Annotated in this window: 50 protein-coding genes, 5 tRNA genes and 2 rRNA genes (1 of these 57 running past the window's edge); 34 read left to right on the top strand and 23 right to left on the bottom strand. The window is 58.1% G+C overall.

Annotated elements, in window-relative coordinates; translation table 11 throughout:
• The 7 genes from ROO76_20435 to ROO76_20405 form a co-directional block, all read left to right on the top strand.
• A tRNA-Ile gene (locus ROO76_20435) sits at window positions 1-26 on the top strand (it extends 51 nt beyond the left edge of the window).
• Window positions 27-44: 18 nt separating this feature from the next.
• A tRNA-Ala gene (locus ROO76_20430) sits at window positions 45-120 on the top strand.
• A 352-nt stretch (window positions 121-472) separates the two neighbouring features.
• Window positions 473-3426, top strand: a 23S ribosomal RNA gene (locus tag ROO76_20425).
• A 190-nt stretch (window positions 3427-3616) separates the two neighbouring features.
• A 5S ribosomal RNA gene (gene rrf, locus ROO76_20420) occupies window positions 3617-3734 on the top strand.
• 568 nt (window positions 3735-4302) lie between these two features.
• On the top strand, window positions 4303-5031 hold the full coding sequence (locus tag ROO76_20415) for a hypothetical protein (GenBank protein ID MDT8070536.1): 729 nt from the start codon (window positions 4303-4305) through the stop codon (window positions 5029-5031).
• A gap of 250 nt (window positions 5032-5281) precedes the next feature.
• A complete protein-coding gene (locus tag ROO76_20410; protein MDT8070535.1) occupies window positions 5282-6391 on the top strand; it encodes a hypothetical protein in 1110 nt (369 codons plus the stop codon).
• Between the two features lie 477 nt (window positions 6392-6868).
• The gene (locus ROO76_20405; protein ID MDT8070534.1) at window positions 6869-10120 is read left to right on the top strand and encodes a carboxypeptidase regulatory-like domain-containing protein; all 3252 of its coding nucleotides are present in this window, start codon (window positions 6869-6871) and stop codon (window positions 10118-10120) included.
• 91 nt (window positions 10121-10211) lie between these two features.
• Here ROO76_20405 and ROO76_20400 read toward each other — a convergent pair whose 3' ends face one another.
• On the bottom strand, window positions 10212-10775 hold the full coding sequence (locus tag ROO76_20400) for a BON domain-containing protein (GenBank protein ID MDT8070533.1): 564 nt from the start codon (window positions 10773-10775) through the stop codon (window positions 10212-10214).
• Window positions 10776-10960: 185 nt separating this feature from the next.
• Here ROO76_20400 and ROO76_20395 point away from each other — a divergent pair, with 185 nt between their 5' ends.
• On the top strand, window positions 10961-11881 hold the full coding sequence (locus ROO76_20395; GenBank protein MDT8070532.1) for a cation diffusion facilitator family transporter: 921 nt from the start codon (window positions 10961-10963) through the stop codon (window positions 11879-11881).
• Window positions 11882-11960: 79 nt separating this feature from the next.
• On the opposite strand, the gene ROO76_20390 is transcribed toward ROO76_20395, so the two are convergent.
• Genes ROO76_20390 through fabZ form a run of 4 tightly spaced genes read right to left on the bottom strand, consistent with a single transcriptional unit; the run spans window position 11961 to window position 14990 of the window.
• The gene (locus ROO76_20390; protein MDT8070531.1) at window positions 11961-12464 is read right to left on the bottom strand and encodes a DinB family protein; all 504 of its coding nucleotides are present in this window, start codon (window positions 12462-12464) and stop codon (window positions 11961-11963) included.
• A gap of 12 nt (window positions 12465-12476) precedes the next feature.
• Window positions 12477-13637 carry a M20 family metallopeptidase gene (locus ROO76_20385; protein MDT8070530.1) on the bottom strand — a complete coding sequence of 387 codons (1161 nt, stop codon included), beginning with the start codon at window positions 13635-13637 and terminating at the stop codon, window positions 12477-12479.
• A 45-nt stretch (window positions 13638-13682) separates the two neighbouring features.
• Window positions 13683-14459, bottom strand: coding sequence for an acyl-ACP--UDP-N-acetylglucosamine O-acyltransferase (lpxA, locus tag ROO76_20380; protein ID MDT8070529.1), 777 nt, complete (start codon window positions 14457-14459; stop codon window positions 13683-13685).
• A gap of 15 nt (window positions 14460-14474) precedes the next feature.
• Window positions 14475-14990, bottom strand: a complete 516-nt coding sequence (fabZ, locus tag ROO76_20375; protein MDT8070528.1) for a 3-hydroxyacyl-ACP dehydratase FabZ — start codon at window positions 14988-14990, stop codon at window positions 14475-14477.
• Window positions 14991-15142: 152 nt separating this feature from the next.
• On the opposite strand from fabZ, the gene lpxI reads away from it, so the two are divergent.
• The 12 genes from lpxI to ROO76_20315 all read left to right on the top strand — a co-directional run bounded on the left by lpxI (window position 15143) and on the right by ROO76_20315 (window position 29376).
• A complete protein-coding gene (gene lpxI / locus ROO76_20370; GenBank protein MDT8070527.1) occupies window positions 15143-15985 on the top strand; it encodes a UDP-2,3-diacylglucosamine diphosphatase LpxI in 843 nt (280 codons plus the stop codon).
• 33 nt (window positions 15986-16018) lie between these two features.
• Complete coding sequence (locus ROO76_20365; GenBank protein ID MDT8070526.1) at window positions 16019-17065, top strand: Gfo/Idh/MocA family oxidoreductase; 1047 nt, start codon at window positions 16019-16021, stop codon at window positions 17063-17065.
• Window positions 17066-17274: 209 nt separating this feature from the next.
• Window positions 17275-18363, top strand: a complete 1089-nt coding sequence (locus tag ROO76_20360) for a TonB family protein (GenBank protein MDT8070525.1) — start codon at window positions 17275-17277, stop codon at window positions 18361-18363.
• Between the two features lie 72 nt (window positions 18364-18435).
• Window positions 18436-19725: a peptidoglycan DD-metalloendopeptidase family protein gene (locus tag ROO76_20355; protein MDT8070524.1), complete on the top strand. Its 1290-nt coding sequence runs from the start codon at window positions 18436-18438 to the stop codon at window positions 19723-19725.
• A gap of 72 nt (window positions 19726-19797) precedes the next feature.
• Entirely contained in the window at window positions 19798-20211 is a 414-nt protein-coding gene (locus ROO76_20350; protein MDT8070523.1) for a DUF971 domain-containing protein, read from the top strand.
• A 162-nt stretch (window positions 20212-20373) separates the two neighbouring features.
• The gene (locus ROO76_20345; protein ID MDT8070522.1) at window positions 20374-21078 is read left to right on the top strand and encodes an SDR family oxidoreductase; all 705 of its coding nucleotides are present in this window, start codon (window positions 20374-20376) and stop codon (window positions 21076-21078) included.
• 137 nt (window positions 21079-21215) lie between these two features.
• Window positions 21216-24350: a UvrD-helicase domain-containing protein gene (locus ROO76_20340; protein ID MDT8070521.1), complete on the top strand. Its 3135-nt coding sequence runs from the start codon at window positions 21216-21218 to the stop codon at window positions 24348-24350.
• 73 nt (window positions 24351-24423) lie between these two features.
• Window positions 24424-25200, top strand: a complete 777-nt coding sequence (locus ROO76_20335) for a DUF4097 family beta strand repeat-containing protein (GenBank protein MDT8070520.1) — start codon at window positions 24424-24426, stop codon at window positions 25198-25200.
• 188 nt (window positions 25201-25388) lie between these two features.
• A complete protein-coding gene (locus ROO76_20330) occupies window positions 25389-26159 on the top strand; it encodes a TetR/AcrR family transcriptional regulator (GenBank protein MDT8070519.1) in 771 nt (256 codons plus the stop codon).
• Window positions 26156-27214: an efflux RND transporter periplasmic adaptor subunit gene (locus ROO76_20325; protein MDT8070518.1), complete on the top strand. Its 1059-nt coding sequence runs from the start codon at window positions 26156-26158 to the stop codon at window positions 27212-27214. The genes ROO76_20330 and ROO76_20325 overlap by 4 nt, the downstream gene beginning before the upstream one ends.
• Complete coding sequence (locus tag ROO76_20320) at window positions 27211-28254, top strand: ATP-binding cassette domain-containing protein (protein ID MDT8070517.1); 1044 nt, start codon at window positions 27211-27213, stop codon at window positions 28252-28254. Before ROO76_20325 ends, ROO76_20320 begins: the two co-directional genes overlap by 4 nt.
• A gap of 9 nt (window positions 28255-28263) precedes the next feature.
• Complete coding sequence (locus tag ROO76_20315) at window positions 28264-29376, top strand: ABC transporter permease (protein ID MDT8070516.1); 1113 nt, start codon at window positions 28264-28266, stop codon at window positions 29374-29376.
• A gap of 53 nt (window positions 29377-29429) precedes the next feature.
• On the opposite strand, the gene ROO76_20310 is transcribed toward ROO76_20315, so the two are convergent.
• Complete coding sequence (locus ROO76_20310) at window positions 29430-30053, bottom strand: hypothetical protein (protein MDT8070515.1); 624 nt, start codon at window positions 30051-30053, stop codon at window positions 29430-29432.
• A gap of 270 nt (window positions 30054-30323) precedes the next feature.
• On the opposite strand from ROO76_20310, the gene ROO76_20305 reads away from it, so the two are divergent.
• Window positions 30324-30773 (top strand): hypothetical protein, encoded by a 450-nt coding sequence (locus ROO76_20305; GenBank protein ID MDT8070514.1) that lies wholly within the window; start codon window positions 30324-30326, stop codon window positions 30771-30773.
• 137 nt (window positions 30774-30910) lie between these two features.
• On the opposite strand, the gene ROO76_20300 is transcribed toward ROO76_20305, so the two are convergent.
• The 10 genes from ROO76_20300 to ROO76_20255 form a co-directional block, all read right to left on the bottom strand.
• Window positions 30911-31072, bottom strand: coding sequence for a hypothetical protein (locus ROO76_20300; protein MDT8070513.1), 162 nt, complete (start codon window positions 31070-31072; stop codon window positions 30911-30913).
• Window positions 31073-31186: 114 nt separating this feature from the next.
• Window positions 31187-32362, bottom strand: coding sequence for a D-alanine--D-alanine ligase family protein (locus tag ROO76_20295; protein MDT8070512.1), 1176 nt, complete (start codon window positions 32360-32362; stop codon window positions 31187-31189).
• A 116-nt stretch (window positions 32363-32478) separates the two neighbouring features.
• Window positions 32479-33423, bottom strand: coding sequence for an arginase (gene rocF / locus ROO76_20290; protein ID MDT8070511.1), 945 nt, complete (start codon window positions 33421-33423; stop codon window positions 32479-32481).
• Window positions 33424-33681: 258 nt separating this feature from the next.
• A complete protein-coding gene (asnS, locus tag ROO76_20285) occupies window positions 33682-35028 on the bottom strand; it encodes an asparagine--tRNA ligase (protein ID MDT8070510.1) in 1347 nt (448 codons plus the stop codon).
• 123 nt (window positions 35029-35151) lie between these two features.
• Complete coding sequence (locus ROO76_20280; GenBank protein ID MDT8070509.1) at window positions 35152-35982, bottom strand: sugar phosphate isomerase/epimerase family protein; 831 nt, start codon at window positions 35980-35982, stop codon at window positions 35152-35154.
• A gap of 79 nt (window positions 35983-36061) precedes the next feature.
• A complete protein-coding gene (gene ggt, locus ROO76_20275; GenBank protein ID MDT8070508.1) occupies window positions 36062-37792 on the bottom strand; it encodes a gamma-glutamyltransferase in 1731 nt (576 codons plus the stop codon).
• 37 nt (window positions 37793-37829) lie between these two features.
• Window positions 37830-38279 carry an MmcQ/YjbR family DNA-binding protein gene (locus ROO76_20270; protein MDT8070507.1) on the bottom strand — a complete coding sequence of 150 codons (450 nt, stop codon included), beginning with the start codon at window positions 38277-38279 and terminating at the stop codon, window positions 37830-37832.
• 303 nt (window positions 38280-38582) lie between these two features.
• On the bottom strand, window positions 38583-39728 hold the full coding sequence (locus ROO76_20265) for a trypsin-like peptidase domain-containing protein (protein MDT8070506.1): 1146 nt from the start codon (window positions 39726-39728) through the stop codon (window positions 38583-38585).
• Window positions 39729-39807: 79 nt separating this feature from the next.
• On the bottom strand, window positions 39808-40431 hold the full coding sequence (gene coaE, locus ROO76_20260) for a dephospho-CoA kinase (GenBank protein MDT8070505.1): 624 nt from the start codon (window positions 40429-40431) through the stop codon (window positions 39808-39810).
• A gap of 7 nt (window positions 40432-40438) precedes the next feature.
• A complete protein-coding gene (locus ROO76_20255; GenBank protein MDT8070504.1) occupies window positions 40439-41380 on the bottom strand; it encodes a bifunctional 5,10-methylenetetrahydrofolate dehydrogenase/5,10-methenyltetrahydrofolate cyclohydrolase in 942 nt (313 codons plus the stop codon).
• Between the two features lie 402 nt (window positions 41381-41782).
• Between ROO76_20255 and ROO76_20250 the strand changes: the two genes are divergently transcribed.
• The 4 genes from ROO76_20250 to ROO76_20235 all read left to right on the top strand — a co-directional run bounded on the left by ROO76_20250 (window position 41783) and on the right by ROO76_20235 (window position 44004).
• Window positions 41783-42010: a hypothetical protein gene (locus ROO76_20250; protein MDT8070503.1), complete on the top strand. Its 228-nt coding sequence runs from the start codon at window positions 41783-41785 to the stop codon at window positions 42008-42010.
• 289 nt (window positions 42011-42299) lie between these two features.
• The gene (locus tag ROO76_20245) at window positions 42300-42851 is read left to right on the top strand and encodes a hypothetical protein (protein ID MDT8070502.1); all 552 of its coding nucleotides are present in this window, start codon (window positions 42300-42302) and stop codon (window positions 42849-42851) included.
• 272 nt (window positions 42852-43123) lie between these two features.
• Window positions 43124-43312 (top strand): 50S ribosomal protein L28, encoded by a 189-nt coding sequence (gene rpmB / locus ROO76_20240; protein ID MDT8070501.1) that lies wholly within the window; start codon window positions 43124-43126, stop codon window positions 43310-43312.
• A 221-nt stretch (window positions 43313-43533) separates the two neighbouring features.
• The gene (locus tag ROO76_20235; GenBank protein ID MDT8070500.1) at window positions 43534-44004 is read left to right on the top strand and encodes a carboxymuconolactone decarboxylase family protein; all 471 of its coding nucleotides are present in this window, start codon (window positions 43534-43536) and stop codon (window positions 44002-44004) included.
• A gap of 73 nt (window positions 44005-44077) precedes the next feature.
• Here the strand turns inward: ROO76_20235 and ROO76_20230 are convergent, their stop codons facing one another.
• Both ROO76_20230 and ROO76_20225 read right to left on the bottom strand, forming a co-directional pair.
• Window positions 44078-45661 (bottom strand): acyl-CoA carboxylase subunit beta, encoded by a 1584-nt coding sequence (locus ROO76_20230; protein MDT8070499.1) that lies wholly within the window; start codon window positions 45659-45661, stop codon window positions 44078-44080.
• 123 nt (window positions 45662-45784) lie between these two features.
• Window positions 45785-46456 carry a hypothetical protein gene (locus tag ROO76_20225; GenBank protein MDT8070498.1) on the bottom strand — a complete coding sequence of 224 codons (672 nt, stop codon included), beginning with the start codon at window positions 46454-46456 and terminating at the stop codon, window positions 45785-45787.
• Between the two features lie 97 nt (window positions 46457-46553).
• On the opposite strand from ROO76_20225, the gene ROO76_20220 reads away from it, so the two are divergent.
• The gene (locus ROO76_20220) at window positions 46554-48098 is read left to right on the top strand and encodes a hypothetical protein (GenBank protein ID MDT8070497.1); all 1545 of its coding nucleotides are present in this window, start codon (window positions 46554-46556) and stop codon (window positions 48096-48098) included.
• A gap of 105 nt (window positions 48099-48203) precedes the next feature.
• Here ROO76_20220 and ROO76_20215 read toward each other — a convergent pair whose 3' ends face one another.
• The 4 genes from ROO76_20215 to thiL all read right to left on the bottom strand — a co-directional run bounded on the left by ROO76_20215 (window position 48204) and on the right by thiL (window position 51942).
• Window positions 48204-49418, bottom strand: coding sequence for an excinuclease ABC subunit C (locus ROO76_20215; protein ID MDT8070496.1), 1215 nt, complete (start codon window positions 49416-49418; stop codon window positions 48204-48206).
• Window positions 49419-49540: 122 nt separating this feature from the next.
• Window positions 49541-49963, bottom strand: coding sequence for a hypothetical protein (locus ROO76_20210; GenBank protein MDT8070495.1), 423 nt, complete (start codon window positions 49961-49963; stop codon window positions 49541-49543).
• Entirely contained in the window at window positions 49963-50781 is an 819-nt protein-coding gene (locus ROO76_20205; protein MDT8070494.1) for an ATP-binding protein, read from the bottom strand. Before ROO76_20205 ends, ROO76_20210 begins: the two co-directional genes overlap by 1 nt.
• A gap of 126 nt (window positions 50782-50907) precedes the next feature.
• Window positions 50908-51942: a thiamine-phosphate kinase gene (thiL, locus tag ROO76_20200; protein MDT8070493.1), complete on the bottom strand. Its 1035-nt coding sequence runs from the start codon at window positions 51940-51942 to the stop codon at window positions 50908-50910.
• Between the two features lie 582 nt (window positions 51943-52524).
• On the opposite strand from thiL, the gene ROO76_20195 reads away from it, so the two are divergent.
• On the top strand, window positions 52525-53442 hold the full coding sequence (locus ROO76_20195) for a M23 family metallopeptidase (protein ID MDT8070492.1): 918 nt from the start codon (window positions 52525-52527) through the stop codon (window positions 53440-53442).
• A gap of 59 nt (window positions 53443-53501) precedes the next feature.
• On the opposite strand, the gene ROO76_20190 is transcribed toward ROO76_20195, so the two are convergent.
• Entirely contained in the window at window positions 53502-54599 is a 1098-nt protein-coding gene (locus ROO76_20190) for a hypothetical protein (GenBank protein ID MDT8070491.1), read from the bottom strand.
• A 386-nt stretch (window positions 54600-54985) separates the two neighbouring features.
• Here ROO76_20190 and ROO76_20185 point away from each other — a divergent pair.
• The 7 genes from ROO76_20185 to rpsJ all read left to right on the top strand — a co-directional run.
• Window positions 54986-55061: transfer RNA gene (locus ROO76_20185), tRNA-Thr, on the top strand.
• 285 nt (window positions 55062-55346) lie between these two features.
• Window positions 55347-55435 (top strand) — tRNA-Tyr (locus ROO76_20180).
• A 9-nt stretch (window positions 55436-55444) separates the two neighbouring features.
• Window positions 55445-55666: a hypothetical protein gene (locus ROO76_20175; GenBank protein MDT8070490.1), complete on the top strand. Its 222-nt coding sequence runs from the start codon at window positions 55445-55447 to the stop codon at window positions 55664-55666.
• Window positions 55667-55670: 4 nt separating this feature from the next.
• Window positions 55671-55745, top strand: a tRNA-Gly gene (locus ROO76_20170).
• A 54-nt stretch (window positions 55746-55799) separates the two neighbouring features.
• Window positions 55800-56108: a hypothetical protein gene (locus ROO76_20165; protein MDT8070489.1), complete on the top strand. Its 309-nt coding sequence runs from the start codon at window positions 55800-55802 to the stop codon at window positions 56106-56108.
• A 74-nt stretch (window positions 56109-56182) separates the two neighbouring features.
• Window positions 56183-57370, top strand: coding sequence for an elongation factor Tu (gene tuf / locus ROO76_20160; GenBank protein ID MDT8070488.1), 1188 nt, complete (start codon window positions 56183-56185; stop codon window positions 57368-57370).
• 58 nt (window positions 57371-57428) lie between these two features.
• On the top strand, window positions 57429-57500 hold a 72-nt coding region (gene rpsJ / locus ROO76_20155), incomplete at its 3' end, for a 30S ribosomal protein S10 (GenBank protein ID MDT8070487.1).

Raw genomic sequence — 57500 nt, 5'->3', positions numbered from 1 at the left:
TAGTTCGACTCTACCCAGGCCCACCACTTGTCCCCGTACGGGAAGGGGCTGTAGCTCAGCTGGGAGAGCGCGTGCTTTGCAAGCATGAGGTCACCGGTTCGATCCCGGTCAGCTCCACCAAAGCTTCTGAAAGCAAACCTGTACAAAGTTGGGCGTCACCGTGACGACCGAAGTATCAGTAAGCCGGTCATCATAGATATGTCGCGTTGACGCCGAACTTTGGACAGCTTGTAGCTGTCCGATAACCCGCAGAAGCGGGACATCGAAGCGATTCGGTGGGACGATGTTTGACAACTGAATAGCATTGGGAAAATCTGTATAAGCCGAGAATCAAACTAAGAGTGCCTTTGCTGGGTGCGATGTCGGGAGACATTGTGCCAAGCGTCGTGAGACGTAACAACAACAGCAAAGCAAGACTTTAGAAGTTTGCTCAAGTAACCGAAGCGATTCGGGTGCGCTGAGTAAATTTTGTGGTCAAGCTACTAAGGGCGCATGGTGGATGCCTTGGCAGTAGGAGGCGATGAAGGACGTGGCAAGCTGCGATAAGCCTCGGGGAGCCGCAAGCAGGCTTTGATCCGGGGATGTCCGAATGGGGAAACCCCACATGGTAAAACCGTGTGACGGCCCGATGAATCCATAGTCGGGTACGAGCGAACCCAGGGAAGTGAACCATCTCAGTACCTGGAGGAAGAGAAAGAAACCTCGATTCCGAAAGTAGTGGCGAGCGAAATCGGAAGAGCCCAAACCCAACGAACCTTCGGGTTCGGTGGGGGTTGTAGGACCCGCAACAGTAGAGTTACCAATCCAGCCGTTAGTCGAAGCCCTCTGGAAAGAGGCGCCACAGAGCATGAAAGCTGCGTAGGCGAAAACGATCTGGACTCGAAGCGGGCACCTGAGTACCGCGGGGCACGTGAAACCCTGCGGGAATCTGCGGAGACCATTCCGTAAGGCTAAATACTACCTACTGACCGATAGTGAACCAGTACCGTGAGGGAAAGGTGAAAAGAACCCCTGCGAGGGGAGTGAAATAGTACCTGAAACCGTGTGCCTACAAGCAGTGGGAGGGCTATGCCCGTAAGGGAATGCCTGACCGCGTGCCTATTGCATAATGAGCCGGCTAGTTATTCTTGTCAGCGAGGTTAAGCGGAAGCGAGCCGTAGCGAAAGCGAGTCCTAATAGGGCGTTCAGTTGGCAGGAATAGACGCGAAGCGGGATGATCTACCCTTGGCCAGGTTGAAGGTGGGGTAACACCCACTGGAGGACCGAACCGGTGTATGTTGAAAAATGCTCGGATGAGCTGAGGGTAGGAGTGAAAGGCCAATCAAATTCCGTGATAGCTCGTTCTCTCCGAAATAGCTTTAGGGCTAGCCTCATGTGATTTGCAGCGGTGGTAGAGATCTGGATGGACTAAGGGGCTTTCCAGCTTACTGAATCCAACCAAACTTCGAATGCCGTGGACAACCAGCATGGGAGTCAGACTGTGGGGGCTAAGCTTCATAGTCGAGAGGAAAACAGTCCAGACCATCTGCTAAGGTCCCAAAATTTCAGCTAAGTGGGAAAGGATGTCGGAACGCCCAGACAGCCAGGAGGTTGGCTTAGAAGCAGCCATCCTTTAAAGAAAGCGTAATAGCTCACTGGTCAAGCGGTCCGGTGCCGATAATTCAACGGGGCTCAAGCTGAATACCGAAGCAATGGATGCATGGTTTTGACCATGCGTGGTAGGAGAGCATTCCCAGCGGTTTGAAGCGAGATCGAAAGAACTCGTGGACTGCTGAGGAAGAGACCCTGCCGGCATAAGTAGCGATAACGGAGGTGAGAACCCTCCGCGCCGAAAGTCTAAGGTTTCCTGAGAAAGGTTAATCCGCTCAGGGTTAGGCGGTCCCTAAGGTGAGGCCGAGAGGCGTAACTGATGGACACCCGGTTAATATTCCGGGCCTTCCCTGATTTCGTTATCACGATGGGGCGACGCAGAAGGATAGGCGGGTCGTAACATGACTATTACGATCGATGCGTGCAAGCCGGATCCGGTAGGCAAATCCGCCGGGTCATTAACGGTGAGACGCAAAGCATACCCGTATGGGGAAAAGCCGCTGAGTTCACGCTGCCAAGAAAAACCTCTAAGGAGAAATTAGGGAAACCGTACCTCAAACCGACACAGGTAGACGAGGAGAATATCCAAAGGCGCTCGAGAGAAGGCTCGTTCAGGAACTAGGCAAATTAACCCCGTAACTTCGGGAGAAGGGGTGCCACAATAGGGTTTAAAGCCCGAAGTGGCCGCAGCGAATCGCGCACGGCGACTGTTTAACAAAAACACAGGTCTCTGCAAAGTCGAAAACGACGTATAGGGGCTGACGCCTGCCCGGTGCCGGAAGGTTAAAAGGAGAGGTTAGCCGCAAGGCGAAGCTTTGAATTGAAGCCCCGGTGAACGGCGGCCGTAACTATAACGGTCCTAAGGTAGCGAAATTCCTTGTCGGGTAAGTTCCGACCTGCACGAATGGCGTAACGATCGTGCGACTGTCTTGACGAGTTTCTCGGCGAATTTGTGGTACCGGTGAAGACGCCGGTTACCCGCACCTAGACGGAAAGACCCCGTGCACCTTTACTATACCTTCACTATGAACTATGGCATTTGCTGCGCAGGATAGGTGGGAGGCTTTGATTCCAGGCTTTCGGGTTTGGAGGAGCCAACGGTGAGATACCACCCTGCGAATTCTGTGGTTCTAACCTATTCCCGTCAACCGGGAAAGGGACATAGTGAGGCGGGTAGTTTGACTGGGGCGGTCGCCTCCTAAATTGTAACGGAGGCGCGCGAAGCTACGCTCAGGCTGTTTGGAAATCAGCCGTCGAGTGCAAAGGCATAAGCGTGGTTAACTGCGAGTCCAACAAGACGAGCAGATGCGAAAGCAGGCCTTAGTGATCCGGTGGTTCTGCATGGAAGGGCCATCGCTCAACGGATAAAAGGTACGCCGGGGATAACAGGCTGATCGCTGCCAAGAGTTCATATCGACGCAGCGGTTTGGCACCTCGATGTCGGTTCATCGCATCCTGGAGCTGTAGAAGGTTCCAAGGGTTAGGCTGTTCGCCTATTAAAGCGGTACGTGAACTGGGTTCAGAACGTCGCGAGACAGTTCGGTCCCTATCTGGTGTGGGCGTAGGAGATTTGAGTGGGTCTGTCCTTAGTACGAGAGGACCGGGATGGACGAACCTCTTGTGTTCCAGTTGTCGTGTCAGCGGCATGGCTGGGTAGCGAAGTTCGGTTGTGATAAACGCTGAATGCATATAAGCGTGAAGCACTCCACAAGATGAGATCTCCCAACCCTAAGGGTGAAGAAGGGCACAGGAAGACCACCTGTTTGATAGGCTGGATGTGTAAGAGCAGTAATGCTTTGAGCTTACCAGTACTAATCGCCCGTTCGGCTTGACCATAAAATTTACTTGGCGCATGCAGGCATTCCCGCGAGATAGAAACTGATTTACGCGGGATGCACAACCTCACGGCGGTAGAAACTGATTGCCGTGAGGTACCCAATGCTGTTCAGTGTCACTCGTTTTTAAGTTCTTTCAAGTTTGTCGGAAAGCGAAAACGCGCCCCAAAAAGGCGCGCCGACAGCAAGTTTCCGGTGATCATACCGCAGGGGAAACACCCGTTCCCATCCCGAACACGGAAGTTAAGCCCTGCCGGGCCGATTGTACTGTACGCGATAAGTGTATGGGAGAGTAGGTCGTCGCCGGGATAAATAAAGGCCACGTTGCTAATGCAGCGTGGCCTTTTCCGTTTGCGCACAGAAGTGGCAGTTCAATTTGTCATCACGAGCGCAGCGAGGGATCTGCTTTCTTCATTGAGTGTTAAACTCGGGGGCGTATGGATCGGCGCATAATCGTGTTGCCGTTCGTTATCTTCGTTCTCCTCGCCCCGCTTACTGCACAAACCTCCTCGCAGAGTTCAACATCCGATCCAGCGCTCCTGGTCCGCGCCGATTCCCAACAGCGGTCACAATGGGCGCGTGAGTGGTTGAGCTCTGCCGATCCCCGGCACGTTGCCTGGGGCGCATGGCTCACGAAGCAAGACAATCTGCGAGATTTAATTCCTGAACTCATCCGGCAAGTTAGGGAGTACACGCCCGTCAGTCAACCTTCATCGCAAGCGGATCGTGATCGACGCGACTCTCTAGTCGTGGTTCTCGACACACTCATCACTTTGCGCGCTGCGGTTCCCGCAGAGGACATTCGTAAGCTAATCCCGAGTATTCCGCTCAAACCCTGATCCTGCTCGTCGGTGCTCCCGACAACACCCAACCAGCTATGCTTGATATTTTCCGAGAGGCGAAGGCGAACTGGAATTGGCTCGCGGCCGGGAACGTCCTCTTGAAGAACCGAACTCCAGGATTTGTGGCTCTTCTCCTGGAGAGGTTCACGCAACATGTTGAAGTCACCGTGACCGAACCCGGATCAGCTACCGGCGGCGGCGTTGGCTCGGGGAGTGAATGCATGAATTTCACGCGAAGTCCGAAACCGGGCTGGCCCGTTGTGGGCACCTATTACTTGACGCAGTTCCCGGAACGATTTCCCTCGCCTACGGAGACATTCCTGATCAGTGGCCCGACCGATGTTTACTATCTCCGCCTTGAAGCTGGCAATTACGACAATCCCCCCGACGACCCCGGCGCCTGCAACGATGGCAATCGGGATCAATACCGCGCGCAATACCTCAACAAATTGGCTGAGTCTTATTGCTTGAACGATGCCGCAAACGCGTACCCTCATGTGGCAATCGAGTGGAGCGGCGGATCTGGCTACGCGCGACAATTGCGGGCGGCTTTAGAGCATCGCCGCGCCGAGCTCCGCAGTGTCGTCTCATGCCTTCATGACCAAATTCGTGCGCTGACGGCGGAAGAGGCGGGTGCTCTGAAGCCGAAGATTGAAATCGTCATTCGCGATGAACGCAAGGATCGATCTGTGCCGTTACCGCCGGTGTTGGAAAATGATCCGAGCGTAATCGTGCACTCGCACTTCTCAAAGCCACTCTACTGACGATGAAAAACGAGTACTCCCGTTCTGCTCCGAACACGGTAGTTAAGCCCTGCAGGCCGTTTGTATTGTGTGGGATAAGTGCATGGGAGAGTAGGTCGTCGCCGGGATAATACAAAGGCCACGTTGCTAATCAGCAGCGTGGCCTTTTCCGTTTGCGGTACTTGCGTTTCGTCACTTGGCGGGGATACCATTTGCGGCATTCAACGGGTCCACTTCGTCGTCTTCAATTTCGGTCTAAGGAGGTCGAACCTTGAGACGCCTACCGTTTGCCCTGGCAGTTCTGACGTTTTTCAGTTTCTCCGCATTAGCGCAAACAATTTACCAGGAAAAACAGACACCTCCGATTCTGCTGGGAACTTCCGGAGGAAACGTAAATGACGCATCAAAAGCATTCTGCTGTTCGGGAACCTTGGGGAGCCTCGTCAGCAAGAATGGTATCGACTACATCCTGAGTAACAACCACGTGCTGGCGAGGACAGGTCAAGCCGCCGTCGGCGAAGACATCTCCCAGCCCGGGTTAGTCGATACAAGCTGCCGATATACCAACAGCAACATCGTGGCAGATTACACAACGGGGCCGCCGCTCGGCACACAGAACGTGGACGCTGCGTTGGCACAGGTCAGAAGCGGCCAAGTCGCGTCTGACGGAGAGATTCTAACTGTTGGCGTTCCGTCGTCCACTCCTGCGGCGCCTGCGGTGGGACTTGGAGTTGCGAAGGCCGGGCGCACCACTGGTCTGACCTGCGGGACCATCGGGTCCATCGATACGGACGTCAGCGTGCGATATCAACAGGGCTGCAACCAGGGGAAGAAGTTCGTAATCTCCTACACCAACCAGGTTGTCGTCAATTCCAGCAGCTTCAGCGCCGGCGGTGACTCGGGTTCACTGATCGTGGCGTCCGATACCACTCAGCCGGTAGCATTGTTGTTCGCGGGCAGCAGCACTACGACGATCGGGAATCCGATCGGCGACGTGATCAACGCGCTAGGCGTTACATTTGTTGGCAGCAAGAGTCGACACTCCGTAACATGTCCGAGCGCCGGTGCCGGAACAGGCGGCCAGCATGGTCAGAGTATGGGAATCTCACAGTCGGAGCACGCTCGCGCCAAGATTGCAAAGGATCGAAATGCGCACGCGCTGTTTGCCGACCCGGCGGTTCAGGGCGTCGGCATCGGGGAAGATCCCGATAATCCGGGACTCGCTGTGCTGGTGATCTACCTGGAGCAGGGTCGCGCTCATGGGGCCATTCCGGCCGAGATCGATGGCGTGAAAACGGTCAAGGTGATTACGGATCGCTTCCGCGCCTATGGATGGAATGAGCCTGATACGGGCGAGCAATGCTCGAAGGCAGACAAGTAGAACTCCTGCGCGACAAGTGCATGGGAGAGTGAATCGTCGCCGCGGATAAATTTCCTCAATAGCGAAGCAGTTGGCCCCACAAGGCCACGTTGCTCACACGCAGCGTGGCCTTCCTCTTTTGCAGTAAGGTTTGTCCTGCACCGTAAACAGTGCACTCCGCGCGTGTTTTCATGCATTTTTAAATTTTCAGAGTGGCCGGAAGGTGCTATTAATCAACTTGCGTCGAAAGACGTAAATCACCAGTTTCCCCAAGTTGCTTTGCACGACAGATGAGATGGTCCGTGCCGGGCAAGTTCCTCTCCCCATTCCTTGCTTGGCGCACAGGAGCATGAGCCAGAAATTTCTAGCGGAATCGCGCTAGAGAGACCAGCTTGATCCCAGAGTTTCGCTGTTCGCAGCTTGCTGTCGAACATCCGTACCAATCTGTTTGCGCAAGACTTGAACCGTTTCCGTCTGAGACAAGGAGAAGGAGCCGAGATGTCGAAATCAACAAAGTCAAGCCTGTGCGTGCTGCTTGTGATGCTGTTAGTGCTGGGCATCCAGGCGTGGGGCCAGTCGCAGGCAAGTACCGGCCAGATTGCCGGTACAGTTAAGGATGCCGGCGGCGCCATTATCCCGGGTGCGTCCGTGAAGGTGAGCAACACCGCCACGGGTTTCACTCAAACCGTCACTACCACGAATGATGGGTTGTACCGAGCCGTCCTGCTGCCTCCCGGAAAGTACACCGTAGAGATTAGTAAGACCGGGTTCGGGACCAGCACCGCAGAAGTTGAAGTCAACGTCGGCCGCACGGCCGAGGTGAACGCGGCTCTATCCGTCGGTGCACGCAAGGAAGAAGTCACCGTCACCGCCGAAGCCATTGAAGTTGCGCGGCACGAAGCCGAAACGTTCGTGGGCGCAACCGTCATCCAGAGCATCCCGCTCAACGGCGCTCGTTTCCAGGACATCCTGAACACCACGCCCGCTGCGCAGACGGATCCCAGCCGCGGCGGCATCAGCATGACCGGGCAGAAGATGGTGAACACCGGAGCTGTCCAGATCGATGGGGCCGATTTCGGCCAGTTGTTCTTCGGCGGAATCAAGGGTGGTGAACGCGCCCAGTTTGCGCCGACCATCCCACTCGACTCGATCCAGGAATTCCAGATTGTCCGTGCCGGCTATACTGCTGAGTTCGGTCGCTCGACTGGCGGCGTCATCAGCGCCGTCACCAAGTCCGGCAGCAACGCAATTCACGGCAACGGCCACTATACCGTCCGTCCTTCCGGAGCTGGTGCGAGTAACGAGTACTTCGACACCATCTCGACCAGCCTGGCTGCTCAGGGCTGTACCACGTGCGTGGTAAACCCGAACCCAACCCTTCAACAGTGGGGCGGTTCGGTCGGCGGTCCAGTGAAAAAGGATAAGGCCTTTTTCTTCGGCAGCTATGAACAGCAGCGGCAGCGAATTCCGCACCAGGTTTTCTTCCCCAACCTGGTTGGGTTCACTCCCAATGCCGGTCAATCCGAAGCATTCGATTTCTACCAGACGTTGCAGGGCCCCTTCACCCAGACGAACGACGCGTACCTGTTCCTGATCAAGGGCGATTATCAGATCAACGAAAAGAACCGCCTGAGTGTTCGGTATAACCACAGCAACTATGAGGGCAAGAATGCAAACTCGGTCGGCACCAGTTTGTCACCGACGGTCACCTCGGCTCTCTCCAACAACGGCGACGAACTCGACAGAACGCGCACCGTTGTCGGCGCCCTCGACAGCTACTTCACCCATTTCGCCAACGAATTTCGCGCGCAGTATACGAAGGAAATCCGTCCACGCGTGGCAAACTCCCAATCGCCAACCGTAGCCAATGCTGGGGCCGTCGGATCGTACGGAACGGTAAGCTACCTGGGGCAGAACGAGGAGCACGATTACCGCGTGCAACTCGTCGACAATGTCACCCGCATGTCCGGGTCACATACCTTCAAGTTCGGGTTCGAGTTTAACCAGTTGTCGGCTGCGCAGACATTTGGTTTCAACCAGCATGGCCAGTTCAACTATTCCAGCAGCAATACGGGAGCGTGGTTGTCGGCGCTGGGCAATCGATGGGAGGACTTCAATAGTTCTACAGGCCTTCCTATTGGTGCCGATGACACTCCCAGTTCCTACTATTCGCATCAGCTCGGCAATCTGAAGGCGGCGATGACCGGCAAAGAGTTGAGCGCGTTCATCCAGGATTCCTGGAGGATGTTCCCGAATTTCACCGTTAACTATGGCCTGCGTTGGGAAGCGCAGTTGAACCCGACACCGGTCAACAACAACGCGATGTATCCGCTGGTTAACGGCTTCACGTTCCCGAACGGCTACACGGAAGATCCAGCCAAGGTTCCCAACCAGAGCAAGCAGTTCGCTCCTCGCCTGGGCTTTGCCTGGGCCCCAGGGGGCAGCGGAAAAACCGTGGTGCGCGGTTTCGGTGGCATCTACTACGCCGCCACGCCGATGTTGCTCTATGCTGCGACGGTCAACAACTTCCGCGAACCGCCAGGTGACCTTTCAGTCCGTTTCGGCAACGGTGGCTTGCGCTCGTCCAATCCGGTGGAGGGCTGCTATGGGTCCATCGATGCTGCAGCCGGACTTGACCCGGCTACCACTCCCTGCAACACCGTTTACCGCATGTTCAACATCGTGGGCATCGACCTCGCGACCTATTCGCTTGGTAGCCTGCCCGATCTCACCATTGACCAGGTGAAACAGATCGCGGCTGCGATTACGGCGGCGAACGGGGGGACGTACAACCCGTATGCTGGTGCATCGCCGTACTTCACAGAGAATAACTTCCATAACCCGCGGTCGTACCAGGCTGGCTTCGGTTTGGAACATGAACTCGCCCCGGGGTTGCTGGTCGGCGTTGACGGCACTTGGATCAAGACCGTCTATAACCAGCGTAATCGTGATCTCAACCTGGCACCAAGTACTAACGTCGACGTCGCCGGCCGCACGATCTACAGCACAAGCACGCGTCCGATACCAACGCTCGGCGGCGTCTACGTTCGTGAATCTGGTGCCAAGGCGCTTTATCGCTCCGCAGTTTTCCGCGCCGCATGGAAGAAGAAGTGGGGGCAGGTCAACGCCTACTACACGCTTTCGGAAAACCTGTCGGATGATGACCAGGAGCGCAATGCCAGCGGATTCCAGTTCTCCGATGAGTACAACTGGACCCGCGACTACAACTTCTCCGACCTGGATCGCAAGCACCAGTTCGTGGCTCAACCGGTGTTCTTCCTGCCCTGGGACATCGAGCTGTCCAGCGCGCTTCGCGTTGTCTCGGGCTCGCCGTTCACTGGTGGCGGGGGCTCCGACCTCAACAAAGACGGCTCCGGCAGCGATCGTCCCTACGTGGCCTATGGGGTCGTCCAGAAACGCAACGCATTCCGGAATCTTGGCCTCACGAACGTCGATTTCCGCGTTCAGAAGGGAATCAAGATCACGGAATCCATGCAGATCAAACTGTCGGCGGAGATGTTCAACTTGTTCAACCTCATGAACCTGACCTACTCCGGCACGACCACGACTAACTACTGCGCCAGCTCGCGTACTACCTGCGGCATCCCATCGTTCCAGGGGACCGCGGCCGACCAGTGGACTCCGAACGCGAACTTCATGAAGCTGCGCTACTCGAACGGCACGCTCATCACCAGCAATAACCCCGGCACTCCGTTCGAAGCGCAGTTCGGGTTCAAATTCATCTTCTAGTCACAGCAGCTAAGATCGCTCACGACTACTCCCCCGGCGGATACGAAAATCTCCGCCGGGTTCTTTTTGGAATCACTTGAACTAGAGCTGTTCAGTGACTGTGCTCCGATGAACTCGGCGTCCCAGCTACTGACACTTTGTTCACGACCTTCCGGCTCCCCGCATATGACTTCGCGATGCGCTCCGCGGTGATCTTGTCCCTGTTGGACGGCACGGTGCCTGTCAGCTCAACATGCGAATCGGTGACTTCCGCGCTGATTTTCGATCCGTTCAGCGAAGGCTCGCTCTGATAAGCCTGGTCGAGCTGCTGCTGCAGGCTGGCTGAATCGGAGATGTTGCTGCTCGGCAGTGGAGCCTCGCCCTGCGGCACGGTTGGGCTCTGCCCCTTCGGCTGTTTCGCCTGCGGCGGCGGAGCCGGCTGCTGAGTCGTCGGCGCGGTCGGATCCTGCGTGGTCGGATTCGGATTTGCCGTGGTGGGCATGGTCGCCGTGGGCTGCTGGCCAGGAGTGATGCTGCCAGCGGCATTGTTCTGGACATCCGCGCCCGGCGTCTGCTGCGCCGGTGAGGCCTGCTGCGGAGTGTTGATAGAGGTCTGACCAGCAGCGAGCGACGCCGCCAACGCCAAAGTTCCTAATACGAAGATAAGCTGTTTCATCGTCCTCACCTCTTCCATGTTTCTGGCCAGAGTGTCTCTCATGAACGAACGGCGACTCTCTCTTGGAAGCCGCGAGAGCGAACTTGGGTTGGTCGGATATGGCCACCCACAGCAGCTCTCCTTACGGCCACCTCCGGTGATAACGTGCCTTGAATGCCCGCTCCCCCGCCGCTAGACTGAAACAGATGCATGCCCACGTTCACGCCGGCAACAGCTCGCGCGTCCTTCGGTTCGCGCTGCTGCTTACTGCGGGCTACATTGCCCTGCTGGTCGTGACCGGCTTGCGTGCACATTCGTTGGCCCTGCTCTCCGAGGCGGGACACAATGTCTCCGATTTCCTCGCCTTGCTGCTCTCATGGGGCGCGGCTTACCTTCAGGAACGCCCACCATCGAGCACCAAGACTTACGGCTATCACCGCGCCGGAGTTCTGGCAGCGTTCGTCAATGCCGGCACGCTCGTGCTGATTGCGCTATTCATCTTCTATGAGGCGGTACAACGTCTGTATAACCCGGTCTCGGTGAATTCAGGGACGATGATGATCGTTGCCGGCATCGGAGTGGTTGTTAATGGCGTAATTGCCTGGATGCTGATGCGGACGCACTCCGACCTGAATATTCGGAGCGCGCTCGTGCACATGGTCGGCGACACGCTTGCAACGCTCGCGGTCGTTCTGGGCGGACTGGCGATCGCACTTACGGGCCACAACTACATCGACCCGGTTCTGTCGATCCTCATTGGAGTGATGATCGTGTGGTCGTCATTCGGCATCATTCGTGAGAGTTTGAATATCCTGCTGGAAGGAACGCCTCTAGGGATGGAGTTGGAGCAAGTAGAACTGGCGTTGCGCGATATCGGCGGCGTGAACAACGTACACGACCTGCACATTTGGAGCATCGGCTCGGAAAGTCACGCGCTTTCCTGTCACATCGCGATTGCGGACATTCCGCCATCGGAGTCAGAGAGCATCATGCGCGAGGTGCAACGCATGCTCGCCGAGCGCTTCCGCATCCTGCACACGACCATCCAGTTCGAGCATGTCGTCTGCGACATCGCACATGGCTGCATCATCGTTCCCGAAGGGGACCAGCACCGGCACACACACTGAAGCCTACCGAGGAACCGAAGATCGGGTAACCGCAGAACTCGAATGTTGAGGTTGTCATGAGCGCCAGCGAGGCATCCCTTTAAGAATTTAGGATCCTTCGTATCTGCTCGATGTGATTTATGTCGTGTGCGGCCATGTGGCGGCAGAGCTCGCGCACCGTGATCCTTCCGCGATCGGCGTGGATGCCATACCGTTCCCACTGATCGTCGTTAAGGCGACCGAACATCTTGAGATTGGCTTCCCTCAGCAGGCGAAACATATTTAGCGCCTCCGCCGGTTCCCATGAGGCATAGTCGCTCCACTCGGCCCAGAGTTCCTGGTTGAAACCACCCAATTGGATCCCGTTATGTTCCAACATCTGTCGGTAACGCCAGGTGCTTGTGAGCTCGTCTTCCGCGAGATGCATGAGAATTTCGGTCACGGACCATTTGCCGGGTGCGGGAGAGGCCTTTAACTTTGGTTCCGGAACGCCCTCGATCAGTCGTGCGAGTGCCTGCGGAGCCTCGCGCTGCATGGCGACGGGATCCTTGCCTTCGGTGTAGGTTGCGAATCGTGCTTTGTACTGTTCAGCGGTTTCGGCCACAATCCACCCCGCTCAAATCGTCTCGATCAATCTTGCGACCAGCGCGGCCCTTCGCGGGATCTCCTGCAGGATCACATGCTCGTGGAGTGCGTGCGCGCCATCGCCAACCGCGCCCAATCCATCCAGCGTCGGCACACCGACACCAGCCGTGAAGTTGCCATCGGAGCCTCCGCCGACAGAAGTCTCCTCCAACTCGAAGCCAAGTTCCGCGGCGATGTCATGAGCCTTCCCGTAAAGAGCCGCGACTTCTTTCGTGCGCTCGAATGGGTTGCGATTCACTCCACCGCTGATCTCGAGCTTGCATCGCTTGTCACGTGGTTTCAGGGCCCTGATTTTCCGGTCAATGCGCTCGCCTTCCTTGCGGCTGGTAATGCGAATATCGAACTCAGCCTCCGCGAGATCCGGAACGACATTGGTCCGCGTTCCCCCTCGAATGATTCCCGGATTCAGCGTGGTTCCGCGCTTCAGATCCGTCAGGGCGGCGATTTTAGTCAACTGGTGGGCAAGTTCGGTGATTGCGTTCGCGCCCTTCTGAAAATCCAGCCCCGCATGGGCCGAGACTCCGGTGACGCGCAACCGGTAGTCGCCGACACCCTTGCGCGCCGTCTTGCATTTGCCATTCGGACCTGCCGAAGGCTCCAGCACCAGCACGGCCGCACACTTCTTCGCAAGTTTCTCCGTGATCTTGCGCGACACCCGGCTTCCCACTTCCTCATCAGGGTTGAGCAGCACGATCACCGGCCGCGGAAGCCGGCCATGCTGTTCTTTCAACGCCGCGATCGCCAGCAGCATCATCACGATGCCGCCCTTCATGTCAAAGACTCCCGGGCCGTACATCTTGCCGCCGGCGACGCGACAGGGCATTCGCTCGAGGCTGCCCGGTTCATAGACGGTATCTAGATGGCCGAGCAGCAGGATAGGTCTCTTGTGCGCCGCGGCCTCGAAGGTCACGCGCAGCACGCCGCCGGCATCAAGTTGTGGCGCCCACTCGACCTTGCCGCCTAGCTTTTCGAACTCCGCTGCGACACGGGTTCCGAATGCATCAACCAGTGCCTTGTCATGCGAGGGCGATTCGCTCTCCACGAATTCACGCAGCAACTGCTGCCAGTCGAACAAGTGCCCGACCCTGGCGATGAATTCCGCGCTTTGCCTGGTGCTGCCTGTTTTCTTCAAGGAATCTCCGCAATTTTGAACCGGTACGGCGGTCCTCGCGACTGGTTACTTCAGAATTCCTCTTTCGGAACTTTCGATGAACTTCAGCAGCATTTCCACGTCCTCGGTTACTTCGCCCTTACTCCTAATCCGCTCAATTGCCTGTGTCGTATTTAGTTTCGATGCTGTTAACGCGCGGAAGGCGAATTGGATGGCGCGGATGCGTTCCCTGGAGAAGCCTCGCCGTTCGAGGCCGATCGCATTGGCGCCGTAAGCGTGGACGTCGCGAACCGCGCTGGTCTTCGAGAAGGGCAGCACGTCTTGCGTGATCGTCGTGCCGCCGCCGATGTAGGAATGCGCGCCCACGCGCACGAACTGGTGTACGGGGCAGAGCGCGCCGACGACCGCCCACTCTTCCACGGTGACGTGTCCGGCGAGGGTGGCGGCGTTAGCCATGATGACGTGATCGCCGATGAAACAGTCGTGTGCAATGTGGGTGTAGGCCATGATCAGGCAGTCGTTGCCGATCTTAGTCAGTTGCCCACCCTTGACGGTGCCGCGGTGGATCGTGACAAATTCGCGGATGACGTTGCGATCGCCCATTTCCAGGCGCGTGGGCTCGCCTCGATATGACAGATCCTGCGGGCCCATGCCGAGCGATACGAATGGATAGATCTTGTTGTGACTACCAAGGCGAGCAGGTCCACCGATGACGACATGCGCTATTAATTCGCAGTTCTCACCCATCTCCACGTCGGCGCCCACAACGCAGTAGGGGCCGATGGTGCAGGAAGGTGAAATTTTGGCTGCCGGGTCAACCACCGCGGTCGGATGAATGCTCATTTGCGAGAGCTCCGGTTAATCCTTTACGGCGGGTTCAGTTTTACTGGTTCGCGGTACGAGTTGGCAGGTGACGACAGCTTCGCAGGCGAGCTTGCCGTCCACGAACGCCTTGCCCTGCATCTTCACCGCCGACGTGCGCCAGATGATCACTTCAACTTCGATCCGAATCTGGTCGCCAGGCAGCACCGGACGGCGAAACTTCGCGCGCTCGATTCCGGTGAAGACCATCAGCTTGCCTTCGCGATCGGGGACTTCGGTCAGCAGCAGCGCACCGCCCGACTGCGCGATTGCTTCGACGATCAGCACGCCGGGCATGATCGGGTAGTTCGGGAAGTGTCCGGTGAAGAACGGTTCGTTGACGGTGACGTTCTTGATGGCGACAATGCGCTTCTTGCGCTCGATCTCGACCACTCGGTCGATCAGCAGAAACGGATAGCGGTGCGGCAGGATGTTGAGAATCTCGCCGATATCGAGGCTGGTCTTGTCCGCCAGAACGCTGTTTTCGGCTACGGATTGTACGGAATCGCTCATACGAATCGTCGGAAACGTTGATTATACACGGGGAAAGTCAGGGTTCAATTGACGGTCAAATGCATTCACGAAATCACGAATTTCTCATATTGGAACGCATTGCTTCGCAGCAGAGACATTAGACAATATACTGATCAGCGATTCATTACACTATGCCCGACAAACTCGGCCTCATTGCCGGCAACGGTCGTTTCCCCTTCCTCATTCTTGAGGCGGCGAAGTCGCGCGGATATGAAGTGGTCGTTGCGGCCATCAAGGAAGAAACCTTTCCGGAAATTGAGCAGCACGGCGCTGCATCCGTTCACTGGATGTCGCTTGGGGAGCTTTCGAAGCTCATTCAGACCTTCCAGCGCGAGGGCGTGAAAACCGCCGTAATGGCTGGTCAAGTCAAGCACAAGCAGATTTTCAGCGCTATACGTCCTGACTGGAAGCTCGCGAAACTGTTGCTCTCGCTGCCTACACGCAATACCGACTCGCTCATCGGCGGCATCGCGAAGATTCTCGAGGAAGAAGGCATCCACCTGATGAGTTCCACGGAGTTGCTGGAGCCTCTGCTCGCACGCGAAGGAGTGCTGACGAAGCGCCAACTGTCGGAGCAGGAACGCGCGAACGTTGCTTACGGCCGCTCGGTCGCACAACATCTCGCGAAATTCGATATCGGCCAGACGGTGGTAATCGCCGAATCCGCGTGCGTCGCCGTGGAAGCGATGGAGGGCACCGACGCAACGATCTTGCGCGCTGGTGAGTTGATGAAGACGTTGCACGGCGAGGCCTCAACCCTGAGCCGCGCGCTGACCGTCGTCAAAGTCGCGAAGCCTAACCAGGATATGCGGTTCGATGTGCCCGTGGTCGGCCTGCCTACGATCGAGACGATGAAGAAAGCCCGGGCCACCTGCCTTGCGCTCGATGCCGGCCGCTGCCTGATCCTGGATGGCGATGCCATTATTCATGCTGCCGAGGAAGCCGGGATCGCGATCATCGCTGACAAATCCTAGCGTCGGCGCCCGCCCTCTGCGACAATCATTCCCGTGCCCGATCCCACTACTATTCGCGTTGCCGTCGTCGGTGTCGGCTCTTTCGGACGCAATCATGCCCGCGTCTATGCCGATCTCCAGAAGAATCCTGTTCCCGGCCTGAACGTTGAACTCGCCGCGATTGTCGATGAAGACAAGTCGCGCGCCGGCGAAGTCGCCAAGGAATTCGGCGCGACCGTTTTCCCCAGCGTCGAAGAGATGCTGAAGTGGGCGAAGGTGCAGGCCGTTTCGGTCGCTGTACCCACCAGCGCTCACCTCAAAATCGCCGAAAAACTTCTTGAAGGCGGCGTCGACGTCCTGATTGAGAAACCGCTCGCGGCGAACATGTTTGAGGCTGACGACCTGGTGCGGATCGCCAATCGCAGCCATCGCATCGTGCAGGTCGGACATCTCGAGCGCTTCAATCCAGCAGTCCGCGCCGTGCTGCCATTGGTGACCAAGCCCATGTTCTTCGAGGTTCATCGGCTGAGCATCTTCACGCCACGTTCGCTCGATGTCGATGTCGTCCTCGACCTGATGATCCACGATATCGACGTGGTTCTGTCTCTGGTGAACTCTCCGGTGAAGGAGATCCGCGCGGTCGGTCTCCCGGTGCTCACGAACAAAGTGGACATCGCCAATGTCCGGCTCGAGTTCCATTCAGGCGCAATCGCCAATTTCACCGCCAGCCGAGTTTCGACTGAGCGCGTTCGCAAGCTACGTTTCTTCCAGCCCCACGAATACATCTCGATCGACTATTCCCGCCGCGACATCTTCCGCCTCTCCGTCAAGCCTGCGAAGAACCCTATCGTCGATAGCGCAACCGGCTTCGCGATGCCGGACATTCTCCCATCGAAACCACAAGTTGTAGACGAGGAGCCTCTTCGCGCCGAACTCCGCAGCTTCCTGGAGACCGTGCGCGACCGAAGCACTCCTGTAGTGACCCTGGATGACGGCCGTCGCGCGCTATCGGTTGCGCTCGACATCCTGAAGGCGATTCAGGAGCACAGCCGGCGCACCGGTCTGGACGCTCTCAACCCTGTTCCGGTCACTCCCAAGTAGGACCAAAGTGTGGGAACCAAACGGCTTAGCGGACAATTGCAGTGGTAGGAAAAACAATTCTTAACACGGATGGGGAGAGCCGTTTCCGTCCCGAAGGTGAGAGAATGGAAGGAACACAGCAGCCCTCAGGTTTTTGAGGGAGTAGTGTGTCGCACGCGGCGCTCCCGCGTCTAATCCATGTAGGCTGGCAACTCCGGCCCCAAGGCTGAATGGCAACCACGCAGAACCCACCGGAAGTCCCGCGGCCTGACCCCATGCCGCCCGATCCTCCCGGGCATGACCGGCACTCGGAAGCCGCCGAGTTTACGCCCGTCCTCCTGATGCAATTGCAGGATGACCTGGCTCGCTCGCGTCTGCGTGAGGCCTTCTGGATCTCCGTTGTCGTCCACCTTCTGGCCATCATGACTATCGTTCTCGGCCCAAAATTCGTTCCCAAGTGGGCGAATTGGGGGAAGCCGGTGCGGTTGATCAGCGCCGAGGAACTCCTGAAGGATAAGGATGCGACATTCCTCGCGCTGCCGAAGGACGAGCAGAAGGTTGTTCGTCCGCCGAAGGACAGCAAGTACATCTCCGACAAGGACCGTATTGCGACCTCGCGCGTCCCGCAGTTGGATAAGAAAGCGCTGGAAATGTTGCGCAACGCGCAGCGACCGGGAACGCCCGCACCGCCAACTCCTCCCTCGCCGCAGGGTCAGCAGCAGGCGCTGAATTCTCCGCCGCCCGCCGCCGGTGGCGCGCCGAACCATTCGGCACCTCCGCCGTTAGAGGCCAGGAACAATGGTCCGACACTCGACAGCCCGGCAGGACGGCCCGGTCCCAACCCATTCAAGATGCCCATGTCGGCGGGCGCGAATATTAATGAAGCAGCGCGCGCGACCTCACGGCTCGGTGGTGGTGGCGGTGGCGGTGCCGACCTCGGCTTCGGAGGCGGTGGCGCAGGACATCTCGGCAACATTGACATCCTCAGCGACACGCAAGGGGTGGACTTCGGGCCATATCTCGAGCGCGTTCTTCAGTCCGTCCGCGCGAACTGGTACAACCTGATACCCGAAGAAGCGCGGTCGCCGCTACTGAAGCGCGGTCAGGTGAAGATCCAATTCGTCATTACCAAGGATGGTAAAGTCGCGGGCATGCAACTGGTCGGCCCTTCCGGCGACATCGCGCTCGACCGCGCCGCATGGGGCGGCATCACCGCGTCGAATCCCTTTCCACCGCTGCCCAACGAATTCCACGGACCGTACCTGGCACTTCGGTTCCATTTCTTCTACAACCCTGCGAAGGGCGACCTGATGCAGTAAGTCTTTCACCGGACTCAAAGTCGGAAATACTCCCGAGTTTTTTCCACGCTGCTGCGCGCTATGATGTGAACCGTGCGCAAATTCATTTTTTCTCTCTTCGTCGTCGCCGTCCTCGTGGTTGCCGTCTGGTTGATTCGCTCTCCAAAGCCTGAACTTGAAATGTCGCCTGTTTCTATGATCGGCAAGTCGACGCCCGTCAGCGTTCGCGTGCGCGCGAAAAAGGGCGTTAGTAAGATCGTCGCCACGGTCGAGCAAAACGGTGCGCAATACCAGGTATGGACGTTACCGCAGCCTTCACCGTCGAACGATTCGACGTTCACCTTTCCGGTCGGCACGGGAACAGTGTCGCAATTGAAGGACGGCAAGGCGCAGTTGACGGTCGAAGCGACCGCAAATGGTCCGTTGCATCGGACCGCGAAGTGGCAGGGCGAAGTTAACGTCATTACGCACCCGCCCATTGTGACCGCCGACTCCGACCAGCACTATCTCTATATCGGCATGGCCGACCTCGCAACCTTCACGGTCTCCGGCAACTATAGTGAAGCAGGCGTTCGCGTCGGTGACTGGACCTTCCGCGCGTGGCCCATGCCGGGAGGGAAGCCGGGAATGTTCGCGCTTTATGCATTCCCGTGGAACGCTCCGGCGAGCGCGACGCCCGTCGTGTATGCCGCCGCCGCACCGGGGATCGAATCGACGAGTCCGCTGGTCGTGCAGTTTCCGAAGAAGGAGCAGCCGCGCTACACCGCGCATGATCTCCAACTTAGCGATCAGTTCATCGCGAAGGTTGTGAACGAAATCGACCCGAACGGCTCCGGCGACATGGTCGAGCGCTTCGTGAAGATCAACAAAGAAATGCGCATCGCCAACAACAAGACGCTTTCCGATCTGCAATACAAGACAGCAGATCACTTCCTCTGGTCACAACCGTTCCAGCGCCAGCCCGGCGCCGCCACCGAAGCGCATTTTGCCGATAAGCGCAGCTACATCTACAAAGGCAAGAAGATCGACGAGGAAGTGCACCTCGGCTACGATCTCGCGTCGACGCAACATGTGGGCGTGCAGGCCGCCAACGACGGCAAGGTGATCTATGCCGCCCCGCTTGGAATCTATGGCAACTGCATCGTGCTCGATCACGGCTATGGGCTACAGACCGTCTACGGCCACCTCAGCCAGATCAACGTGCATGTCGGCGATATGGTGAAGCGCGGCGAAGTGATGGGCCTGAGCGGAATGACCGGCATGGCCGGCGGCGACCACATCCACTACAGCATGCTGCTCGACGGAGTGCAGATCGATCCGAAAGAGTTCTGGGATCCGCATTGGATCCAGGATCATATTGCCAAGCGGGTGCCGTTGCAGTAGAGAACTGGAGCCCTCAAGTGCCCGCGCACAATGACTGATTCAACCTTCCTTGACGTGCGACAATAGAAGGTTATGACTGCCGAACCTAAGTCCGTCAGAGTCCACAAGACCTCCGGCAACAGCATGGATATCGAGTGGAAGGACGGCCACCGCTCCAGCTATACATTCGTGTTCCTGCGCAATGCCTGTCCCTGCGCGCTGTGCGACGATGAGCGCGCCAAAGAGGAACGCCAACCGGGCGATCCGCCGAAACCCGTTGCAGGCGCGCTGCCGCTGTTCAAAGCACTGGCTCGACCCACCGAGGTCGAACCCGTCGGCAAGTACGCCATACGCTTCACCTGGAACGACAACCACCAGCACGGCATCTACTCGTGGGAATACCTTCGCGAAATCTGTCCGTGCGAGGAATGCAAGATGCTGCGTGAATCGACCGGCGGCCTCGCGGACGACATGCATGCGCACGACGAAAAGAAGCGGGTGCAGTAGCGGGGAAAGAACCGACTCACCACAGAGACACCGAGGCACAGAGATTTTGAGGCGAAAAACGCAAAAACGAAATGTGCCTTTTCCGACGCCTCGGACCCTGGCGTCTTGTGTTCTATGATTCGAATTCTCTGTGCCTCTGTGTCTTTGTGGTGAATTGACAGCATGCAAAACCACAAACGCGTAGTTCTCATCACCGCCGCCAGCCAGGGCATTGGGCGCGCGATTGCTACCCACCTTGCGAAGACGTGGACCGTGGTTCTGTTGGCACGGTCGGAATCTATCGAAAAGATTGGCGCGGATCTCGGTGGCTTGGGCGTGCGCGGCTCGGTGACCGAGGGGGCCGATCTCAAGCGCATGGTCGATGCGGCGCTTGAACGTTTCGGGCGCATTGATGGCGTGGTAAACAACACAGGCCACCCCGCGAAGGGCGATCCTCTCGCCCTCAGCGATACCGAGTGGCAGCAAGGCTATGAGTTGATTCTCGGGAGCGTCATTCGCCTGGCGCGGCTAGTCACACCGGTGATGATTCGGCAGAAGCGCGGGGCTTTCGTGAACATCTCCAGCTACGCGGCAAAACAGCCCGACGCGCTGCGACCGGTTTCGAGCGTCTTCCGGGCAGCACTTTCGGCATGGACGCGGGTGCATGCCGAGGCCGGTGCCCCGCATGGAATCCGCGCGAACTCGATCTTGCCCGGATTCGTAGACTCTTACCCGATCGGACAGAAGATCACCGAAACGATTCCAATGGGGCGAATCGGGCGGCTCGAAGAACTCGCAAAAGCAGTAGCCTTCCTGCTCTCAGACGACGCTTCTTACATCACCGGTCAGAACCTGCTTCTGGACGGTGGCATGGTGCGGGGTATCTGAACCACGGATTTCCGCGGAGATTCGCGGATCGACCGCAGACTTCAGGAGCGCCAGTTCCGAAACAAATTCCGCGTTCGCCCACGTCGATCCGGGGTTCGCCTTTCACGCCTCAATCCCTGATAATCTGAACGTAGGCCATGGATCTTCTGTCCAAACTCAACCCCCAGCAGCGCGAAGCCGTCGAGACTGTGGATGGGCCCGTACTCATCCTTGCGGGCGCTGGCTCGGGCAAAACCCGGGTAATCACTTTCCGAATTGCCTACCTGGTGGAAGAAATGGGGGTTGCGCCGGATTCCATCCTGGCCGTCACGTTCACCAACAAGGCAGCCTCGGAGATGGCCGAGCGCGTGGACAAACTCGTCGGCGGGCGCACTCTGGCGAAGCCCACGATTTCGACCTTTCACTCGTTCTGTGTGAGGGCGCTGCGGCGCGACATCAATGCGCTGCAGGTGAATGGCAAGGGCTTTACCAAGGACTTCGTCATTTACGACGAAGCCGACCAGCAGATGATCGTAAAAGCGGCGCTACGGCGGCTGGGCGTGGATGACAAGAAGGTCACGCCTCGGTCGATCCTGTCACACATCTCGTGGGCGAAGAACCACATGCTCAACCCAGAAGATGTGTATCTGAACTCGCGCGACCCGAACACGGAAAAAGTAGCGCAGGTCTACCAGATCTACAAGCAGGAACTCGCGAAGGCGAACGCGCTCGACTTCGATGATTTACTGCTGCAGACGGTGCGGCTATTCAAGCTCTCGGAGCCGACGCGCGAAAAATATCAGCGCCGCTATCACTACCTGCTCGTGGATGAGTACCAGGACACGAACCGTCCCCAGTATGAGGTCATGAAATATATGGCTGGCAAACGGCACAATATCTGCGCCGTGGGCGACGAGGACCAGTCGATCTATTCATGGCGCGGTACCGACATCCGCAACATCCTTGAATTCGAGCAGGACTTTCCCGAGGCAAAGATCATCTGCCTGGAGCAGAACTACCGCTCTACGCAGAACATCCTCGAGGGCGCGTCGGCGGTGGTCCGCAACAACGTCAAGCGCAAGGGCAAGAACCTGTGGACGGAGCGGCAGGGCGGATCGAAGATCGGTTACTACGAGGCTCCCGATGGCGAGAACGAGGCGCTGTTCGCCGCCGATTACATTTCCAAGTATCTAGGCAAGCGCGCCGACGAGGGCCAGACCGGACGCGCGGCCGTGCTCTATCGCACGAACTCGCAGTCGCGACTGTTCGAAGAGGCGCTGCGCCGTTACGGGTTGCAGTACCACGTCGTCGGTGGCTTTTCGTTCTATGAGCGCGCCGAGATCAAGGACATGATCTCGTACCTCAAACTCATCCTGAACCTCGACGACTCGATTGCCCTGCAACGCGTGGTGAATACGCCGGCGCGCGGCATCGGAAAGACGACGATGGACACGGTCGAGCGAATCGCGCTCGAGACCGGCAAGTCGCTGTGGGGGGCCGTCGGCGAGGTCATCGATCGGCAACTGTTGCCGGCGCGAGCGTGCCAGGCTTTGAAGGGCTTTCGTGAACTGATCGAAGATGCACGGGCGATGGCGGCCGGTACGTACGCAGATCGGTTAAGTTCCACGCTAACCACCCCTAAGGCTGCGGAGAAGCCCGCTGCGATTGAAATTCCAGAAGTTGAGGTAGGCGATCAGCATGGGTTTGGCTTCGAAGGTAGCATCGATTTCTCGCCCGAAGCGCTGAGCGAAGATGCGACGGAGTTCTCGCCCGAGGCGCTGGAAGAGGCTGAAGTCGCCCAAGAACCTCGCCCCGATTACCTCATCAAGCTAGACCAGAGAATTTCCCGGCTCGAAAGCAAGATTGCATCATTGGCCAACGAGGTGATCGGCATTCGCCTGCAGGGCTGGAGGCTGGTCGGGGTTCTCCATCATATCGACGGTGTCACTACTGCTTTTGACGTTCCGGGAAAGGAGGTCCCGTTCGAACTTCGAACGGCACCGCCCGGGTGCGCTCATTGCGGGTTGAAGCGCAAACGAATTGACACCTATGTGATCGAGGCTCCGGACCGAAGCGCGATTCAAATCGGGAGTGACTGCGTTCAAAAGTTTCTGGGAGTCGAAGCTCCTGAGGCGTTCAAGCGGCTTTCGCGGGCCTTGTACGAGCTGCTTAAGGCACGGAAGGAACTTGAATCGAGCGAACGCGATTGGATCGCGGCAGAAGCCCTGGCAAACGCCACGAAGCATTCGGATGTACCTGCAGCTCTGGCACCCAACGAAGAATGGCGAAGTGTAGCAGAGGAGTACGAACAAGAGCACTCATACGAAGATATTGAGCAGTTGCTCGATCCTTCCAGTACCCCTCACATCATCAAGTTCCTCATTGATCGCACTGGCTACATCCGACAGCTTGAACAGGAGGACACGCCGGAGTCCCTGTCGCGCATTGAAAACCTGAAGGAACTCGTGAACGCCGCTATGGATTCGCGCGACCGCGGCGAGACCATCGGCGACTTCCTCGACCACGCGGCGCTGGTCAGCGACACCGACCAGTACGAGGCCTCACAGCAGATCACACTGATGACCTTGCATTCTGCCAAGGGACTGGAGTTTCCTCTGGTGTTCCTCGTCGGATTAGAAGAAGGTTTGTTCCCGCACGCGCGTACGTTGCTCGCGCCCGACGACATGGAAGAGGAGCGGCGGTTGTGCTATGTCGGCATGACACGCGCGATGGATGCGCTGGTCATTACGAGGGCGCGCTATCGCCGGCGCTGGGGCACCGATATGCCGGAGGGTTCGACGCCATCGCGATTCCTTGAGGAAATTCCGCCGCAACTGATGGAAGACCTCGGCTCTCCAGGCGGAGTGCATCGCGAGCGCGTCAGCATGTACGACACGTCATCGGAGCGCCGGCGCTTTGCCGCCCAAGGCGCGGACGACTACACCTCGACACATTACGACTACGAGAACGAAGACCAGTCGGGCGGACGCGCGCCTTCATACTCGCGGCAGAAGAAACCCGCGTACACGGGAACCCGCTACAACTCCATCGACAATATCGCCGAGTTCTTCGCATCGCGCGGAAAGAAGTTCTCGAGGCCAAAAATCGATCTGCCGGAGCCGACGGGGAAGAAGGGCTTCCAGGCCGGTGCCCGCGTGATTCACCCGAAGTATGGTGAGGGCACGGTGGTTCGCCGAGAAGGCGATGGCGACGAAGCCAAGATCACCGTTCAATTCGCCCGCCACGGTATGAAAAAGCTGGTGGAGAAGTTTGCCCAACTGCAAAAAGCCTGACCCACGCATCAGCCTCAAAATGACGGAACCTGCTCCCGGCAGATTCCGTATCACCTCCTAGCGAGGTGTCTCTATGCGGCGGAAATCGATCCTGCTGTTCGTAGTACTCCTATGCAGTCTTGCGTATGCTGACGAGTGGAAGCGCGAATATAAGGTTGGGGCGAAGCCGGAGCTTCGTGTCGAAACCAATGACGCACGGATTGAAGTGCGGCGTGGAGGGCAGACCATCCAGGTCCGGGTCGAAACCGAGGGCTACAAGATCGGCCCCGGCGATGTCCACATCTATGATCACCAGGACGGCGACGCCGTCACCGTCAATGTGCGGACGCCGAATGGCCCGTTCATCTCATTCCATAATCGCTCGGTTCACGTCGAAGTTAGTGTTCCTCCAAACACGAAGCTCGATGTCCATTCCGGCGACGGTTCGGTCGCCGTCTCTGGAATCTCCGCGCCAGCCGACATTTCGAGCGGCGACGGGCGCATCGAGGTCTGGGACTTTGCCGGCCCACTAAAGGCGAGGACGAGCGACGGCAGCATGAAAGTGTCCGGACGCTTTGACGATCTGAGCCTCTCGAGCGGCGACGGCCATATCGATTGTGAGATTCAGGCCGGATCGCGCATGAACGGGCGATGGTCGCTTCGGACCGACGACGGCAGCGTGAATATACATCTTCCCCAAGGCTTCGCCGCTGATCTCCAGGCGCGAACCGGCGATGGTCACATCCGTATCAATCTGCCAATCACGATGAAGAGTTCCAGTTCCGAAGGTCATCGGCTCGAGGGAATGTTAAACGGCGGCGGCAACGTCCTCGATCTCCAGACCGGGGATGGGTCGATCAACGTCAACTGAGGGTGGCGGGCTGTTGGTTGTTAGGGGCTGGCCAAAATCGGACCTGTTCGTTGGGTCTGCCCTGCGTGGATTCGGGTTTCACCAGCAATCAGCAACTAGCGACGACCGACCAGCAACCGGCGACGGATATGTGAAGAACTTGCGTCTTTTCCAGCCCTGCACTATTCTAATTAACTAAACGGTTAGTTATGCCCATTCCCCGCAAGAATTCGGAGCATAGCCGGCGCGCCATTTTGGAAGCGGCTGCTGCGGAATTTTCCAGCCAAGGTATCGCCGGAGCGCGGATTGACACCATTGCCGCCGCAGCCCGCGTCAACAAGGCCCTGCTCTATTACTACTTCCAGGACAAAGAGACCCTGTATGGTGCCGCCTTGCAGCACACGTTTGGCGGTCTCCTGGAAGAACTGGTCCGTATCCTCGATACCGACCGCCCGGTGGGGTACAAGATCCTGGCATACGCGCTGACGCACTTCAACTACGTTGCCGCACATCAGCATTACCGGCGAATGGTGCAGCACGAAATGATGCGCGCAGGGACGGGGCAGAGCCGCCATTTTGAGAATCTGGTGGAGACGTTCTTTCGTCCGCTGCTGCGCAGGCTCTCCGAGGTTCTCGAATCCGGAATTTCTACTGGCGAGTTCCGGCGAATGGACCCCCTTCAGTTCGTGCAATCGATGATCGCCACCGTAGTTTTTTACTTCACCTCGGTTCCGGTAGTGCGCGCGGTCGGAGGCTTCGATCCGCTTTCGCGGGAAGCACTGGATCGGCGGCGGAAAGCGATGCTCGAGTTTCTTGCGGGTGCATTGTTCGTCAACCACGCCCATGCGGAGCGCGTAGTTCAAGAAGTTCTCGAAAATATTTCCGACGGTGAGACGTCAAGCAAACTAGAAGCCCCAAAGCCTCACGACCGTTCTAGCCGCCGTTCGACAGAGATGCGCAAGAGAAAAGAGGTGCGATGAAATCACGGTTCTTCATATTCATGGGACTTCTCGTGGCCGGAGCGGTGATTTATTACTTCTTATCCACCAACCGCTCCAGCGATCTCGTGCTGATTGGAACCGTCGACGCCAACCAGGTGATCGTCAGTTCGAAGATCATGGGTCGCATCGAGAAACTGACCGTACAGGAAGGTAGCCCGGTCAAGGCAGGTGAACTGGTCGCAACCATCGACAAAGGCGAACTGATGGCCCAGAAGAACGCCGCGGAAGCGACACTGGCGAGTCTGCGTTCGCAGGTAAGCGGCTCGCGCTACAACGAAAAGCAGGCTGCAGGCGAGACCGAGAACAACCTCGCGAATGCTCGCGCAACGCTTTCAGCGGCCAAAGCCTCGCTGGCAGAAGCACAGGCAAGCCTTGAACAGCAGCGGTTGAACACGCAGCGCACCGTCGCGCTCGCGCAGCAGGGCGTCGCGTCGCAACAGGACAAAGACAACGCCGAGACGGCGCTGCAGGCAGCACAGGCGCGAGTTCAAGCAGGCAAGGACCAGGTCACGGCGGCAGCAGCCGCTGTGAAGGTAAGTGAAGCACGCCTGAACCAGGCGCAAGCGGCGACCGCCACCGTCGCCTCCACGCGCCAGCAGATGGAGAATGCGCAGGCCCAACTCGCTGACGCGGAAGTTCGTCTCGGCTACACGAACATCTACGCGCCGGTTACGGGGACCGTTTCGCTTTGGGCGGCGCGGCAGGGCGAGGTCGTCAATCCGGGAACGCCGATTATCACAATAGTCGACCTGAACGATACTTGGGTCTACGCGTCAATTCCCGAGCAGTACTCGGACAAAGTCCAACTCGGCGACACGCTCACCGTGCAGCTGCCAAGTGGCGAACGCGTGAACGGTAAGGTAATCGCGAAGGCGGCTGAGGCGGATTTTGCCACGCAGCGCGACGTAAGCCGCACCAAGCGCGATATCAGGACGATCCGTTTGAAGTTGCAGATCGATAACCCGGGACAGAAATTTACACCCGGAATGACGGCCGAAGTGCTGATACCCAAGTCGAAGTTGGAGCCGAAATGACGCCGTTTTTCAGCAAAAAGACGAGCGCGAGTCCGCATCAGAAGGACGTTGCGATTGCGGTGGATCACATTGTGAAGCGGTACGGCGATTTCACAGCCGTCGATGACATCTCGTTTGAGGTGCATGACGGCGAGATCTTCGGCCTGCTCGGACCAAACGGCGCGGGTAAATCAACACTGATCCGGATGATGACCACGCTGATCCCGATTACGGCGGGCAAGGCTTACATCGCGGGCTTTGATGTCTCGACGCAGGCTGACGAGGCGCGGCACTGCATCGGCGTTATCCCCCAGGCGATGACCAGCGATATCGATCTGACCGTCGAGGAGAATCTGTCGATTTACGCGAAGCTCTACGGAGTTCCGACCGAACAACGCGCGCGCAGGATTACCGACCTGCTGGAAGCGGTGGACCTTGCGAAGTGGCGCAAAGCGCAAACGAAGACGCTCTCCGGCGGCATGCGGAGACGGCTGGAAATTGCTCGCGGCCTGGTGCACAACCCCAAGATTTTCTTCCTCGACGAGCCGACGACCGGCCTCGATCCGGTATCGCGCGTGGCCGTCTGGGAAATGCTCAACAAGCTCAAGGATCAGCGCCACCTCACCATGTTGATCACGACGCACTACATGGACGAAGCCGACCGGCTCTGTGATCGCATCGCGATTGTCGATCATGGAAAACTGGTTGCGCTGAACACCCCCCTTGCGCTGAAGCAGAGCGTTCCGGGCTCGAACGTGATCGAGGTGCAATTCCTGTCGCCACCATCAGGATGGGAAGAGCAATTGCGGCAGCTTCCCGATGTCACGGATGTTCACTCCGAGAGCGCGGGTGCCTATCGCGTCCTTTCCAGTAACGGGTCGCGGACGACGACAGCCTTGGTGGAGGTCTCGGTAAAGGCGGGCGTCGAAATCCACTCGCTTTCCGTACAGAACACAACGCTGGATGACGTTTTCGTCCACTACACCGGACGTCAGTTGCGCGACGAAGCCGTTAAGGCTTACCAGTTCGTGATGCCACCGCGTCCCGGGATGCGGCCTTAGGAGTTTCTGATGACCAGGATGATGGCGATTATCGAGCGCGAGCTGCGGAAGTTCTTCCGCTCGCCCACGCTCATGCTGGTCTCGATGGTGTTTCCGCTGGTACAGTTGATCATTCTGGGTAACGCTTTCGGCGGCAAGATTCGCGACGCCCGCATGGGGTTAGTCGACGAAGATCACGGGCCGCAGGCTGTACGCATAAAGGAAGCATTCGACGCCGTCGCCGCGAACGTTCGAACCTTCGTACCGGTCTACTACGACAATGAAAAGGACGCTAAAGATGCGGTTCGTTCGGGCAAGCTGAACGCCGCAGTGATCATCCCGCCGCAATTTTCAAGGCGCGTATACCAGGGAGAAAAGCCCGAACTTGGACTTGTAGTCGATAACTCCGACCAGTTCATGAGTTCCAGTCTCGAGTCGAAAATGACCGAACTGGTGCAGGCGCTCAACCGGCCTGATGTACAGCAGCGCACGCCCGATAAAATCGCTCTCCAAATCGTCGAGTTGTACCCGTATATCGAGTACATGAAGTACCTGCTACCGGGGTCGATCGCGCTGGCGATGTTTGTCTCGGTCATGATCGGGGGCGGAATGTTGTACATCGACGACAAGGCGCGTGGTGTGCACGAGGGTTACCTGGTCACGCCGATCACCAAGCTGGAGTTGATTTTTGGGCTCAATATTGCAGGCGCGCTCAAGGCTATTCTCGCGGGCATTGCGCTTTCTATTATGGGCTCGCTGATTGCCGGACTTGGAACGATATTCGATCCCTTCCGGATGTTCCAGATGGTGCTTCTAATCACGGCGACATCCCTGGCCTTCAATGGGATGATGTTCCTGCTGATGGTGCGCATCGAGGATCCGCTGGTGCCGCGCGCCATGTTTGGCATCCTTAACACTTTGTTGTTCTTCCCCAGCGGCGCCATCTACCCGATCAATGCGTTTCCCAAATGGCTGCGCTCGATCGCCTGGGTCGATCCGTTCTCGTATGCCGTACATGGGTTCAAGACGGTCCTGCTGAAGCAGGCGGGCTTCTCTGCGATCGCGACTGACTTGATATACCTATTCGGCTTCGGGGTCATCCTGCTGCTGATCGCCGTGCCCCTGTTCAAGCGTACCCTGTAAAGAAGGGCCCGGCGCAAGCCAGGCCCCATTTCCCCCCGTCTCGGTGGGCGGACTTAGTTGTGCTGGCGCTTCCCGGTGGCCATGCCGCTACCGGCTTCGCGTGTCGCTTTGCCGTTGCTGGTTGCCGAACTCTTACGATCTGGCTGGTGGCCACGTGAGAAGTCGCCTTTCATCTGCGCGGGAGCGTCGGAAGAGGCGTCCGGCGTGACATTTGCATTTGCGTCATCGGCTTTCACACGGTTGTTCGTAATGTTCGATTTGGATTTCACGATAGCGCGATCCGCCATTCCGTCACCGTCCACGTCGCCGGTGGCCATCCGGTTGTTCTGGATGTTAGACCGCGACTTGGTGGCCGTGCGTTCTCTGCCTTCATAAAGCGGATTCTGGCCGGAACTCCCATTGTCTTTGTACATAGGGTTCGACTGGGCGCCACTCATGCTGTTCTTGTTTGTTCCTTGAGCCTGCCCGTCGTTGGAGCCCATCATGCGTCCCGTAGCCATTCCGCTGCTGGCTTCGCGCGCCGTGGTCACGTTATCCTGCGCAGGTTGCCCGCTGACGGCCTCGCGCGCCGCGAGGTCGCGATGCACAATTTGCTTCTTTTGCAGATGTTGATCGGACTGCGCCGCCGCCAGTACGCTGACGCACGCGATTCCAACGGCCAAAATCGTCTTCTTCATAAATTCTCCTCGCAAACGAGCGCCTTCGCCCGCCGCGGTTTCTGAAATGTGATGTGGACCCGGAGCCCCTGCCATCCTTGAAAGTCTGACGATTCTCCACTTGTCACCTAAGTGCCGCAAGTTACGGAGGTCACGAAGCTGATCGGGAGGAACCCGTATGAAAGGCCCGGTGTCAAATCTCACGGGGACACCTGAAAGACTTGTCCGTGCGTTACACTTTTCAGGTACAACGAAGTGGCTCAATATCTCTATCTCATATAAAGAACGCCCATGCCGACCACAATCTTCGAGGCTAAGCCGTACGATCCGGTAAAGGAACGCAAAAAGAGACTGATCATCTGGACTTCGGTGATCAGCGTACTGGTCATTGTTTTCATTGTGTGGTGGTTCCGTTACCTACCATACGAGCACCGCGTCGACCTGTTCTTCGACGCTTTGCAGCAGCGGAACTACGAGAAGGCGTACGGCATCTGGATGAACGATCCGAACTGGAAACAACATCCACAGGAACACAGCCAGTACCCGTTCAACGAGTTCTATATCGATTGGGGACCCGGTGGTGAGTGGGGGCTCATCAACAGCCATCACGTGGATGGTGCAGTTGCGCCTAGCCATGGCAGCGGGGTGGTAGTCGTCACAACCGTCAATGATCGGAAGGGCGACCGCGCCCGCATCTGGGTGGAGAAATCAGATAAAACAATGCACTTCTCGCCGTACTGAGTATCGGGAAGTCCGGTTGTCGGGAAATCGGGCAAAAGAACTGCGGACTACTCAATTGGTACCAGATTCTCCTACACCAAACGAAAAGCCCCGGCAGGTGATTCCTGCACGGGGCTTCGTACTTTCCGCGCTGCGGCTTAGCGCTTCGACTGGCCGCGAGCCATTTTCTTGACCTTGCGCTTCTTCTCGCCGCGGGCGTGCGTGCGAGCCGCTTTCGGCTTGGCGGCTTTCGCTTTCTTGCGCGCTGCGCGCTTGAGCTTCTTGCGTTCAACTTTATTTTCAATCTTCGATGTATCCATTCCATTCCTCAATCAAGTTGCGAGCGCGTAGCGTCGCGATTTCTGTGCTCTTTCAGTGTATCGGGACCACGAGTTTTTGTCATGCTGGAGCAGAACAACCTTCATTAAGGACGCCTACTTCGAGTACTGGTTCCTGCGCCGGTCTTCGTGCCGGTGGAGACCGAGTTCAATTAGCTTCGTGATTAGTTCAGGGTAGGGAATCCCGGTCGCTTCCCACAATTTCGGGTACATGCTGATCGACGTGAAGCCCGGCATCGTATTGACTTCGTTGATATAGATCTTCTCGGTTACGGGATCCATGAGAAAGTCGACGCGCGCGAGGCCCGAACAGTCGCAGGCCTGGAAGCCGCGGATTGCCATCTGCTGGACCTGCTTCTGCAGGGCTTTGCTGATCTTCGCCGGCAACACCAGTTCCGAGCCTTCGTCGATGTACTTGGCCTCATAGTCGTAGAACTCCTTGATGGGCACGATCTCACCGCAGACAGAGGCCTTCGGGTTGTCGTTGCCGAGCACCGCGCATTCGATCTCGCGCGCCTTGCGCTTCGTCCCGCCGACCCCCTGTTCGATGACGATCTTGCGGTCGAACCTTGCGGCTTCCGCCATGCCGGTCGCCAGTTCGCTGGAATCGTGCACCTTGGTGATTCCGACCGAGGAGCCCAGATTCGCGGGTTTAACGAATACGGGATATTTCAACGAGGACTCAATGAGCTTCTTGACCTTCTTCGGCACCTGCTCCCAATCGCTGCGGAGCACCGTTACGTGCTTCACGATCGGCAGCCCGGCGTCGCGAAAGAGACGCTTCATGATGTCTTTGTCCATTCCGGCGGCGGAGCCGAGAACGCCCGAGCCGACGTAGGCAATGTCGGCGAGTTCAAGCAACCCCTGGATTGTGCCATCTTCGCCGAACGTGCCATGAAGCACGGGGAAGATGATGTCGACGTCGATCGCGCCAGTCGCAAGCTGATGGTTGGGGCTCTCGAACGGCACGAGGCCCGTATGCGCACTCGGCTCCGGTGGAACGAGGATAGACTCACCCTTCGCGAGTATCGCCGCGCCTGGTGTTGCCGCAGGATCGCCCGCGCGCAAATGGTGCTCCGTTTTCGTATCGCCCTTCAGTAACTGCTCGGCATGGAGGTCCGTCAGCCACCGCCCTTCCTTGGTGATACCGATCGGCACCACATCAAAACGAGTCTTATCAATGGCGTTCAGTACCGACGCCGCCGAAAGCAACGACACCTCATGCTCACCACTGCGACCGCCAAAGAGAATACCGACGCGAAGCTTCTTCATCTTCAGTTCCCAGTTTCCAGTTCAAAAGAATAAAGTAGAAGAACGATCTTACCCCCTGAGAAGCAAGAAAAAGCGCCGGAGGAATCCGGCGCTGCACTAATACTTTTGAGTGTTCGCTAGATGATCTTCTTTCCGAACGCGGACATCGCCAGTTCAACCGCCAACTCCGCTGTTTGGTTCCGCTCATCGAGCACCGGGTTCACTTCGACGATCTCGAAGCTCAACATCCGCCCGTGGTCGGCGATGATTTCCATTGCCAGGTGGCCTTCGCGATAAGTCGCGCCGCCCTCGACCGGGGTTCCGACACCAGGCGCGTCCTCGGGATCGAGCCAGTCCATATCCAGCGAGACATGGTACCCGGCCGTGTTGCGCCCGGCGTGGCGCAGCGCCTCTTCCATTACCGCTCGCATCCCGCGCTCGTCGATGTCGCGCATCGTGTAAACCTGGATGCCAGCCTTATGGATGTTCTCTTTTTCGTGGGCATCGACGTCGCGGATGCCGACCAGCACGCAGTTCTCTGGCGCGATCTTCGGCGACCAGTTGTAGATGTTCGCGAGCTCCGCTGGCCCCAGCCCCATAATCGCTCCCAGCGGCATGCCGTGAACGTTGCCGCTCGGCGACGTACCGGGAGTATTGATGTCGCTGTGGGCGTCCATCCAGATGAGCCCGACCTTCTGATTCTGGCGGCGATAGAACTCCGCCAGCCCGGAGACCGAGCCGACCGCCATGGAATGATCTCCGCCGAGCGAGAGCGGCACTTTGCCGTTTTCCAGCGCCTTCAGGACCAGGTCGGCGTGTTTGTGGCAGGTTTGGGTGATTTCTTTCAGGTACTTGGCGTCGGGATGGCCCGGGTTCTTCTGTTCGGGCATGGGAACATTGACGTTGCCGCCGTCCTCCACCTTGTGGCCGAGCGTCTCAAGCTTGGACTCCAGCCCGGCACAGCGAACCGCCGACGGACCCATGTCGACGCCCCGGCGCGACTGGCCCAGGTCGAGTGGAACTCCAAGAACACGAATAACTTTGGGAGTGATGCTGCTTGCGATTGCAGGCTGGCTGACCATAAGTGTTTCGAAGGGGCCGATAAGCAACTCTGATTGGATGCACGAGAGCCGGCGCCGGCGTCCCCACTTACGCCGATAGCCCTATTCTACTCTAAATAAAAGAGTTAGGACAAGAATGACGAATGTCGGAATGTCGAAATTGACGATTGACAACAGAATTGACGATTGACGATTTTCTCATTGACGATTCAAAAGCACGGGCCTCCGTGCCTCATGTTTTCAATCGTCAATGTGACAATCGTCAATCCGACAATTGCGTTACGGGTACATCCGGTGTAGCGTGCGCGCGAACGGAATCGTCTCCCGCACGTGCTCCAGCCCGCAGATCCATGCCACCGCTCGCTCAATTCCCATGCCGAACCCCGAGTGCGGCACCCCACCGAACTTCCGCAAGTCGAGGTACCACTTGAAAGCTTCCTCAGGGAGGCCATGTTCGTGCACCCTCTTGAGTAGCATCTCGTAGCTACCCATGCGCTGCGAGCCGCCAATGATTTCGCCGTAGCCCTCGGGAGCCAGCACGTCGACGCACAGCGCCTTGGTCGGATCCTTCGGGTCAGGTTCCATGTAGAACGCCTTCACCGCCGCCGGGTAACGGTGCACCATTAGCGGCCGGTCGAACTTCGAGGAGATGTAGGTCTCGTCCGGCGAGCCGAAGTCGTTGCCGTACTCGAACTTGTGCTCGAGTTCACCTTTTTCGTAGCCCTCGTGCAGCATCTTCACGGCCTCGTCGTAGCTGATGCGCGGGAACGGCGTCTCGATCTTCTCCAACTTCGAGACGTCGCGGCCGATCGTCTCCATGTCTGCACGACGATTCGCCAGCACGTACTTGACGACGTAAGTGATGAAGTCCTCGGCGAGCTTCATGATGTCGTCCAGTTCAGCGTAGGCAACCTCCGGCTCGACCATCCAGAACTCCGTGAGATGACGGCGAGTCTTCGACTTCTCGGCGCGGAACGTCGGCCCGAAGCTGTAGACCTTGCCAAGCGCCATCGCTGTAGCTTCGATGTAAAGCTGTCCGGATTGTGTCAGGTACGCCTGGTCGTCGAAGTAATCGACCTCAAACAGCGTGCTGGTGCCTTCGCAGGCCGCCGGAGTCAGGATCGGCGGATCGGTGAGGGTATAGCCATTGTTGTCGAAGAAATCGCGAACGGCCTTAATTATGGCCGCACGAACGCGCAGGATCGCCGCCTGCCGTGGACTCCGCACCCAGAGATGGCGGTTCTCCATCAGGAAGTCGACGCCGTGTTCCTTCTTCGAGATCGGGTAGGGTTGATCATCGGGCACACGCTGCACGACCTGCACACCATCGACTTCCATCTCGTATCCGCCGGGCGCGCGCTTGTCGGCGCGAACCTGGCCGCTGACGATTACGCTCGACTCCTGGGTCAGGGCCTTGATCGCGTCCCAGACCTCGGGCGAGACCTTGCTCTTCACCACCACGCCCTGCACCAGGCCGGTGCCGTCACGGAAAATGGGGAAGAGAAGTTTGCCGCTCTCCCGCAAGTTGTACAGCCAGCCACGAATCGTGACCGTCTGCCCATCATGCTTGCCGAGTTCTGAGATCGTCGTTACCGGAGCTGTCGTGACCTTTGCCTCTGCTTCCATCACCAAATCCTGAAATAAAGTCCTGGAAAAGTGTATCAGGGCACGCCTTCAGGCGTGCCGATGACCATTGCCCCTCTTTGCTTGTCATCACGAGCGGGCTTCAGACCGCGAGAGATCCGCTGTTCATACCTGGAGCGTTTTCCACGCCTTTGCCGTTATTTCCGGCACCTTCTTCCCGAATTCCGGATTCCCGTCCGGATCACCTTCTAGTTCGAGCAGTACCGGCGGCACCTGAGGACACGAGCGCAGCAACTCCATCGCGAGATTCCAGTCGATGGTCCCTTCGCCGGGAACAAGATGGGCGTCGCGATCCTGCTTGTTATCGTGAACGTGTGTCGAGCGAATGTACTCCTTCAAGGTTTCCAGCGCTGGCGCGACGCCGCCCTCGATATGTGCGTGCCCGGTATCGAAGCAAACGCCCACGTCGTCGAAATGTCCTGTCCGGATCAGTTCGACAATTTTCTCTGGCGTAGAGAGTTCGTTCGGTATGTTCTCGATCAGCAGGCGCACGCCGAGCGGCTTGGCGAAGGCCTTGAGGTGTTCGATCGAGGTCATGGCCGCGTCAAACTTGCCCATGTCGAACGACTCTGAGCTGGTTCCGATGTGCTGGATGAGGAAGCGAAACGGCAGGCGCTCGGCGATCTCGATGGCGCGCTTGATCTCGTCCATGGCCTCAATGCGAGTCTTGCGGTCCTTGCTCGCGATGTTGAGCGACGAACTGCGGCGCTCCCAGTCGGTATCCGAGTACATGGGCGAGTGCATGGAATGGAACTCGACCTGGTTGGAGTGGAACCAGCTGGCGAGTTCGCGTGCGTGCTGCGCGCTGGTGTAGTCGAAATGGCCGCGCGCGCCAAAGATCTCGATGGCCTGCGCACCCGCGCGCGCCAACTGGTCGAGGATCCCCGGATGCAACCGCTCGTGAACGTGAACGTACGTCGATATGGCTCGAATCATCTGTCAAAAGAAGGTACAAGGTTCAAGGCGCAAGGTACAAGAGACTCGACTCGTCTTGCGCCTTGTACCTTGTACCTGTTCAGTATCCTTCCGCCTTCCCATCATTCCGATAATCCGTGGCTCCCAGGCGCTCGCCCGTATTGGGGTCCACCATGATGCACTCGGCGTCGCCCCAGTATCCACCCTTCTTAATTGTGTAGCCCTTCTCTTCCAGCAGTTTGATCGTGTCCGGTGAAAACCCAACTCCTTCGATGCGCAGAATATCCGGGAGCCATTGGTTGTGGAAGCGCGGCGCGTTTACCGCCTCCTGAATGTTCAAACCATAGTCGACGACTCCGGTCAGAACATTCAGCACGGTAGTGATGATGGTCGGTCCACCGGGCGAGCCGAGAACCATGTAGAGCTTGCCGTCCTTGGTCACAATCGTCGGCGTCATGGCGGACAAAGGGCGCTTTCGCGGCCCGATGGCATTTGCCGGTCCTTGGATCAGCCCGAACATATTCGGGACTCCCTGCTTCGATGCGAAGTCATCCATCTCGTCGTTCATCAGGAAACCGAGTCCGGCAACCGTCACGCGCGAACCCATACCATCGTTCAAGGTCGTGGTCACCGAGACGGCATTTCCTTCGGGATCGACGACTGAGTAGTGAGTGGTCTGCGTGGGCTCGATCATCGCAACCGGCTTCATTTTCGCATCACGATCCAGTTGCCCAAACCTGGGCCGCTGGAGCTCTTTCGCCGGCGTCGCATGATCCGGATCGATCGTCTGCCGCCACATGTCGGCGTACTTTTTGTCGATCAACTCGTTTACCGGAACTGTGGAGAAATCCGGGTCACCCATGAAGTCCGCGCGATCGTAGAATGCCCGCTTCATCGCCTCAGCCGTCAGCTCTATGGACTGGGCCGAGCGGTTGCCCAGCTTGCCGAGATCGTAGCCTTCCAGCATGTTCAGGATTTCCACCAGCGCCACTCCGCCCGATGAAGGCGGCGGTGCCGAATAAACATCCAGGCCACGGTAAGTCCCGTGAATCGGCGCGCGCTCCACAGCGTTGTAGTCGGCGAGATCTTTCGCCGTGATCAGCCCGCCACCTTTCTGCATGAACGCGGCGATCTGCTTTGCCATCTCGCCCTTGTAGAAAACGTCGGGATTCTTCGCAATCCGCTCCAGCGTGTTCGCCAGCTCCGGCTGCTTGAAAACATCGCCCGCTTGGTAATACTTCCCGTTCCGCTGGAAGATGCGGTGCGATTCGGGGAACTTTGCGAGATCGGGATCACGGAAACTTTGCGCATCGGAGTAGGAGAGGACGAATCCCTCTCGCGCCAAACGGATCGCCGGCTGCATCACGCGCTGCAGCCCCAGTTTGCCCCACTTCTTCTCGGCATAAACCATGCCGGCAACGGATCCGGGCACACCCGAAGCCTTGTATCCCACCAGGCTCATGTTGGGAATGACATTGCCGTGCTCGTCGAGATACATGTTCTCGGTCGCGGCCGCCGGAGCCTTCTCGCGATAATCGAGGAAGCGAACATCGCCATTGGCGAACCGCACCAGCAGGAAACCACCACCACCAAGATTGCCGGCTTCAGGATGCGTCACTGCCAGCGCGAATCCGACAGCAACGGCGGCATCAACCGCATTGCCCCCGGCGTGCATGACCTCGATCCCCGCCTCCGTGGCGTCCTTCTGGACCGCCGTGACCATGGCGTGCTGGCCGTGCACCGGGCGCGCCGGAGCGGCGAAGAGGGTCAAAGAAAAAATCGTCAGTAGAAGAACGAGAAGGAGTCCCTTGCGCAGATTCGACGTGTTCATGGGTGCGATTGAGGCTAGCGCGGCATATGGAGCGTAGTCAACTTCGCCTGATGCCGGCTTTTGCTTTTGGTCGTTTTGCCTTTTGCCCGCTGCTCTTTGCCCTTGGTTTTTGCTTTGCCGGTGTTCCTTTTGCCGTCTTGCCGTTCAATTCTTCTTTCATACGCTTCGGCAACTTTTCAAAAACCAGCCGATATGCCGTCGTGAGCAGTTCTTTCAGTTCGTCATCCCGCACCACATCAAATCGCTCCAGCGCCAGCCACTGGCTACGGGCCAGGTACGGCGCCGGAACAATCCCCGGCCACTCCTGCAATTCGTAGAATTGCTCTGAGCTCGCCTTGAACGAGAGCACCACGTCGTCCTGCGGTTCGAGCGCCAGCACGACAAACATCTTGCCCCCAACCTTGAGCACCAGATGCTCGCCCCATTGCACGACCTCGGTGACGTGCGGCAGCCTGACGCAGTATTCGCGAATGGATTCGGCGTTCATCGGTCAGAGAATTGTATAGCGGGAATCAGCACGAAGGCACGAAGACACGCAGAACTACTGGGAGAATCCATTTTGCTCTTCCAGCCTTATCCTTTCATGTCTTCGTGCCTCGCGGTTTTCTTTTACCATTTTCTGACCAGCACGACCTTCGTATATGCCACCTGGAAGCCGTTTCGCTGCGAGCCCGAGGCTGGCTGCGTGCACACGACATGATTTCTGAAAACACAATTCCCAAGGTTTTTTGGTTTTGGGAATGACTTTCTCTGTGCCTCTGTGCCTCTGTGTCTCCGTGGTGAGTCGGTTCTAAGCTCTTCGATCCGCTCTCACTTCCTGCAGTTTTACCTTTACGTCCATTTTTTGCTTGCCGCGCCAGATGGTGACCGTGGCTGTGTCGCCGGCCCTGAGATTGTTCATCACGTGCGCCAGGTCCTGGGCCTCTTCGATCCGCTCCCCATTGATCGCGACGATCAGGTCTCCGCCGATCATGATCGGCGTATTGCCGAGGTACGCGCGCTGACTACCGCCACGCAGTCCGGCCTCGTCGGCTGCGCCGCCCGGAATCACCTGCATGATCAACAATCCATAGTCCGACGGCAGGCCGAGTTCATCCGCCAGTTCCGGCCCAATCGGCAGGCTGCGAATTCCCAGTGACGGCCGCCTCACCCGCCCGTACATCACCAGGTCATTGATGACCGCTTTCGCCGCGTTCACCGGGATCGCAAATCCGATTCCCGCGCTCTGGCCCACATTCGACGCAATCATGGTATTGATCCCGATCACATTTCCGTGCGAGTCCAGCAGCGGCCCACCCGAGTTTCCGGGATTGATCGCAGCATCCGTCTGGATAGCCTCGTCGATGAACGCTCCGCCCTCATCTCCCGGCTCGCGAATCGATCGGATCGAACTCACGATTCCCCGCGTCATCGTTCCATTCAGTCCAAATGGGTTTCCGATCGCATAAACCTTCTGCCCGACCTGCAACTGGCTGGAGTCGCCCAGCGTCACCGGGTGCAGGTTCGGTGCATCGATCTTGATCACCGCAAGATCATGCGAAGGATCGCGCCCGATGATTTGCGCCTTGTACTTCTTTTTGTTGGTGAGCGTCACTTCCACCTGCCGCGCGTCGGCGATCACGTGGTAATTGGTGAGGATGTCGCCGTCCTTATCGATGATGAACCCCGAGCCCTGGCCCTGCTGCGGCACCGGCCCGTAGAAGAAGTCGAACGCCAAGGACGTCGAGGTGATGTTCACCACCGACGGCGACACTCGTTTGTAAACGGCGATGTTGTTCTGTTCTTCGGCATCGAACGTTGGGGGCTCCGCCGCCTGCGTAATCTCCGGCGGGGTGCGGGGCTCCCAGCCCGGCTGGGTCCCGAATCGATGCGTGGTGTAAACCAGGAATGCGACCGCGATTACGGTCCCAATAACGATAGGTCTGCCAAGTTTCATTGAGTCCGCTCAAGTTCCAACATCTTGGGATGTCTGAAATTATAGACGCGCGGGTGGGCAGGAAGTTGCGGTCCGGCAACTAGGGTTTTTTCGCGGCCTCAATCTTACATAATTCCCGCCATATCTTGTCGACCTGCTCGTCGAGGTGCCCTACCGACCCAGAATTGTCGATTACATAGTCCGCCAGCTTTATCTTCTCGGACTCCGGCAGTTGCGCTTCCATTCGCCGCCGCACGTCCGCACACGCCTCATCTGGAGACATTCGCGCACGCTCCGCGAAGCGATCGATCTTCTGATCAAAACCGCAGGTCACTACGATGAGCTTGTCGAATCGCTTGTGCGCTCCGGCCTCGACCATCAATGCGGCCTCAACGATCGCGATCGCCCGCGATTCACGCTGCTCTATCCCCCGCATCCAATCATCCTGCAGCCTGATGACGACCGGGTGGACAATCGCGTTCAGTTCCTTGATACGTTCCGGGAAAGCGATATCGGCCAGCTTCGGCCGGCTGATGGTTTTGTCTTCATTGAGCACTTCGGGGCCAAAGTGCTCCACCACTTTTTCATAAACTTCACTGCCGGGCTCGAAAAGGTTATGCGCGATCACGTCGGCAAGGGCCACGTGCGCGCCGCGCTTCTCGAACATCGTCGCGACGGTCGTTTTTCCGCAAGCTACACCACCGGTGAGTCCCACTTTCAGCATAGCTTCCTCAACTCTTTCCGACCGCAATGCGCGACCCGCGACGCAGCCTCGCCGCCTTCAGCGTATTCGACATCAGCATCGCAATGGTCAGTGGTCCCACGCCGCCCGGTACTGGCGTCATCGCCCCCGCGATTTCCGCAACACTCGGTAGCACGTCTCCCGCAAGGATGTAGCCCTTCTTTTCAAAGTTGGCCAGCTTGGCTGCATTATGGTTGCCAATGATCGCCTTCGCCAGCGCCGGATCGCTCACACGGTTGATACCGACATCGATCACCGTCGCGCCGGGCTTCACGAATTCTTCTGTGATCATCACGGTGCGCCCGATTGCCGCCACCAGGATATCCGCCCGCCGGCAGACTGCTGCGAGGTCGCGCGTCTTCGAGTGGCACACCGTAACTGTCGCATTGGCATTCGTAAGCAGCATTGCGATTGGTTTGCCAACAATATCACTCCGGCCGACCACCACCGCCTCGCGTCCCTCGACGGCAATATTGCTGCGAAGCAATATTTCCATCACACCCGCCGGCGTGCACGCTACCAGTGTTGGATGGTTCGCGGCAAGATTACCAACGTTGAAGGGATGCAGTCCGTCGACATCCTTGCCGGGATCGATTTCGACCAGGACCTTTCTCGAATCGATACCACGCGGCAACGGAAGTTGAACCAGGATTCCGTCCACCTCGTCGCGTTCGTTCAGTGCACGGACCAGCGCCACAATGTCAGCCGTCTTCGAACTTGCGGGCCTGACGATTTGCTCGCTGAAGAACCCCAATGTCTCGCAGGCACGAACCTTGCTGCGAACGTAGACTTCCGACGCCGGATCGTCGCCTACGAGCACCGCCGCGAGTCCCGGTCGAATGCCCGCTTCGAACAAGGCGTTCGCTTCAGCCGCGACTTCGGCTTTGATCTCGTTCGCGATCTTGGTCCCGTCCAAAAGTATGGCTGACATTTCGGGAACATATTACTCGTTGGGAGTCCAGCAGTCAGTAGCTAGCGAACAACGAGCCTTGAACCTGCTGAGTGCTGACCGCTGACTGCTGGCATTATTGCTGGCTGCTATTGCCGAGTGCCTTCTCAAGGCTCCCTGGGACGTCGCCGATGTAAAAAGATGTAAAGACCAAAAGGTTGTCTGTCATCTCACACCTAAGTCGCACAAAGTGACCAAAGTGCTGCAATGTCGTGACGCAACTACTCAGTTGTTAGGGGGTTTGCAGCATCAGTTCCCTTAGTAACGAGCTTTATGACCTTTGGGTGATGCTGAATTTTGGGGCCTGTAGTGGAATATCTGCAACAAAAGGGTGGTTTCAACAGTCTAAAGGAATAGGAAAGCACGGGGGGTCGGAGGTGACCTATGATGGCAGAGAAATTCTCGCTACCCGAGCTTACAGAGCTCCGGAGCGAATTGTTACAGACCGGGTATAGCTCGCAGGATGCTGCGGAGGTGCTCCAGATGTTCTGCAGCGGGCGTGGCTACGGTATCTCACCCGAAGCGGCGAAGGACGTAATGAGCCGCCTCGGCGCCGGCATGCCACTCGAATCGATCCAGCAGGAACTGGATCGCGTCGCCCTGGTGAACTAGACCACCTGCTCCGTAGCGGTGCGGAGCTGACGGTCACGGGTTTGAACCACGAAGTTGAGGCCTGAAGAAACTGACAGGCCAAAACGGGGTCGCCGAAACTGACACCCCGTTTGCAAAGAAAGAGCCGGGCTAACCAGCCCGGCTCTGTTGCGTTTGGAGAACGCGTCAGAGCGCCGGCGCCTCGCTGGCCCAAAGCGACGCGAAGCCTCGCAAGTCACGTGGGTTCGTATCTATTGACCTGCTGCTCTCCTTGGAGAGACCATTTGCCGCAAGCTAAAGAGGTGGCGCAATGCGTGCTCTGACCATCAGCTTTCTTGTTCTCTTCAGTTTCGCGGCTTTCTGCTATTCCCAGAATCCACCCGCGTCCGTGGTCTGCGTTTCTGCAGTAACGGACACGACAGGAAAATCCATCGGGTCCCTCGGCAACCTCAATGACCAACTCGCGCAGGACATCAGTGATCGCAAGCCGTTGAAGGGAGTTTCGATTCCGGCTGACATTACAGGTCACGCGCAACCAGGGCCCGAGTGTGACTATGTCCTCGAGATCACTCTGCATGTTGGCGGTTCGACAGGCATCGCTTTGAATCCTCCGAAGCCCAAGCCGTTAGATCCTGGCGTTGATCCGCGACGTACAACTTCAGAGTGGCTGGTGCAGGCCTCCTATCGACTTATGTCAACACCGAAGGCCATCAAGTCCGTTCGATTTGAGGATGACCTGAAGGAGCGGTACGAACCCAATGTCGTGGGATACGGTACAGATTTGGGATCCGTCGCGAGGCGGCTTGCGCACACTGCAGCGTCCAGCGCAGCCGGAAAATTGAAGAAGAAACTGAAACTCTAGGTCAGGTCCGAAACAGCAGAAGCAATGCGCCGGAGAAGGGTTCACATCTGCGACAAGGCACACGGATGGGGGTGTTAAGCAGTTCGCCACCTCGCCTTCCCACACTGGAGCGCGGTCCTGATACCGTGGAATTCGACAATTCCACCCTGATTCCGATAAAATTACGTTTTGGCTGCCAGCCCGGCTCACTCCTGTTGGCCGACGCGCTGTTTTCGGACGCCTCGTGGCACCCGATCCCAGTCAGAAACGCAGAAAGGTTTGGAGCACCCGTCATGGCACAGGTATGTGAAATTTGCGGCAAAGGGCCGCAGTTCGGAAACAACATCTCGCACGCGCACAACGTCACCAAGCGGCGCTGGAACGTCAACCTCCGCCCGGTGAAGGCGAAGACCCCCAAGGGCAACAAGAAAATGCGCGTCTGCACCGAGTGCCTGCGCAGCGGCAAAGTCGTCAAAGCGTAGCGCCGCCCCGGCAGAATCTCTTAAAGCCTCCTTTTGCGGGGGCTTTCTTCATTGCCGAACGTGGGATCGACGGCCAAACACCTCGACAGCTTCAGCCTCTTCCTTTTCTGAGTCCGCATTCAACCCGAGGTTATCCAACCTATGTGGCGCCGAACTCGGCGTGCCACACCGCGTGTAAGTGCAACAGCAACTCCCAACGCATTCACAGAAGGAGAGTCATCATGCAACCGCGCATCAACATTGCCAAGATTTCGCCCGCAGCCTACCGTGCTATGGCGGGACTCGAACAGTACATTCATTCCACCAACCTCGAACCCAAACTCGTCCACTTGCTGAAATTCCGTGCTTCACAGATCAACGGCTGTGCCTACTGTCTCGACATGCACAGCAAGGACGCCCGTGCCGTCGGCGAGACCGAGCAGCGGCTATACGGGCTCGACGCCTGGCGCGAAGCCCCCTACTACAGCGACCGCGAGCGCGCCGCCCTGGCCTGGATCGAGGCCCTGACCCTCATTCGTGAAGGACACGTCGAGGACGAAGTCTACGAGGAGGCCCGTAAGGTTTTCAGCGAACAGGAACTGGTGGACTTGGCAATGGTGGCGGTCGCCATCAACGGCTGGAACCGCCTCGCAATAGCCTTCCGCGCCGAGGCCGGAAGCTACCAACCCCAGCAGCACGCAAAAACAGCTTAGGCCAGATCGAATTAAGAAGGGTGGCCCACATCTGCCGTGGTCAGCAGATGTGGGCGTTTTCTTTTCGTGGAAGTTACAGCGGTATATTCCCGTGCTTCTTCGGCGGATTCTTGTCTCTCTTCGTGTCCAGCATCTCGAGCGCCTGGATCAGACGTCTGCGCGTGTCTCGCGGGCGAATCACCGCGTCGAGATATCCGCGTTCTGCAGCGACGTAGGGATTCGCGAACCGTTGCTTAAATTCCTCGATCTTCTCGTTGCGCATGGCATTGATCGCCGCTTCTCCCTTCGACCCGTTGTAGCCTTCCTTGGCGGCCTTATCGAGGTCGCGCTTGTAAACGATGTTCACCGCGCCCTCAGGCCCCATTACCGCGATCTCCGCCGTCGGCCACGCATAGTTCACGTCCGCCCGAATGTGCTTCGAAGCCATGACGCAATACGCGCCGCCGTAAGCTTTTCGTGTTATCACAGTAATCTTCGGCACGGTCGCCTCGGCAAACGCGAACAGCAACTTCGCACCGTGGGTAATGATTCCGCCGTGCTCCTGCTGAACCCCCGGAAGGAATCCCGGGACATCCTCGAACGTGATCAGCGGGATATTGAAGCAATCGCAGAAGCGCACGAAACGCGCCCCCTTGATGCTCGAATCGATGTCGAGGACTCCCGCGAGGAACGCCGGTTGATTCGCCACAACGCCCACCGGTTTGCCATTGAGTCTCGCAAAGCCGACGACGATATTCTTCGCCCAGTGCTCCTGCACCTCGAAGAAGTAGTTGTCGTCCACCACGCGATTGATCACGTCCTTGATGTCATACGGTTTGTTTGATTCCGCCGGTACCAGCGTGTCCAGTTGCTCGTCTGCCCGATCTGCCGGATCGGTGCACGGCTTCCGCGGCGGATCTTCAAGGTTGTTCGACGGGATGAAGCTGAGCAGCTCGCGGATCATCGAAAGGCACTCGGCGTCATCATGCGCCAGGAAATGTGCCACGCCAGACTTCGAGTTGTGCGTAGTCGCGCCGCCAAGTTCGTCTTTCGTGACCTCTTCGTGGGTGACCGCCTTGATCACGTCCGGTCCTGTGATGAACATGTACGAAGTCTTGTCCACCATCAGAATGAAGTCGGTGATCGCCGGCGAGTACACAGCACCGCCCGCGCACGGGCCCATGATTGCAGAAATCTGCGGCACCACGCCGGACGCAAGCGTGTTTCGAAGAAAAATATCGGCGTAGCCGGCCAGCGACATGACCCCTTCCTGGATTCGAGCGCCCCCGGAATCGTTCAGGCCTATGACCGGAGCCCCGACCTTCATCGCCATGTCCATCATCTTCACGATCTTCGCCGCATTCGCCTCCGAGAGCGACCCACCAAAAACCGTGAAATCCTGCGCGAACACGAACACCAGCCGCCCCTCAACTCGGCCATAACCGGTGACGAAGCCGTCGCCGTAAATCTTGTTCTCGTTCATGCCGAAGTCGTTGCAGCGATGGGTGACGAGTTTGTCCGTCTCTTCAAATGTGCCCTCATCCAGCAGGAATTCGATACGCTCGCGCGCGGTCATCTTCCCAAGCTTGTGTTCGCGGGCGCGCCGCTCCTCGCCGCCGCCGGCCTCAGCCAGTCCATCGCGGCGCTTCAGTTCAGCCAGGATCTGTTCCAGGTTCATACAATGACTCCGTAATCAGGAAGGCCCGAGTAACCGAGGATTATATGTTGGCGGAGCAAGGTGAGAGAAAGTAGAAAATAACAGAAGAACCTAACATCCCGGGAAGAACGAAGAACTGCCGCTCTAGTCCATCCCCGACATCGCCGTCCACTTATATTTCTTCTTCTTGACGTCCCAGTAAATCGCCGAAGTCTCGCCGCTCAGGTCCTCGGCGGTAATCGCGGTATACACCTTATTCTTTTTTCCGGGAATGCGATGAATCGCCAGTTTTTCGAAAGGCAGGTTCAGCACCACTAGCTTCGCCTTTGGGGTTGCGGCCCGCCAGTCATGCGCAATCAGGATGTATTTCGCCTTCTCGGGGTCGTGCGCGTTGAAGCTCACCGTCACCCGCGGATCACCCCACCCGAAATACTCGTTATAGGGGTCGACGACCTTGTAATGGAATGTCTCTTCATCGACCAGCGGATTGCCCTTTCGCGTCGCAACGAAGACCGCATCCTCGGCCCCATCGCCATCGAGATCCGCCGTCAACATCGGGAATTTGTCCAGCAACACAAACTCCGTCCCGAACTGCAGCGACACGAATTCTCTCTCTTGCGGAGTTAGAGGGCTTTCGTGAGCGGTGGGAGCGCTCTGCGCCAGAGCGAGCGCAGACGTAATAATCAGTACGACAGAGAAGGGAACAATCCGGCGAAGCATGTCGCGAGTGTAGCGCGATTGCTCCCGGCTTTCTCTCCAAAAGAAACCTGAGAGTACACGAAGGTACACCACACACTCTTGTGGTAGGCGTCCCATTGCACTGGCTCCCTCGCAAACCAAATTGGGAATTGGACCTCACTCACCGCCAACTCTTCGTTGTCCCGGAACGCACCCCTCGCAAACAATCTTCATTATGGCCGCCGATCCCGCTCTCAGCTTGCTCGAACAAATCCAGTCCTATCTAGACGACCACCCGCGCGCAGTAGTGGTCGAGGGCGGCGAGGTCGTCTTCCGATTCGACGAAGCCGAGTATGAGTTACGCCCCGAACGCGGTCGCTGCCTTCTGCAGGTATGGTCGGAAGAACGAAACGTTGTACGCCGAATCATCGCCGCCGAGGTACGCCAAGACCATCTCCGTCTCTCGGTTCAGCGCTTCGGCCAATCAAAACCGACCACGATCGAACTGATCCCGCAGGAAGAGCACCGTCCCGCATCGGCCAAGCGCCTCTCTCGCGCAACCTTCCGACGAATCCTGCGACGTTCCCTCGAGCGCCATTTCCCCGGCTGGACTCTCGAAACACTCAGTTTCGCCGCCGATCTCGAGCACTCCTTCGGCCCCGTTCACGTGCGCGGCATCATGCGCCAGGGCCAGAAGACAGTCGCAATCGCCGCCGTTTCCGCCGCCGAAGTCCAGCCCAGCGTAGACGCCCTGCTCACCACCGGCATCCTCTGGCTGCAGCGCTGTCGCGAGCGCCTCGCCGATAAGCGTCACGTCGAGGGCCTCCGCCTCATCGCTCCCGCTGGCCGATCGGGCGTCCTTCGCCTTCGCATGGCGCAACTGAGTCGCGATGCCGCCACCTGGGAACTGTTCGAACTCGACCAGCGTACCGAAACCCTTCGGCCAAAGATCGTCGCCGACACGGGCAACATCGAGACTCGTCTAGTGCGCCTGCCCGACGAAACCGCCGCCAGGCGCCGCTTCCAGAAATCGATCGACCGCGTCCTCGCTATCGCGCCTCGCGCAGAAATTGTCGTCCGCTCCGCCGGGGAAATCAGTTTCCAGCTTTGCGGCCTCGAATTCGCGCGCGTCCGCATTGAGCACCAGAACGGGTTCCGCCTGGGCGAGTTGCTAACCTTCGGCTCCGGCGCGCACGAAACCCCGCTCAACGAGCAGACCGAACCAATGCTTCGCGACGCGGTTGCTCGCCTTAGCGCCGCCCGCGCCGGGAATGATCGCGCCGACCAACTCTACCGCATGCAGCCTGAGCGCTGGCTCGAATCGGTCGTACGCAAAGACGCGGGCGTGCTCGACGAGCGCATCGATTCGCGCTGGGTCTACTCGCAGGTACCCGCATTCGCCGCCGGAGACCGCGGCATGATCGACCTGCTCACCGTTACTCGCGACGGCCGCTTGGTCGTCATCGAACTCAAAGCGCAGGAGGACCTGCACCTGCCGCTGCAAGGCCTCGACTACTGGGCGCGCGTCCACTGGCACCACGCACGGGACGACTTCAAAAACTTCGGCTACTTCGGCGGATGCGAACTCTCCGGCAAACCGCCGGTCCTTCTGCTCGTCTCCCCTGCACTTCACCTGCATCCCGCGACGGACACGCTCCTCCGCTACCTCTCACCCGAAATCGACTGGAAAGTTCTCGGCATCGATGAGCACTGGCGCTGGGGAGTGAAGGTGATCTTCAGGAAGAGCCGCGAAGAAGGGAAGATTGTGACGCGGGGATGAGGACGGAATGACAAATGACGAATGTCAAAATGACGACTGAATTCTATTCGTCATTCCGTCATTCGTCGTTTTGACATTTGGTTCTCAAGCGACAATAGAAAATCGTCATTCGTCAATTGGTCTTAGCATCTCTTTTCCCCGATTCACCCAATAATCCCTCGCGGTCTCACTCAAATCCGCTTGCGGCGTTTCGCCCTTATACACGCGCGAGACCCCGCGCACGATCCGCCGCATCGGCAGCCCGCCTTTCTCGTCGGCGAAGAACGCCTCCCCGACCTTCGATGTCCGGTAAAACCAGCGCTTGAGCAGCGCCAGGTGCTCCATCCACTCCTGCGCCGAGTGCGGTTCCGGATCGGCAACGGTTGCGAGTGCCTCCGAGATCCGTGCTTCCATCGACGTCGGCGTTTTGGCATTCGTGACGATCTGCCGTGCGGCAACGTTCAGCGTTACAGGTGCGGCGAGGCAGCCGTGCTCGATCTTGAACAGCGTCACGGATTCTGCCTCGGTCGACGGTTGCACCATCACTCCGCGCAGTTCGCCGATTCGCCGTATGATCTCCGGCAACTGTGCTCTTACCGCTGCAACCTTCTCATGACGGGCGTGCAGCGCCGCCGCCGTTTCGAAATCCAGGCGCTCGCTCGCTGCGTCGCGGTCGGTGGCGATCTGCACCAATAACGAGCGCGCATTCGAATCGAAGTAGCTGTGAACCTGCTCGGTCTCGGCCCGGTACTCCTCGTCGGTGCAGCCCTTGTAGCACGGCGCCAGGCACATCTTCATCTCTGAGTACATGCAGCCCGGATGCGACGGATCCGGTTGCAATTCTTCGTGGCAGCGCCGGAGCTTGAAGAAATCGAGCGAGTCGTTCGCGAACTTCTCCGCCGCTGCCCGCGTGGGGAACGGTCCGTAATAGACGCTCTGCGATTTCAATCGCGAGATGCGTGTCGTCACCGTCACGCGCGGAAACGCATTCTCGAGAATCAGTTTCACCAGTGGCGCCGGTCGCAGATGCAACCGTTTCGAGTACGTTGCCGGAAACGCCTCGCGCAGAACCTTGTACAGAAGAAATCCGGATTCGAAGTCTGAAGACGTCGGCGTGTACTCGAGCCAGCGAACGCGCTCGCGCAGGTTTAGCCGCTTCGTACCGGGCTCGGCAGGACCCAGCAGCCGCTGCATGCGCCGCCGCAGGTTCGCCGTCTTGCTGACGTACGGATCCGCTGCCGCTTCTTCGCCGCGCAGCAGGAACACGGCAGGCGCCGCCGGAAGCGTCGCCAGGAACTCAGAATCCAACTCCGGCAGAAACTCAGCTTGATGCGTCAGCACCCCTAAAGCTTAACGGCAAAACGGCAAAGGTAAAAACGGCAAAAGTGGGCAGGTGAGCTGCAGCCTTTTCCAAGAGCGGAGAACAACTGGGAACTGAGAACCGGGAACAGAGAACCGCCTTTCTACACCGACACCTTCTGATGCTTCCGCAGCAACTGGATCGACAGCGCGAGGCAGCCGAAGATGAAGGAATTGATCACCGCCGGAATCCAAATGAAGTCGAGTACAGGAAACCCTGTGGCCGGAAATTCCGAGCTGATCAAGTCGCCGGGCAGCAGTAGCCGCTGAATCCACACATCGTAGTGCAGCTTTCCTGCTCCGAACTTCCCACCTTGCAGATAGAACAGTAACGTCGCCACCGCACCGAGGAATAAGGGAAGGAAGATAAAGAATCGAACCAGTCTCGTTTCTCGACGCGGCGGTGGCGCTGGCCCGAACTCTTCGGCGATCGCCTCCGGCATCAATTTCAGCCCCATGCTGCTCTGTCGACGCGGGAGTTTCCGGCGCGTGGCAGGACCTCCCGAACTTGGTTGATCGTCAGCCATCAGCGGAAACTCGCGCTCCTGTATTTCAACCGGAAGTCGTCGCCGTCGATCTTCACCACGCGGCACATCTCGTGCAACCTCGACCGCATACGCTCCCCAATCCGGTCCCCAAGCGTTTCCTCTCGCGTCGCCTTCGACACCGCAGAGTATCTTCCCGGCTCGCCATCGCTTCCGCCCGGCGGCAGGTCACGGTAGTTCGTAGTGATAATCGTTGTGCGCTTGTCGTTATAGCGTGTATTCAAAATGTGCGACACCGTATCCCACACCCACTCGGTCGGCTTCACTGCGCCCAGTTCGTCCAGAACCAGCACCTCAGCCTCAAACACCGGCCGCAGCACCTCCATCTCGGTCGTCTGCACCGAAGCATTGTAGGAATTCTGGATTTCCTTCAGAAGCTCACGATAGTCGTAGAACAAGCAGCGTGCGCCTTTTTGCGCCATCAGTTCCTTGATGATCCCCACCGCCAGGTGCGTCTTGCCTGTCCCGATCGGCCCTATTAGCAGCAATCCATCGCGCTCCACCGGATATTCCTCGACAAACCGTCCAGCCGCTAATTTCGCATTGGCCAACGAAGCCGAAGATTTCCCGCAAGGATCGGCCTCGAAGTTCGACAATTCGCAGTGCTCATACCGGTCGGGAATATTGGCGATTTTCAGCAGCCGCTGGGAATGTTGTCGTACCTGGCATTCGCACTTGGCTGCCCGCTGAATCGGCCGCCCCTTCGAGTCCTTCGTTTCGACCATCCTGAAGCCGCTGCCGCCGCACACGGGGCAGGTCGCACGCGTGGAGTCTACTGCTGTCGCCTGTGGTTCATGCATGAAAGAATCGTGCGCCAAGCGGCGCCGAGTAGCAAGTGGCAAGCCACAGTCAGGTGTGGAGATCGTGTGGAGAAGAAGAGAACTTGTGGAAAAGGCCCAAGAAAGTCAAAGTGCAAAGGAAAGACCTCAGATTCTCTTGGTTTTCGCTCTGCCCTTTTCCCTCTGCCCTTTGCCTTCGGAGAAGTGTTCCCACCCCTTCGGCCTCAGTTCAACTCCCAGTTCCGCGTCGTTGCCCTCGAACAGCAGGATTTTCGGCAAATGCTTCTGCGGTGCCTCGATATACCCGATCTGGCTGATCGGAACACCGGCGATCTCCGCCGGAACCCGTTTGTTCGGCGGAGCCGTAAACAGCAATTGATATTCGTCGCCGCCGTGCAGCGCATTTTCGAGAGAGACCTCGTGCTTGCCGATCGAGGCCACCGGAATCGCCTCTTCCTGCACCTCGGCGCGCACGCCGCTCTCGTCACAGAGGTGGGTCAGGTCGGTCGAAAGCCCGTCCGAGATATCGATCATGGCCGAGGCAATCTTCTTGTCGCGCAGGTAACGGCCGATCTTAATCTGCGGCTGCGGAACAAAATGTGCGGGGCTGTCCGAAGCCCGGTAGCGTTTCTTTGGATTCGCAAACATTCTCTCCAGCATCGCCGAAGCCGCACCCAGTTCTCCGGTGATGTAAAGATGGTCGCCGGGTTTTGCCCCCGAGCGCATGATTGCCTCCCCACGCGGCAACGTGCCCACTACCATGATGTCCGCCAGCACGCCGCCGGGCGACTGTGCGATGTCGCCCCCGGCCAGCGTCACGCCGAACTCCCGCGCCAACCCCAGGAACCCGTCCAAGAACTCATCTACCCACTTCTGCGGCAAGTCCTCCGGCAGCGCCAGGGAAAGGAAAGCCGCAGTGGGCTCGCCACCCATCGCCGCGATATCGCTCAGCCCGCGAGCCAGGCAGCGGTGCCCGACCACATGCGCCGAGTGCAAGTCGCGTCTGAAGTGGATGCCTTCCAGAGAAAAATCGGTAGTAACCAGAGTTTCGTTTCCGGCCGCGATTTCCAGCACGGCGCAGTCGTCGCCAATCGTCTTCGTAATTCGCGCACCCGCAGCCCGGGTTCCAGTCTTAGCCTGTCTTCGGATTTTCGCGATGAGTTGCAATTCGCTAAGCGGCACGGAAGACACTATAGAGAACAGCGAGAAAAGAGGGAAGGGACTCGAAAGAAACGGAGCTTTCCATCGCTGCAACCGACAATCGGGATATTGGCACCTGCGAACCCCCGACTGCACAATATCTGAGGCAGGTAAATTTAGGCTACTCTGGAATTTTTGGGGGCGAAGAGAACGCGCAAATCTCTCGCGCCAATCACCCTTTACAAATGCAGTTTGCTAAATCGCATTTTGCGGAAACCCTTATCCCTAGCGCTTTTTCGTTTCTCATCAGAGACTTGCGTGTTTGTTCGTGTCTCGAAGAATAGGATTCTGCCACGACACTGGTACTACTGGTTTAGCCCCTTCGATTACCCAGTTTGGTTGACAGGCCCATTTTGCGCCTGTTAAGGTTTGCGGGAATTTGCGGTACTGCTCCGGGCGGCGGTTTCGAGAGTCGCTGCAGTCTGAGGTACTCAGCTCGAGCCATTCGAGCTCTATCGCCCGGATCGATTCGGCCTCCGGTTGCCCCCACACGGGTGCTTGGTCGCCTTCGTAAGTTAAACGAAGCGGCAGAGGAGGAAATTCTTGAGGGTGGAGCGATAGCTTTTGCGGAAACGCTTCTACATCCTATTCGTGGCGCGGGACGCGGAAGGTCAGCTCCGTAAGATTCCCATTCCCATGCATTACATGTACGTCTTCCTCGCGGGAGCCGTTATTGGCATGATGACCATCACGGGAATGGCAGGCTCCTACACCCGGATGCTGATCAAGACCGCCCACTTCAACCAGCTCCGCACCGAGAAAGATCAGCTCAAGAAGAGTTATTCCAAGCTCGAACAAGTCAACAAGGAAAAGGAAATACAGGTCGCTTCGCTCGGTTCCATCGCCAGCGAAGTTTCATCCCTCTACGGTCTCAAGACCGACAGCAAGTTGACCCCCACGGCCCAGGATGTCCAGCCTGAGCAATACACCGAAACCCTGGATCAACTCTATGCGCTTCGAACTTCGGCGCTGTCGGGCGTTGCAACCGCAGGCATCGGAATGGGTCCGAACCATATGGCATCGCTCGCCGACTGGGTCCGCGCCGCGGCTGCTCCCACCTTATGGCCGGTCGAAGGCCGCGTGACCAGTTCGTTCGGCGAACGCATCGATCCCTTTAACGGTGAGGGCGCGTTCCACTCCGGCGTCGATATCTCGTCGCCGTATGGCCATCCCATCATTGCCCCGGCCGACGGTATTGTCACCTTCGCTGATTTCATGAGCGGGTATGGCCGCCTGGTGATGATCGACCACGGCCACGGCATCCAGACACGCTATGGCCACATGTCCGCATTCAACGTCACTGTCGGACAGCAGGTTCATCGCGGGGACATCATCGGCTATGTGGGCGCCAGCGGCCGCGTTACCAGCCCCCACCTGCACTACGAAGTCCGCATCAACAACACCCCGGTGAACCCCTACAAGTACCTGCGCACCACGCTCGCACACGCCGACCACTTCGATAATTCCGTCTCCGGCAACTAATTGAGCGGTCTTTCCTGCCATTGATCTGAATAACGGAAATTAGGAAGGTTTTTTTGCAATCAGTGTCTGTTGTTGGCAGGCGCTTTCTTCTTTGCCGGCGGAGCGGTTACTGATGGCTGTGCCGGAGTCTCCTGTTGCGCTCCCGTCACATCCACCGGCGGTTCTTCCAGCATTTTCTTGAAAAATCCTGTTGGAATATTCGCGCTCAAAATCGCTTTGGAGCCATCTTGCTTTACCTGCAAGCTATCCAGCGCCGACTTGAATTCCGCCTCGTTCTGTCCTGGTTGCGCGTTCAACTCGATCGACTTGAACAGCGTAAGAAAACCCGATGCCTGGTCGACAAAATGCTTCGCGTCATCGTTGGTTGCGGTGTAGAAATCCGCCCGAAAGTGAATACTCCCGAGATACCGCACCCAGGCAACCATCGTGCTTTCCGACGGAATGAGGATATCGATTCCGCCTGGCAGCGTGAATGCGCGCGCGGCCCGTGGATCCTTTGGGGCCGCAGGTATTTTCGCTACCGCCCAAACCAGGCTGCCGATCGGAATATCGTGGTAGTACCGTGAAACCAGCGGCGGTCCGGAGAACGGCATCGCCGCCGACCGCGACCGATCGATGATTCCGCGAATCACCTTGGGATCATCGACGTTTGATCCCGCTACCGAATCAACATCCAGAATCGCTATCCTCACCGTCCGATCCTCGACCGGAATGTTGTAAATGTCCGTATCGCGATATTGATCGACGCTCTTGCTCAGCTTCCGCAGATAAGCCGAAAGCTTCTGGCTATCAAACTTCCCAACAAACACTTCTGAATATCGCGGCTCGGTTGTCGCCGGGAGCCCCGGCTTCGCCGGCGGACGACGCATGATATGCACGGCGAATGCGGCCTCGTTGAGATCTCGCTCAAACTGGAATCCCGTCGCGCGCACGAAGTCTTCGTACTCGGGCTCGCGCTGCACCACCGGCGTTGACCCAAAATTTGTCAGCCGGCGAACGGTCTTCAGGTTGAAGTAGAGAACCGCGTCAGAATCAGGAAGCAGTCGGGCAGGTTCGGGGGCGGCGCGTTTTCTCAGGTAAACCGCAATACCGATGGCGGTGGCGACGACAACCACCGCCGTGATCACAATTACCAGATTCCGTCTTCGGGACCTCATAATGGGGAACAGAAGATTATTGTGCCCTACCCTTTTCGCCCATTGTTGGCGACAGGGCGGGACCATTCGCAACCGAATTCGCCAAACTCCTGCGTTTTCGGGTAAAATCTCCCGTGGTGCCGCATCATAGCATCTCGTAGGGGTGCTCCCGCTGGAATCCCGCGTTAATCCGTGGGAGTAAGCGAGTCGAGGCGGCAGCGAAATCAACGCCAACGGGACACGCGAGCACCTTTCGCGTCGACGGTAAGGTATGGGCGCCTGTAACCCGGCTGTGGGATCCAGCTCGGTTGCGGGTGGAAGTGCTTGTGTGCTAACCTTTTATCTTTGTCCCGGACGCTGGGAGATATTCGGAACCCTGGCTGCGAAAGCAGACAAGTTCCGGCAGTGCTGGCGTAGCTCAGCTGGTAGAGCATCTGATTTGTAATCAGAGGGTCGGGGGTTCAAATCCCTTCGCCAGCTCCAAGATGAATCCCTGGTTGCGCAGGCGGGCGCTATCAGGTGCTTGATCCCAGAAACAGCGCGCGGCTCTTCAAGAGAACACACTCCACAGAGCTTCTCCGGATCGTAGCAGTTCCCGAGTGTGCGGAAGTATGTTCGCACGCGCCGGTTTTTCCGCCCCCGTTGCGACGCAAAGGCGCACAGCGGATCTTTGATAGCAGGTTGGTTCACGGCCGCACACGAGTTTGTGCCTACCGTTCTCGCGTCTTTTGCGAGAAGGTGAGGCAGTAACCGTTGTGCGTTCGTCGTGCACAGGTGGGTGAGCGGTTAAAGCCAACAGACTGTAAATCTGTCCGCCCTTGCGGCGTTCGGTGGTTCGAATCCACCCCTGTGCACCAGGTTTAGAAATGAATCGCCTTCTGACGGCACTCATAGCGTACGCAGCAGTCGCAACACTGGCATGGTTCACGCTTTCGGCAGAGAAGATCGCGTTCTTCGGTGGCAACATTCAGTTGAGTCCACGTGATTTCGTGGTCACGCTGATGGCAGCTTTCGCGGCACTGACGCTGCTGCACCACTGGAAAGAACAGGCCCGGGCGAAGTTAGAGCAGGAAGACGATCGGGAGTAAGTGGGCGGGAGTAACTCAGTGGTAGAGTCACAGCCTTCCAAGCTGTTGGTCGCGGGTTCGAGCCCCGTCTCCCGCTCCAGGCTTTAAGAAACGCGGTGGGGCTGAGTAAGGACACGAACGAGGACACGGAACAATGTTTGAGCAGGCGGCGATAGCCGTACAGGACGAGCAAGGATACGCGCAGCTTCATATGCGGATCGATGCTGCCTTCGACGCGCGCGACTTGGAGGTCCTCCTGGATCGCGTGACCAGGGCCAAGCTGCGGATTCGTGACTTTGAGGCGGTGCTGAAGCGCGGGTTCCTGGGCAAGGAAGCTGTGGCGCTTTATGGAGAACTGCCGGTTTCAGACCAGGCATTGACGCGCGAGCGCTACCTGCGCCTGGTGGAAAAGGTGCCGCAGGAGCTGCGGCAAAGGTATTTCAGGGCTTACGCGTATTACTGAGGCGGCCCGCGGGTGCAGCGCTTGCGGCGCGACCGGGGCGATACAAAAAGTCTAACGAAAGGGACTGATAGCGCATGGCGAAGGAAAAGTTTGACCGTTCGAAGCCGCACGTGAACGTGGGAACGATCGGGCACATCGATCACGGCAAGACGACGTTGACGGCGGCGATCACCAAGGTTTTGCAGAAGCACAACCCGAAGAACCAGTTTCGTTCGTTCGACTCGATCGACAATGCGCCGGAAGAGCGCGAGCGGGGCATCACGATCGCGACGGCGCACGTGGAGTACGAGACGGCCAACCGGCACTACGCGCACGTGGATTGCCCTGGGCACGCCGACTACATCAAGAACATGATTACGGGCGCGGCGCAGATGGACGGAGCCATTCTGGTGGTGGCGGCGACCGACGGGCCGATGCCGCAGACCAAGGAGCACGTGCTGTTGGCGCGCCAGGTGGGCGTGCCGTACGTTGTGGTGTTTCTGAACAAGTGCGACGCGGTCGAGGATGCGGAGCTGATCGACCTGGTGGAGATGGAGGTCCGCGAGCTGTTGACCAAGTACCAGTTCCCGGGCGACGACGTGCCGGTAATCCGGGGGTCGGCCTTGGGGGCGTTGAACGGGGAGCCGGAGTGGGAAGCGAAGATCGACGAGCTGATGGAGGCGGTGGACAAGTATGTGCCGCGGCCGGACCGGGCGGTGGATCTGCCTTTCCTGATGCCGATTGAGGATATTTTCTCGATTTCCGGACGCGGCACGGTGGTGACGGGCCGGATCGAGCGCGGCAAGGTGAAGGTGGGCGAGGACGTGGAGATTGTGGGTTTCCGCGAGACGCGCAAGACGGTGTGCACGGGCGTGGAGATGTTCAAGAAGCAGTTGGACGAGGGCATGGCGGGCGACAACGCCGGGCTGCTGCTGCGCGGCATACCGAAGGAGGACGTGGAGCGCGGGATGGTGCTGGCCAAGCCGGGATCGATCACGCCGCACACGCGCTTCAAGGGCGAGGTGTACGTGCTGAGCAAGGAAGAGGGCGGCCGGCACACGCCGTTCTTCAAGGGCTACCGTCCGCAGTTCTACTTCCGCACGACGGACGTGACGGGAGTGGCGCAGTTGCCGGCGGGGATGGAAATGGTGATGCCGGGTGACAACGTGCAGCTGGAAGTGGAGCTGATTACGCCGGTGGCGCTGGAGAAGGGCTTGCGGTTCGCGATCCGCGAAGGCGGACGGACGGTGGGCGCGGGCACGATCTCGGAGATTATCAATTAAGTAAGAGGTCAGGGATCAGGGGCCAGTTTTCTGGGACCTGATCCCTAGAAGGAAGATCATGGTAGGACAGAGGATTCGAATCCGGTTGAAGGCATATGACTATCGTGTGCTCGATACCTCTACGGGCGAG

It is taken from the genome of Terriglobia bacterium (genome assembly GCA_032252755.1).
Lineage (GTDB): Bacteria > Acidobacteriota > Terriglobia > Terriglobales > Acidobacteriaceae > JAVUPY01.
Note: the sequence above shows the minus strand (reverse complement) of the source record. Positions and strands in the feature narration are given on the sequence as shown.

Coding starts and splice junctions, on each gene's coding strand:
- ROO76_20415 (MDT8070536.1), top strand. CDS start 4,303: ATGCTTGATATTTTCCGAGAGGCGAAGGCGAACTGGAATTGGCTCGCG.
- ROO76_20405 (MDT8070534.1), top strand. CDS start 6,869: ATGTCGAAATCAACAAAGTCAAGCCTGTGCGTGCTGCTTGTGATGCTG.
- ROO76_20400 (MDT8070533.1), bottom strand. CDS start 10,775: ATGAAACAGCTTATCTTCGTATTAGGAACTTTGGCGTTGGCGGCGTCG.
- ROO76_20395 (MDT8070532.1), top strand. CDS start 10,961: ATGCATGCCCACGTTCACGCCGGCAACAGCTCGCGCGTCCTTCGGTTC.
- lpxA (MDT8070529.1), bottom strand. CDS start 14,459: ATGAGCATTCATCCGACCGCGGTGGTTGACCCGGCAGCCAAAATTTCA.
- fabZ (MDT8070528.1), bottom strand. CDS start 14,990: ATGAGCGATTCCGTACAATCCGTAGCCGAAAACAGCGTTCTGGCGGAC.
- lpxI (MDT8070527.1), top strand. CDS start 15,143: ATGCCCGACAAACTCGGCCTCATTGCCGGCAACGGTCGTTTCCCCTTC.
- ROO76_20360 (MDT8070525.1), top strand. CDS start 17,275: ATGGCAACCACGCAGAACCCACCGGAAGTCCCGCGGCCTGACCCCATG.
- ROO76_20350 (MDT8070523.1), top strand. CDS start 19,798: ATGACTGCCGAACCTAAGTCCGTCAGAGTCCACAAGACCTCCGGCAAC.
- ROO76_20345 (MDT8070522.1), top strand. CDS start 20,374: ATGCAAAACCACAAACGCGTAGTTCTCATCACCGCCGCCAGCCAGGGC.
- ROO76_20340 (MDT8070521.1), top strand. CDS start 21,216: ATGGATCTTCTGTCCAAACTCAACCCCCAGCAGCGCGAAGCCGTCGAG.
- ROO76_20335 (MDT8070520.1), top strand. CDS start 24,424: ATGCGGCGGAAATCGATCCTGCTGTTCGTAGTACTCCTATGCAGTCTT.
- ROO76_20330 (MDT8070519.1), top strand. CDS start 25,389: ATGCCCATTCCCCGCAAGAATTCGGAGCATAGCCGGCGCGCCATTTTG.
- ROO76_20325 (MDT8070518.1), top strand. CDS start 26,156: ATGAAATCACGGTTCTTCATATTCATGGGACTTCTCGTGGCCGGAGCG.
- ROO76_20320 (MDT8070517.1), top strand. CDS start 27,211: ATGACGCCGTTTTTCAGCAAAAAGACGAGCGCGAGTCCGCATCAGAAG.
- ROO76_20315 (MDT8070516.1), top strand. CDS start 28,264: ATGACCAGGATGATGGCGATTATCGAGCGCGAGCTGCGGAAGTTCTTC.
- ROO76_20310 (MDT8070515.1), bottom strand. CDS start 30,053: ATGAAGAAGACGATTTTGGCCGTTGGAATCGCGTGCGTCAGCGTACTG.
- ROO76_20305 (MDT8070514.1), top strand. CDS start 30,324: ATGCCGACCACAATCTTCGAGGCTAAGCCGTACGATCCGGTAAAGGAA.
- ROO76_20300 (MDT8070513.1), bottom strand. CDS start 31,072: ATGGATACATCGAAGATTGAAAATAAAGTTGAACGCAAGAAGCTCAAG.
- ROO76_20295 (MDT8070512.1), bottom strand. CDS start 32,362: ATGAAGAAGCTTCGCGTCGGTATTCTCTTTGGCGGTCGCAGTGGTGAG.
- rocF (MDT8070511.1), bottom strand. CDS start 33,423: ATGGTCAGCCAGCCTGCAATCGCAAGCAGCATCACTCCCAAAGTTATT.
- asnS (MDT8070510.1), bottom strand. CDS start 35,028: ATGGAAGCAGAGGCAAAGGTCACGACAGCTCCGGTAACGACGATCTCA.
- ROO76_20280 (MDT8070509.1), bottom strand. CDS start 35,982: ATGATTCGAGCCATATCGACGTACGTTCACGTTCACGAGCGGTTGCAT.
- ggt (MDT8070508.1), bottom strand. CDS start 37,792: ATGAACACGTCGAATCTGCGCAAGGGACTCCTTCTCGTTCTTCTACTG.
- ROO76_20270 (MDT8070507.1), bottom strand. CDS start 38,279: ATGAACGCCGAATCCATTCGCGAATACTGCGTCAGGCTGCCGCACGTC.
- ROO76_20265 (MDT8070506.1), bottom strand. CDS start 39,728: ATGAAACTTGGCAGACCTATCGTTATTGGGACCGTAATCGCGGTCGCA.
- coaE (MDT8070505.1), bottom strand. CDS start 40,431: ATGCTGAAAGTGGGACTCACCGGTGGTGTAGCTTGCGGAAAAACGACC.
- ROO76_20255 (MDT8070504.1), bottom strand. CDS start 41,380: ATGTCAGCCATACTTTTGGACGGGACCAAGATCGCGAACGAGATCAAA.
- ROO76_20250 (MDT8070503.1), top strand. CDS start 41,783: ATGATGGCAGAGAAATTCTCGCTACCCGAGCTTACAGAGCTCCGGAGC.
- ROO76_20245 (MDT8070502.1), top strand. CDS start 42,300: ATGCGTGCTCTGACCATCAGCTTTCTTGTTCTCTTCAGTTTCGCGGCT.
- rpmB (MDT8070501.1), top strand. CDS start 43,124: ATGGCACAGGTATGTGAAATTTGCGGCAAAGGGCCGCAGTTCGGAAAC.
- ROO76_20235 (MDT8070500.1), top strand. CDS start 43,534: ATGCAACCGCGCATCAACATTGCCAAGATTTCGCCCGCAGCCTACCGT.
- ROO76_20230 (MDT8070499.1), bottom strand. CDS start 45,661: ATGAACCTGGAACAGATCCTGGCTGAACTGAAGCGCCGCGATGGACTG.
- ROO76_20225 (MDT8070498.1), bottom strand. CDS start 46,456: ATGGGACGCCTACCACAAGAGTGTGTGGTGTACCTTCGTGTACTCTCA.
- ROO76_20220 (MDT8070497.1), top strand. CDS start 46,554: ATGGCCGCCGATCCCGCTCTCAGCTTGCTCGAACAAATCCAGTCCTAT.
- ROO76_20210 (MDT8070495.1), bottom strand. CDS start 49,963: ATGGCTGACGATCAACCAAGTTCGGGAGGTCCTGCCACGCGCCGGAAA.
- ROO76_20205 (MDT8070494.1), bottom strand. CDS start 50,781: ATGCATGAACCACAGGCGACAGCAGTAGACTCCACGCGTGCGACCTGC.
- ROO76_20190 (MDT8070491.1), bottom strand. CDS start 54,599: ATGAGGTCCCGAAGACGGAATCTGGTAATTGTGATCACGGCGGTGGTT.
- ROO76_20175 (MDT8070490.1), top strand. CDS start 55,445: ATGAATCGCCTTCTGACGGCACTCATAGCGTACGCAGCAGTCGCAACA.
- ROO76_20165 (MDT8070489.1), top strand. CDS start 55,800: ATGTTTGAGCAGGCGGCGATAGCCGTACAGGACGAGCAAGGATACGCG.
- tuf (MDT8070488.1), top strand. CDS start 56,183: ATGGCGAAGGAAAAGTTTGACCGTTCGAAGCCGCACGTGAACGTGGGA.